At 59.4% G+C, this 56,563-nt stretch carries 58 protein-coding genes (1 of these 58 cut by a window edge); 26 read left to right on the top strand and 32 right to left on the bottom strand.

The window, feature by feature from the left end; translation table 11 throughout:
• The 6 genes from AC5DB9_RS05550 to moaA all read right to left on the bottom strand — a co-directional run.
• Window positions 1-1,214: the 5' portion of a TrkH family potassium uptake protein gene (locus AC5DB9_RS05550; RefSeq protein ID WP_273009349.1), read on the bottom strand. The gene continues 247 nt to the left of window position 1, outside the view; the window shows 1,214 of its 1,461 coding nt (coding positions 1-1,214); the start codon lies at window positions 1,212-1,214; its stop codon lies beyond the left edge, outside the window.
• A gap of 10 nt (window positions 1,215-1,224) precedes the next feature.
• Window positions 1,225-1,902 carry a DUF502 domain-containing protein gene (locus tag AC5DB9_RS05545; RefSeq protein WP_273009351.1) on the bottom strand — a complete coding sequence of 226 codons (678 nt, stop codon included), beginning with the start codon at window positions 1,900-1,902 and terminating at the stop codon, window positions 1,225-1,227.
• 116 nt (window positions 1,903-2,018) lie between these two features.
• Entirely contained in the window at window positions 2,019-3,389 is a 1,371-nt protein-coding gene (locus AC5DB9_RS05540) for a VWA domain-containing protein (RefSeq protein ID WP_273009353.1), read from the bottom strand.
• Window positions 3,390-3,394: 5 nt separating this feature from the next.
• The gene (locus tag AC5DB9_RS05535; RefSeq protein WP_273009355.1) at window positions 3,395-4,324 is read right to left on the bottom strand and encodes an AAA family ATPase; all 930 of its coding nucleotides are present in this window, start codon (window positions 4,322-4,324) and stop codon (window positions 3,395-3,397) included.
• A gap of 22 nt (window positions 4,325-4,346) precedes the next feature.
• Window positions 4,347-4,856: a cupin domain-containing protein gene (locus AC5DB9_RS05530; RefSeq protein ID WP_273009357.1), complete on the bottom strand. Its 510-nt coding sequence runs from the start codon at window positions 4,854-4,856 to the stop codon at window positions 4,347-4,349.
• Entirely contained in the window at window positions 4,857-5,885 is a 1,029-nt protein-coding gene (gene moaA, locus AC5DB9_RS05525) for a GTP 3',8-cyclase MoaA (RefSeq protein WP_273009359.1), read from the bottom strand.
• Window positions 5,886-5,950: 65 nt separating this feature from the next.
• Here moaA and AC5DB9_RS05520 point away from each other — a divergent pair, with 65 nt between their 5' ends.
• From AC5DB9_RS05520 to AC5DB9_RS05510, 3 genes are all read left to right on the top strand, one after another.
• Window positions 5,951-6,502, top strand: a complete 552-nt coding sequence (locus AC5DB9_RS05520) for a hypothetical protein (RefSeq protein ID WP_022958709.1) — start codon at window positions 5,951-5,953, stop codon at window positions 6,500-6,502.
• 173 nt (window positions 6,503-6,675) lie between these two features.
• Window positions 6,676-7,683 carry a Rieske 2Fe-2S domain-containing protein gene (locus tag AC5DB9_RS05515; protein WP_028968269.1) on the top strand — a complete coding sequence of 336 codons (1,008 nt, stop codon included), beginning with the start codon at window positions 6,676-6,678 and terminating at the stop codon, window positions 7,681-7,683.
• 118 nt (window positions 7,684-7,801) lie between these two features.
• Entirely contained in the window at window positions 7,802-8,140 is a 339-nt protein-coding gene (locus tag AC5DB9_RS05510; protein WP_273009362.1) for a hypothetical protein, read from the top strand.
• Here AC5DB9_RS05510 and murI read toward each other — a convergent pair.
• Entirely contained in the window at window positions 8,127-8,933 is an 807-nt protein-coding gene (gene murI, locus AC5DB9_RS05505) for a glutamate racemase (protein ID WP_273009364.1), read from the bottom strand. The genes AC5DB9_RS05510 and murI overlap by 14 nt on opposite strands.
• A gap of 12 nt (window positions 8,934-8,945) precedes the next feature.
• On the bottom strand, window positions 8,946-9,425 hold the full coding sequence (locus AC5DB9_RS05500) for a peroxiredoxin (RefSeq protein WP_286847035.1): 480 nt from the start codon (window positions 9,423-9,425) through the stop codon (window positions 8,946-8,948).
• Window positions 9,426-9,597: 172 nt separating this feature from the next.
• On the opposite strand from AC5DB9_RS05500, the gene AC5DB9_RS05495 reads away from it, so the two are divergent.
• The 6 genes from AC5DB9_RS05495 to AC5DB9_RS05470 all read left to right on the top strand — a co-directional run bounded on the left by AC5DB9_RS05495 (window position 9,598) and on the right by AC5DB9_RS05470 (window position 13,428).
• Window positions 9,598-10,002, top strand: a complete 405-nt coding sequence (locus tag AC5DB9_RS05495) for an Hsp20/alpha crystallin family protein (protein WP_273009368.1) — start codon at window positions 9,598-9,600, stop codon at window positions 10,000-10,002.
• Window positions 10,003-10,091: 89 nt separating this feature from the next.
• Complete coding sequence (locus AC5DB9_RS05490; RefSeq protein ID WP_273009370.1) at window positions 10,092-10,871, top strand: adenosylcobinamide-GDP ribazoletransferase; 780 nt, start codon at window positions 10,092-10,094, stop codon at window positions 10,869-10,871.
• A 128-nt stretch (window positions 10,872-10,999) separates the two neighbouring features.
• Complete coding sequence (locus AC5DB9_RS05485) at window positions 11,000-11,536, top strand: glycine zipper 2TM domain-containing protein (RefSeq protein ID WP_273009372.1); 537 nt, start codon at window positions 11,000-11,002, stop codon at window positions 11,534-11,536.
• Window positions 11,537-11,589: 53 nt separating this feature from the next.
• On the top strand, window positions 11,590-11,982 hold the full coding sequence (locus AC5DB9_RS05480; protein ID WP_022958717.1) for a PA2779 family protein: 393 nt from the start codon (window positions 11,590-11,592) through the stop codon (window positions 11,980-11,982).
• Between the two features lie 8 nt (window positions 11,983-11,990).
• Window positions 11,991-12,971 (top strand): PA2778 family cysteine peptidase, encoded by a 981-nt coding sequence (locus AC5DB9_RS05475; RefSeq protein WP_273009374.1) that lies wholly within the window; start codon window positions 11,991-11,993, stop codon window positions 12,969-12,971.
• A 52-nt stretch (window positions 12,972-13,023) separates the two neighbouring features.
• A complete protein-coding gene (locus AC5DB9_RS05470) occupies window positions 13,024-13,428 on the top strand; it encodes a GFA family protein (protein ID WP_022958719.1) in 405 nt (134 codons plus the stop codon).
• Window positions 13,429-13,478: 50 nt separating this feature from the next.
• On the opposite strand, the gene AC5DB9_RS05465 is transcribed toward AC5DB9_RS05470, so the two are convergent.
• The 3 genes from AC5DB9_RS05465 to argH form a co-directional block, all read right to left on the bottom strand.
• The gene (locus tag AC5DB9_RS05465) at window positions 13,479-16,583 is read right to left on the bottom strand and encodes an efflux RND transporter permease subunit (RefSeq protein ID WP_286847044.1); all 3,105 of its coding nucleotides are present in this window, start codon (window positions 16,581-16,583) and stop codon (window positions 13,479-13,481) included.
• A gap of 3 nt (window positions 16,584-16,586) precedes the next feature.
• The gene (locus AC5DB9_RS05460; RefSeq protein WP_286847048.1) at window positions 16,587-17,648 is read right to left on the bottom strand and encodes an efflux RND transporter periplasmic adaptor subunit; all 1,062 of its coding nucleotides are present in this window, start codon (window positions 17,646-17,648) and stop codon (window positions 16,587-16,589) included.
• 75 nt (window positions 17,649-17,723) lie between these two features.
• On the bottom strand, window positions 17,724-19,121 hold the full coding sequence (argH, locus tag AC5DB9_RS05455) for an argininosuccinate lyase (RefSeq protein ID WP_286855320.1): 1,398 nt from the start codon (window positions 19,119-19,121) through the stop codon (window positions 17,724-17,726).
• A gap of 167 nt (window positions 19,122-19,288) precedes the next feature.
• Here argH and AC5DB9_RS05450 point away from each other — a divergent pair, with 167 nt between their 5' ends.
• From AC5DB9_RS05450 to AC5DB9_RS05425, 6 genes are all read left to right on the top strand, one after another.
• Entirely contained in the window at window positions 19,289-20,875 is a 1,587-nt protein-coding gene (locus tag AC5DB9_RS05450; RefSeq protein ID WP_286847053.1) for a beta-helix domain-containing protein, read from the top strand.
• 81 nt (window positions 20,876-20,956) lie between these two features.
• Entirely contained in the window at window positions 20,957-21,901 is a 945-nt protein-coding gene (gene hemC, locus AC5DB9_RS05445; RefSeq protein ID WP_022958724.1) for a hydroxymethylbilane synthase, read from the top strand.
• Window positions 21,885-22,703: a uroporphyrinogen-III synthase gene (locus AC5DB9_RS05440; protein WP_286847058.1), complete on the top strand. Its 819-nt coding sequence runs from the start codon at window positions 21,885-21,887 to the stop codon at window positions 22,701-22,703. The genes hemC and AC5DB9_RS05440 overlap by 17 nt, the downstream gene beginning before the upstream one ends.
• Window positions 22,687-23,763 (top strand): uroporphyrinogen-III C-methyltransferase, encoded by a 1,077-nt coding sequence (locus AC5DB9_RS05435; protein WP_286847061.1) that lies wholly within the window; start codon window positions 22,687-22,689, stop codon window positions 23,761-23,763. Before AC5DB9_RS05440 ends, AC5DB9_RS05435 begins: the two co-directional genes overlap by 17 nt.
• On the top strand, window positions 23,760-24,977 hold the full coding sequence (locus AC5DB9_RS05430) for a heme biosynthesis HemY N-terminal domain-containing protein (protein WP_286847063.1): 1,218 nt from the start codon (window positions 23,760-23,762) through the stop codon (window positions 24,975-24,977). The genes AC5DB9_RS05435 and AC5DB9_RS05430 overlap by 4 nt, the downstream gene beginning before the upstream one ends.
• Window positions 24,974-25,294 carry a hypothetical protein gene (locus tag AC5DB9_RS05425; protein WP_272991124.1) on the top strand — a complete coding sequence of 107 codons (321 nt, stop codon included), beginning with the start codon at window positions 24,974-24,976 and terminating at the stop codon, window positions 25,292-25,294. Before AC5DB9_RS05430 ends, AC5DB9_RS05425 begins: the two co-directional genes overlap by 4 nt.
• A gap of 12 nt (window positions 25,295-25,306) precedes the next feature.
• Here the strand turns inward: AC5DB9_RS05425 and AC5DB9_RS05420 are convergent, their stop codons facing one another.
• Window positions 25,307-27,589, bottom strand: a complete 2,283-nt coding sequence (locus tag AC5DB9_RS05420) for a penicillin acylase family protein (protein WP_272991125.1) — start codon at window positions 27,587-27,589, stop codon at window positions 25,307-25,309.
• Window positions 27,590-27,800: 211 nt separating this feature from the next.
• Here AC5DB9_RS05420 and AC5DB9_RS05415 point away from each other — a divergent pair, with 211 nt between their 5' ends.
• A complete protein-coding gene (locus AC5DB9_RS05415; protein WP_022958730.1) occupies window positions 27,801-27,959 on the top strand; it encodes a YqaE/Pmp3 family membrane protein in 159 nt (52 codons plus the stop codon).
• Complete coding sequence (locus tag AC5DB9_RS05410) at window positions 27,956-28,327, top strand: DUF4112 domain-containing protein (protein WP_272991126.1); 372 nt, start codon at window positions 27,956-27,958, stop codon at window positions 28,325-28,327. The genes AC5DB9_RS05415 and AC5DB9_RS05410 overlap by 4 nt, the downstream gene beginning before the upstream one ends.
• A gap of 70 nt (window positions 28,328-28,397) precedes the next feature.
• On the opposite strand, the gene ahpF is transcribed toward AC5DB9_RS05410, so the two are convergent.
• Both ahpF and ahpC read right to left on the bottom strand, forming a co-directional pair.
• Entirely contained in the window at window positions 28,398-29,975 is a 1,578-nt protein-coding gene (ahpF, locus tag AC5DB9_RS05405; protein WP_272991127.1) for an alkyl hydroperoxide reductase subunit F, read from the bottom strand.
• Window positions 29,976-30,062: 87 nt separating this feature from the next.
• Complete coding sequence (gene ahpC / locus AC5DB9_RS05400) at window positions 30,063-30,632, bottom strand: alkyl hydroperoxide reductase subunit C (RefSeq protein WP_022958733.1); 570 nt, start codon at window positions 30,630-30,632, stop codon at window positions 30,063-30,065.
• Between the two features lie 151 nt (window positions 30,633-30,783).
• Between ahpC and oxyR the strand changes: the two genes are divergently transcribed.
• On the top strand, window positions 30,784-31,692 hold the full coding sequence (oxyR, locus tag AC5DB9_RS05395) for a DNA-binding transcriptional regulator OxyR (RefSeq protein ID WP_272991128.1): 909 nt from the start codon (window positions 30,784-30,786) through the stop codon (window positions 31,690-31,692).
• An 82-nt stretch (window positions 31,693-31,774) separates the two neighbouring features.
• Here oxyR and AC5DB9_RS05390 read toward each other — a convergent pair whose 3' ends face one another.
• Window positions 31,775-32,680: a Dyp-type peroxidase gene (locus AC5DB9_RS05390; RefSeq protein ID WP_272991129.1), complete on the bottom strand. Its 906-nt coding sequence runs from the start codon at window positions 32,678-32,680 to the stop codon at window positions 31,775-31,777.
• A 142-nt stretch (window positions 32,681-32,822) separates the two neighbouring features.
• Between AC5DB9_RS05390 and gshA the strand changes: the two genes are divergently transcribed.
• Genes gshA through AC5DB9_RS05365 form a run of 5 tightly spaced genes read left to right on the top strand, consistent with a single transcriptional unit; the run spans window position 32,823 to window position 36,595 of the window.
• Window positions 32,823-34,376: a glutamate--cysteine ligase gene (gshA, locus tag AC5DB9_RS05385; RefSeq protein ID WP_272991130.1), complete on the top strand. Its 1,554-nt coding sequence runs from the start codon at window positions 32,823-32,825 to the stop codon at window positions 34,374-34,376.
• Entirely contained in the window at window positions 34,373-34,993 is a 621-nt protein-coding gene (locus tag AC5DB9_RS05380) for an acyl carrier protein phosphodiesterase (RefSeq protein WP_272991131.1), read from the top strand. Before gshA ends, AC5DB9_RS05380 begins: the two co-directional genes overlap by 4 nt.
• 50 nt (window positions 34,994-35,043) lie before the next feature.
• Window positions 35,044-35,538, top strand: coding sequence for a disulfide bond formation protein B (locus tag AC5DB9_RS05375; protein WP_022958738.1), 495 nt, complete (start codon window positions 35,044-35,046; stop codon window positions 35,536-35,538).
• A complete protein-coding gene (locus tag AC5DB9_RS05370) occupies window positions 35,538-35,891 on the top strand; it encodes a CidA/LrgA family protein (RefSeq protein WP_022958739.1) in 354 nt (117 codons plus the stop codon). The genes AC5DB9_RS05375 and AC5DB9_RS05370 overlap by 1 nt, the downstream gene beginning before the upstream one ends.
• A 2-nt stretch (window positions 35,892-35,893) precedes the next feature.
• Window positions 35,894-36,595 carry an LrgB family protein gene (locus AC5DB9_RS05365; protein ID WP_286847075.1) on the top strand — a complete coding sequence of 234 codons (702 nt, stop codon included), beginning with the start codon at window positions 35,894-35,896 and terminating at the stop codon, window positions 36,593-36,595.
• Between the two features lie 31 nt (window positions 36,596-36,626).
• Here the strand turns inward: AC5DB9_RS05365 and AC5DB9_RS05360 are convergent, their stop codons facing one another.
• The 4 genes from AC5DB9_RS05360 to AC5DB9_RS05345 form a co-directional block, all read right to left on the bottom strand.
• On the bottom strand, window positions 36,627-38,948 hold the full coding sequence (locus tag AC5DB9_RS05360) for a Tex family protein (protein WP_286855316.1): 2,322 nt from the start codon (window positions 38,946-38,948) through the stop codon (window positions 36,627-36,629).
• Between the two features lie 66 nt (window positions 38,949-39,014).
• Complete coding sequence (locus tag AC5DB9_RS05355; RefSeq protein ID WP_022958742.1) at window positions 39,015-39,653, bottom strand: TetR/AcrR family transcriptional regulator; 639 nt, start codon at window positions 39,651-39,653, stop codon at window positions 39,015-39,017.
• A gap of 89 nt (window positions 39,654-39,742) precedes the next feature.
• Window positions 39,743-40,240, bottom strand: coding sequence for a phasin family protein (locus AC5DB9_RS05350; protein ID WP_272990264.1), 498 nt, complete (start codon window positions 40,238-40,240; stop codon window positions 39,743-39,745).
• A 150-nt stretch (window positions 40,241-40,390) separates the two neighbouring features.
• The gene (locus AC5DB9_RS05345; protein ID WP_022958744.1) at window positions 40,391-40,843 is read right to left on the bottom strand and encodes a hypothetical protein; all 453 of its coding nucleotides are present in this window, start codon (window positions 40,841-40,843) and stop codon (window positions 40,391-40,393) included.
• Between the two features lie 258 nt (window positions 40,844-41,101).
• Here AC5DB9_RS05345 and AC5DB9_RS05340 point away from each other — a divergent pair, with 258 nt between their 5' ends.
• Window positions 41,102-41,893, top strand: coding sequence for an alpha/beta hydrolase (locus AC5DB9_RS05340; RefSeq protein ID WP_022958745.1), 792 nt, complete (start codon window positions 41,102-41,104; stop codon window positions 41,891-41,893).
• A 76-nt stretch (window positions 41,894-41,969) separates the two neighbouring features.
• Here AC5DB9_RS05340 and AC5DB9_RS05335 read toward each other — a convergent pair whose 3' ends face one another.
• The 9 genes from AC5DB9_RS05335 to AC5DB9_RS05295 form a co-directional block, all read right to left on the bottom strand.
• Window positions 41,970-43,520, bottom strand: a complete 1,551-nt coding sequence (locus tag AC5DB9_RS05335) for a phosphoenolpyruvate carboxykinase (RefSeq protein WP_022958746.1) — start codon at window positions 43,518-43,520, stop codon at window positions 41,970-41,972.
• Window positions 43,521-43,692: 172 nt separating this feature from the next.
• Complete coding sequence (gene hslO / locus AC5DB9_RS05330; protein WP_272990259.1) at window positions 43,693-44,544, bottom strand: Hsp33 family molecular chaperone HslO; 852 nt, start codon at window positions 44,542-44,544, stop codon at window positions 43,693-43,695.
• Between the two features lie 5 nt (window positions 44,545-44,549).
• Window positions 44,550-44,948 carry a ribosome-associated heat shock protein Hsp15 gene (gene hslR / locus AC5DB9_RS05325; protein ID WP_022958748.1) on the bottom strand — a complete coding sequence of 133 codons (399 nt, stop codon included), beginning with the start codon at window positions 44,946-44,948 and terminating at the stop codon, window positions 44,550-44,552.
• A gap of 2 nt (window positions 44,949-44,950) precedes the next feature.
• Complete coding sequence (gene yrfG / locus AC5DB9_RS05320; RefSeq protein ID WP_272990255.1) at window positions 44,951-45,616, bottom strand: GMP/IMP nucleotidase; 666 nt, start codon at window positions 45,614-45,616, stop codon at window positions 44,951-44,953.
• A 38-nt stretch (window positions 45,617-45,654) separates the two neighbouring features.
• Entirely contained in the window at window positions 45,655-45,834 is a 180-nt protein-coding gene (locus AC5DB9_RS05315; protein WP_022958750.1) for a hypothetical protein, read from the bottom strand.
• Window positions 45,835-46,070: 236 nt separating this feature from the next.
• Entirely contained in the window at window positions 46,071-46,268 is a 198-nt protein-coding gene (locus tag AC5DB9_RS05310; protein WP_022958751.1) for a hypothetical protein, read from the bottom strand.
• A 101-nt stretch (window positions 46,269-46,369) separates the two neighbouring features.
• On the bottom strand, window positions 46,370-47,593 hold the full coding sequence (locus AC5DB9_RS05305; protein WP_272990250.1) for an acyl-CoA dehydrogenase family protein: 1,224 nt from the start codon (window positions 47,591-47,593) through the stop codon (window positions 46,370-46,372).
• A 12-nt stretch (window positions 47,594-47,605) separates the two neighbouring features.
• Window positions 47,606-48,700, bottom strand: a complete 1,095-nt coding sequence (locus AC5DB9_RS05300) for an acyl-CoA dehydrogenase family protein (protein WP_272990247.1) — start codon at window positions 48,698-48,700, stop codon at window positions 47,606-47,608.
• A 159-nt stretch (window positions 48,701-48,859) separates the two neighbouring features.
• Window positions 48,860-49,438 (bottom strand): TetR/AcrR family transcriptional regulator, encoded by a 579-nt coding sequence (locus AC5DB9_RS05295; protein ID WP_022958754.1) that lies wholly within the window; start codon window positions 49,436-49,438, stop codon window positions 48,860-48,862.
• Between the two features lie 267 nt (window positions 49,439-49,705).
• Here AC5DB9_RS05295 and AC5DB9_RS05290 point away from each other — a divergent pair, with 267 nt between their 5' ends.
• Complete coding sequence (locus AC5DB9_RS05290) at window positions 49,706-50,803, top strand: ketoacyl-ACP synthase III (RefSeq protein WP_022958755.1); 1,098 nt, start codon at window positions 49,706-49,708, stop codon at window positions 50,801-50,803.
• A gap of 10 nt (window positions 50,804-50,813) precedes the next feature.
• Here the strand turns inward: AC5DB9_RS05290 and AC5DB9_RS05285 are convergent, their stop codons facing one another.
• The 4 genes from AC5DB9_RS05285 to AC5DB9_RS05270 are packed head-to-tail and all read right to left on the bottom strand — an operon-like array spanning window position 50,814 to window position 55,156.
• Window positions 50,814-51,770, bottom strand: a complete 957-nt coding sequence (locus AC5DB9_RS05285) for an NAD(P)/FAD-dependent oxidoreductase (RefSeq protein ID WP_272990242.1) — start codon at window positions 51,768-51,770, stop codon at window positions 50,814-50,816.
• On the bottom strand, window positions 51,767-53,008 hold the full coding sequence (locus AC5DB9_RS05280; RefSeq protein ID WP_022958757.1) for an SAM-dependent methyltransferase: 1,242 nt from the start codon (window positions 53,006-53,008) through the stop codon (window positions 51,767-51,769). Before AC5DB9_RS05280 ends, AC5DB9_RS05285 begins: the two co-directional genes overlap by 4 nt.
• Before the next feature lie 31 nt (window positions 53,009-53,039).
• Window positions 53,040-53,822: a DUF1365 domain-containing protein gene (locus tag AC5DB9_RS05275; RefSeq protein WP_272990238.1), complete on the bottom strand. Its 783-nt coding sequence runs from the start codon at window positions 53,820-53,822 to the stop codon at window positions 53,040-53,042.
• Complete coding sequence (locus tag AC5DB9_RS05270; protein WP_272990236.1) at window positions 53,819-55,156, bottom strand: NAD(P)/FAD-dependent oxidoreductase; 1,338 nt, start codon at window positions 55,154-55,156, stop codon at window positions 53,819-53,821. The genes AC5DB9_RS05275 and AC5DB9_RS05270 overlap by 4 nt, the downstream gene beginning before the upstream one ends.
• A gap of 101 nt (window positions 55,157-55,257) precedes the next feature.
• Here AC5DB9_RS05270 and AC5DB9_RS05265 point away from each other — a divergent pair, with 101 nt between their 5' ends.
• A complete protein-coding gene (locus AC5DB9_RS05265) occupies window positions 55,258-56,532 on the top strand; it encodes an MFS transporter (protein WP_272990234.1) in 1,275 nt (424 codons plus the stop codon).
• Window positions 56,533-56,563 lie beyond the last annotated feature (31 nt).

The following is a 56,563-nucleotide window of genomic DNA, read 5'->3' as shown; positions in this document are numbered from 1 at the left end:
AGCATCACAAACAGATAGGCCACCGACGACAGCAGAATGGCATCATCCACTTTGCGTCCGTTATAACGCCGCTGGACGATAGCGCGGGGATGCAGTGCCCGTTGAAAACTCTCTTTCATGCTGATGGCCAGCAACTGAAAACGGAACATCTTCACGCCGCCACTGGTAGAACCGGAACAGCCGCCGAGGAAGGTTGCAAAGAAAAACAGCGCCACCGCGAAGGGCCCCCAATGGCTGTAGTCACCACTGGCAAAGCCGGTGGTGCTGATCACCGACACCAGATTGAAGGTCGACAGGGTCAATGCCTCCAGCGGCGGCTGATGATTCAGGGCAATCTGATACACACTGAGCACCAGACTGGCAGCCACCACCAGCATGACAAAACCCCGTAGCTGCTGGTCCTTCCAGAACAGCCAGCGGCGATGCGCCAACGATTGCACATACAGGCTGAAAGGCAGAGCGCCGAGCAGCATGAATACCACTGCCACCCAATGCGTAGACAGCCGATCGAACTGAGCAAAGGAACTGTCGGAGGTGGAGAAGCCGCCGGTCGAGACTGTCGTCATCGCGTGATTGATGGCGTGAAAGCCGTCCATACCGGTATACAGGAAGGCTAGGGTACACAGACCCGTCATCGCGATATACAAATAGATAATCCGGCTGATCATACTCTTGGCTCGGGGCAGCGCTTTATCTGACCAGTCCGACGACTCCGTCTGGAACAGACGCATACCGCCGACCCGCAAAAAAGGCAGGATTGCCACAGCCATCGCAATCACCCCAAGACCGCCGATCCATTGCAGCAGCGATCGCCACAGCAGCACATCAGCGGCCATGCCATCCAGCCCGGTCAGCACGGTGGACCCCGTCGTGGTCAGGCCGGAAACCGACTCAAACACCGCATCGCTGATACTCAGAGTAGTTTCCGTTAACAGCAGCGGCAGCGCACCGAGGCCCGACATTGCCAGCCAGCTCAGGCTGGTGATCAAAAACATGTGACGGGGCGTGAGCGCGGTAATCTGAAAATTCCAGCTCGCCATGGTGCCGCTCAGCGCCAGGCTCTCACAGATCAGCAGCACGGCCGCATAGGCACTGCCATTTTCACTGCCGTCGAGAATCGCCATGGTCAGCGGCACCAGCAGTGCCAGACCGAATACCGCTACCGTGAAGCTGCAGACTTTGATGACCGGCATCCACAGCTGGCGGCTTCCCATCACCAATGGCCTATGCTCCCTGCTCGCCTTGGGGCTCGCGATCGGCGCTCAAGCGCGGGCTTCCTGTATCGAGCGGCTCACGACAAATACCCAGTTCAGCGGAGCCCGCACCACAGGCAATAATCGACTTAAATGCGACATCCAGCTTGATATCGGGTCGCGGCACCACGCACTCCGGCGGCAGATGGTAGATAAAGCCCGAAGTCGGGTTGGGGCCGGTGGGCACAAACACGCTGAACCATCCGTTGTCGTGCCGACTGGTAATAATGGCCGTTACCCGCGCCGGATTTTCCACACCGTAGAGTTGCACCACGGCCACTTCACCTTTGGTAAAGGGGGAATTTTTATCGCCGCCAAAGACCTGCTGAATAATGTCGCGAATCAACCGATAGCCCGGCGCAAAACGCGACAGGTGGCTGTCGATGAAATTCTGGGCAAAGCGCCCTGCACTGGTCGCTACCACCGTGCCCACCAGAAAGCAGGCAAACAGGATCACGATGATGACCAGCAGATCCACCAGCAGCGGCGGCGCACCACTGAGTTTGACCAGCGGCCCGGTGAGCGGGGCGATAAGACTCTGTACGGCATTAACCGCCCAACGCATTGCCAGCAGCAGAATAATAATCGGCGCGATAACCAAAATACCGCCGAGAAACGACTGGCCGATAAACTGTTTGAACTTGTTCATAACAATGGCTGTGTCCGCTGGACAAAGAGGCTGGCTTCTACGCCGCCAATAGTAGCGGGTTTAGACGCCAGGAGCACCGCCCGGAGCAACACAATTGGCAATATTCTCCAAACCGCTCAGGGCAATCGGGTCAGCAGCTCGTCGAGCAGATACTCCAATTGCCTCAGCGAGCCGCATTCCGCAACGTGGTGGCAGGCGCTTTGGTAGCGGCGTATTTCCGAATCGCCGGTATACCAGCGGCTGACGGGCTCGGGATTGAGCCACAGCAACAGACGGGAATGCTGATAGAGATAACGCAGGGCATCAATGCCGCTGTCGCCACCATTACCGCGCCCATCTCCGAGAATCATTACCGTACTGCGGCGGCTAAGCGTGCCCTCAACGCTCGCCCGAAAGCTGCGCAGCGCACGGCCATAGTCGCTGCTGCCCAGACCGTGGCGCTGCTGAATTAACGCAACAGCCTCATCCGCCGGATGCTCCCGCAGAATATCGCTGACCTCGATACTCACTCCACAAAAGACAAAGCAGCGACTGCGGGGCAGCACTTCTGCCAGCGCCTGCACAAACAACAGTAGTACCTGTGACCATCGTCCGACCGAGCCGCTGAGGTCACAGAGCAGGTAAATATCCGATTTTTCCCGGCGCCGATGCCGCCAGTAACGTTTAAATGGTACGCCGTCGTAGGCCACACTGCGATGCAGGGTTCGGCGAATATCCGGCTGACCGCGCTTTGCGCTGCGCAGACGCGGACGATGTTTGGCGGCCAGTTTTTTTGCCAGCTTGCGAATCAGTGGCGGCAGGCGGCCCCGGTAATAATGGTCCAGTGCCGACAGCGGCGAGTTGCGCATCAGGCTTTCCTGTAAGCTGCGGCTGGACGACTGATTGCTGAGCAGCAACTGGCGATCCAGTAGCTCGGCAATCATCACTAATTGCTGCTCACGCTGGGCGGTGAGCCAGCGACTCCGCGCGCGCTCCTCTGGGCTACCTTCGGCCAGGCGGGCGATGCTGTCACGGCGCTCGCCGTCGTTCAGTGCATCCAGCAGGCGGCGGCGGTAAATACCGCGCTGGGTGGGATATTGCAGGCTGGCGAGCTGTGCCGCATCGGCGGCGCGCATCACATCGGCGCGCAAACCCTCGCTGCCTTGCCCACCGCCGCCAGCACCGCCTTGCCCTTCGCCCTCGCCATCGCCTGCCGCCAGTCCTTCATCACCTTGCGAGTCATCACCTACAGGGTCAGGGTCTGCTGCCGAGGCGGTGTCATCCTGCGTGTCGTCGCTAAAATCGAAAAACTGCGCAAAACACTGACGAAAACGCCGCTGCTCGTCCCCACTTTTTGCCAGCGCACTGGCCAGACCGTCGCGCAATAGCCGCCGATCTCCGTAGCCAAGACACGCCACCACCTGCATGGCATCCAAGGTTTCCGCCGTCGATACGCGAAGCTCATGGTCCCGCAGGTGGCGGATGAATTGCAGCAGGGTGCTGTCCACGGTTATCAGCGCCGCTGGGCGTCCCGCAGCAGTTCGTGCATGGTGCTGCGAGCCATGGCCAGGTCTTCCTCGTGCTTGAGCAGGACGTTGAGGCTGTCATCCACCAGTTCCCGCGACAGGCTGGCCGCGTGCAACAGCAACAGGCTTCGAGCCCAGTCGATCGTCTCACTGATCGCCGGTGGCTTTTTCAGGTCCAACTCGCGCAGGCTGTGTACAAACGCGACCAGTTGCCCGCGAAGCTGCTCCGGTAAATCCGGCACCCGGCTGTGTACGATACGACTCTCCAGCGCGGCTTCGGGAAACGGAATATGCAGATGCAGGCAGCGGCGGCGCAAAGCATCGCTGAGATTGCGGGTGTTATTGCTGGTAAGCAGAACCAGGGGTTTCTGCTTCGCGCGCAAGGTACCAATCTCCGGCATGCTGACCGCGAAGTCGGCGAGAATCTCCAGCAGCAGCGACTCGAACTCCTCGTCAGCCTTGTCGATTTCGTCGATCAGCAAAACGGCACCGCCGTCATTCTGCAGCGCACGTAACAGCGGACGGGGCTCCAGAAAACGCTCGGAATAAAAAATATCGTCGAGGTTATGCAGACGCTCGACCGCTTCAGACAGGCCGTTGGCTCCGTCGAGAATATCCTGCAACTGGGTTTTCAGCACCTGCACGTAGAGCAGTTGCTTGCTGTATTTCCAGTCGTACAGCGCCTTGCTCTCGTCCAGCCCCTCATAACATTGCAGACGAAACAGCGGCTGATCGAGCATCGCCGCGCAGGCATTGGCCAACTCGGTTTTACCCACCCCCGGTGGACCTTCGATCAAAATCGGGCGCTCCAGCTGGCGAGCCAGATACAGGGTTGTCGCAATCGGGACACTGGCGATATAGCCCTGCTGGGCAAGCTGGTCAATCAGGGCGTCGACAGCGGGACGGGCGGAACTCATGGGCTGATCTCATCGGTAGTTCTCAGGAACGCAGCAGCGGCTGCAGCAAGGGCCAGTGTTGCGGGAAAAGCTGAGGATAGTCACGGCGTATCTGCTCGGCGTCGGCAAAGCGGTGATCGCCATAGTCAAAGCCGGGGCAGACCGCCTCGGAAATTAAGCCGTAACGACCACTGAGCAAGCGTGACGCTTTCCACCAGCCCCCTGGCACCACCAGCTGCAATTGCTGGCCTGTCGCCAGATCTGGCCCCAGCACCGTCTGCTGCAGGGCGCCATCTGCGGTCAGCAGGGTGTACTGCAAGGCGCCGCCGCCCTGCCAGAAGTGCACGATGTCGGAACGATTGCTGTGCAGGCAGCCGATAGGGCTGTCTTCGGTAAGCAAGTAATAAATACAGCTCATCATTGCTCGGGACTCATCCCCGACGACCGCGTGTCGGGATGAGGTGAAATGGCGGCGAAAGAAACCGCCCTCAGGGTGCGCCTCAAGGTCCAGCGCCGCAATCAGAGCCTCGGGAGAATCGGGCAGGGTGCTCACTCAGCCTCCCGTGGTGTTCATAAAGCGCACGATCTGCGGCTCGTCGTCCAGTGAGAAGTGATGACGCTCGGGCTTGAGGTCCATGGCCTCGATAATCGCGGCGCGCAGGCGCTCAGTGTCGCCGGGGTACTGATCGACGATCGGCTTCAGATTCAGCGAGTGCTCGTTGCCCAGGCACAGCAGCAAGCGCCCCTCCACCGTCAGGCGAACGCGGTTACAGAGGTGGCAAAAATTGTGGCTGTGAGGCGAAATAAAACCGATACGGCTGTCACTGTCGGCCATTCGGTAATATCGCGAGGGGCCACCACTGGTTTCCGTACTCGCGGTCAGCGGGTAGCGCTGATGAATACGCTCGCGAATACTGTCGCTGCTGCAGAAGGTCAGAGCGCGATCATGCTCGCTGATCTGCCCCAGCGGCATCTCCTCAATAAAGCTGATATCCAGGCGCTGGTCGCGGACAAAATCGACCAGATCGAGAATCTCATCGTCGTTGCGGCCATTCATGATCACCGCATTGAGTTTAATCCGTTCAAAGCCCGCCTGCTGAGCGGCGTCGATGCCGCGCAACACCTTCGCCAGATCGCCGGTGCGGGTCAGGGCGCGAAAGCGCTCTGGGCGCAGGCTGTCCAGACTGATATTGATGCCACTCAACCCCGCCTTGCGAAGCGGCGCGGCATACTTGTCCAGTTGCGCACCGTTGCTGGTCATTACCAGCTTCTCCAGTCCGTCGAGCTGCCCCAGCTTCTCAACCAGCCACAGCACATTGTTGCGCACCAGCGGCTCACCACCGGTCAGGCGAATTTTTTTCACCCCCAATTGCACAAAAGCGGCCGAGATGTCGTAGAGTTGCTCAAGACCGAGAATCTCCCGTTTCGGCAGAAAGCGCATATCCTCCGCCATGCAGTAAACACAGCGGAAGTCACAGCGATCAGTGACCGACAGCCGCAGGTAATTTACCTGTCGTCCAAAGCGGTCTTGTAATGGGAGAAGCGGCGTACTCATAGCGCTGATGGTAGCACAGCTTCCCATCGCGCCCACCCGCCGTGACATACGTAAAATAAGGCCCAAGGCGGCCACCACTCCGGAGACCCACAATGAGAACACTCACCCTGATGGTAATGGCTACACTGCTGAGCCTGCCGGCGCTCGCCGACGACGGACGCGTTTACAATCGCCACGACGAGTCCATTACCGCCCGGCAACTCGCCGATGCGGTCGCCGCCGAGAAAGCGGTAGAGAAAGCCGGTGTTGCGCCGGAATCTCAGGCGGCTGCGGCTATTCGCATCAATATGGGTCAGTCACCAGACAAGGCCGACGCCCCCAACGATAATGCCTTTACCTCCGAAGGCGAACTGCTCACCCACAAACAGGCCGCCAAACGTTTTGCGGCCATTGAAATGATGGCGCGCGCGGGCATCGACCCGGACTCTGAGCGCGCGGCACAGATTCGCGCAGCCGCTCAGGGCAAAGCGGAAACGGCTGACGGCGAGCCTGTGAACGAGCAAACCGTGGAAGAAATGGCCAAAGAAGCCGCCGTTCAGGAAGCCATGATCTACACCGGCACCGAAGCCGGCTCACCCAATGAGACCCTGATTCGCATGGGCGCTGACAGCATGATGGACAAAATCAAAAGCTGGTGGGACTAGCGATTAAATTTGTGTAATTGGCGTTTTTTGCCAGTGAGATGTCTTATTTTGCCATTGTCTGCAATCTGACAAGCGGTACCCTAGCTGCACAAAATAAACGCCCTTTTTATAGGGTTATTACAAATGGATAATTGGGCGGCGAGCGTTCCCGCAACTTTGCTGAGGACAAAATCATGACAGACACAGCCACAATCAGACGCTACCCCATGCCGATGCCTTTCGGCTGGTTCGCGGTTTCCTATTCAGACGAACTGGCCGTTGGTGAGTCCCGTGCCGTGCATTATTTCGGTCAGGAGCTCGTACTCTTCCGCACCGAAAGTGGCCGCGCCGTGCTGATGGAGGCTTACTGCCCCCACCTGGGCGCTCACTTGGGCCACGGCATTCACGGCCAGGCAGGTAAAGGCGGGCGAATCGAAGGCAACAATATCGTCTGCCCATTCCACTCCTGGAAGTTCAACCCGGAAGGTGAGTGCGAAGAGGTGCCTTACGCCACCAATATGCCGCCGAAGATCAAAGGCAAGAAATGCCTGAAGTCCTTCCCCGTTCGCGAGACAAATCAGGTGATCTGGGCCTGGTATCACCCCGAGGGCGAGTCGCCGAAGTGGGACGTGGTTGAACACGATGAAGCCAACGGCGACGACTGGTCACCGCTGGAGCGCTACGAGTGGATTCTGAATACTCACTCGCAGGAAATGGCTGAGAACGCCGCGGACCCCGCGCACTTTAAATACGTGCACGGCACGGCCTCGTTCCCCGAGTGGGAAACCACTTACGATGGCCCGATGGTACGCGGTCTGCAGAAAGCCAATATGCCGACCCCGCGCGGTGAAGTGAAGGGTGCGATCCGCACTGGCAGCGCTGGCCCCGGCCAGGGCTTTACCAAGTTCGAAGGCATCGCCGACACCTTCCTGATGGGTTTGACCACGCCGATCGACAACGAAACTGTGCACGTGCGCTTCGCCTTCACCCAGCCTAAAGTTGACGGCGAAGTGAAAAAAGGCGGCGTTAACGCGGCGATCATTGCCAACATCGTCGGCCAACTGGAAGAAGACAAGCCGATCTGGGAACACAAGATTTATCGCCCGCTGCCGATTCTCTGTGACGGCGACGGCCCGATTGCCAAGTTCCGCAAGTGGTACTCGCAGTTTTACGCCGGCGGTTTTGACCCCCGCGGACTGTAAGCAGCCACAACATATCAAGGGCGGCCCTGAGCCGCCCTTTTTTATGCCCAACCAGCGCCCCACCGTCTCTTGGCTTTGCGCTATACTTCTGCGCAACTTACCGCCGACCGGAGCCACAATGAACCGCCTGCTATTGCCTGTGCTGATTGCGTCCAGCCTGCTTTCTTCGCTGGCCAACGCGGCCTGCACACTACCTGCAGCACCGACACCGGCATCACCCACAAACCTTGAACGCAGCGAATTACAGGATTGGCGACAGCGCTTGGAGGTCTACCTCGATGAGCAGGGTCGCTATTTGAAATGTATGGATGCCATGGAGAAGACCGCGAGGGGCACGGGCCATGACACCGAGCAACGGCGTCTGGATCGCATCGGTCGCTACAGCAAGGCCATGGCGGAAATGACGGACGCCGTAGATACCTACAATACTCAGGCCGAGGCGTTTAATGCCCGCTGAGCACAATTCCCCGCTCACCCAACCGTTGACTCAGCACCTCACTGGGCTCTCTGGCCCCCAATAAGCGCAAAAACTGTCGTCCCGGCACTGGGGTAGGCTGCCAGCCCTGATCGAGCAATAACTGCTGAACTCTGCGGGCAATTGCCTGACCGGAGTCAATCCAGGCCAGCTTCGGCAACTGTCGCGCCAACTGATCTTTCACCAACGGAAAATGTGTGCAGGCCAGTACGACGGTATCCATTTCTGCCGCACGAGGGTGACAATGAAACTGCTCTGCAATGCCCCGCCATACCTGCGGCGCATCGTCGCCGTGCCAAAACAGTGCTTCAACCGCCGGCGCCAGCTCCGCCGAACCGACCGGGATCACACAGCAATCCGGCGCAAAATCCGCAATCAACTTGGCAGTATAGGGGCGGGCAACGGTCCCCGGCGTGGCCAGCAAACCAATGACGCGGCTGCGGCTGTGCGCCGCGGCAGGCTTGATCGCAGGCACCACGCCCACCACGGGAATTGATAATTGCTCGCGCAACGCTGGCAGCACTGCCGTACTGGCCGAGTTGCAGGCCATCACCAGCATATCGGCCGACTGCGCTCGCAGTACCTCGTGAACTTTCTGACAGATGTGCTCGACCAGCGCTTGCTCCTGCCAGAGGCCATAGGGAAAGCCGCCGCGATCCATAACGTACAGTAAATCCAGACTCGGCAGCAGGGCATGAATTTCCGCCCCGATGCTGAGCGAACCGACGCCGGAATCAAAAATGACGATACGCGGCGTGCGATCGCGGACAGTCAAAACGGCAGTCCGTCAGAGCAGTTCGAGGATCTTTTCGGCAGCGCTGACATCCACTCCGCCCGCCGGTTCAACAGCCAACTGAGTCACCACCCCGTCATCGGCAATCAGTGCAAAACGCTGGCTGCGCTTGCCCATACCAAAGCCACTGGCGTCCAGTTCCAGGCCCAGTGCAGATGTCAGGGTCGCATTGCCATCGGCCAGCATCAGAATTTCATCGGCGTTTTGAGACTTGCCCCATGCACTCATCACAAAGGCATCGTTCACCGCCATGCAGGCAATGGTGTCTACACCCTTGGCCTTGATCTTGTCGGCATTTACAACATAACCGGGCAGGTGGGTGAGCGTACAGCCCGGCGTAAACGCGCCCGGCACGGCAAACAGAACCACTTTTTTACCCTTGAAAATATCGTCAGTACTGATGTCCTGGGGGCCTTTCTCGCCCATCACTTTCAACGTAACGGCGGGAATGGTATCACCAACTTGGATGCTCATAATTTTATCCTTTTCGAGTGAGGCAGGCTGCTGTTAGGAAATGCGCGCTCAGTGTAGCAGAGCCGCGCGGCCACCGATAAGCACTTGAAATCACATCGTTCACCACCATATAGAAAACACAGCATGCTGGCGCAATTTCGTGAAAACACCGTTTTTTCAGGAGGTATGCACCATGAACAGTTATCTGCCGTTTGCCCTGTTTAATGACCTGAGCCGCGGCATAGACTACCGCAGCGAACCGCGTGAACCGGTGAATCGCGCCTGGGCACCCGCTGTCGATATCAGCGAAACCGACGACGCCTACCTGTTGAGCATGGATGTGCCCGGCATCGATCGCGACGCCATAGAGGTCAGCATCGACAACAATGTGCTGACCGTCAAAGGCGAGCGCAATATCGACCACGGCAATGGCAAGCTGGCTGTCAGTGAGCGCTGGCAAGGCCATTTCCTTCGCCGCTTCAGCCTGCCCGACAGCATCGACCAGGAACAGATTGCCGCCAAAGTCGACAACGGCGTGCTGGCACTGCACCTGCCCAAACTGGCTGTCGCAGAACCTCGGCGAATCACCGTGCAATAAGCCATCCAATGCATCAAGGGCCAGCCCCCGCGCTTGCAGGGTCTGGCCGGCTGTGCTGGAATCAGCTCCTTTGCGGCCAGGCCAGTATTGTGAGTACAACACCCCGTTCCCAGCGACTGCGTAGAGAGTGGCAGATATTTCTGCTGGCACTGGGCTTTCTCAGCCGCCTGCCGGTGCCACCCGACCCCGATTTCTCTCAGGACAAACTCGACGGTGCCGCCCGCTATTTTCCCGCTGTCGGACTGCTGTTAGGTGCCATCAGCGCCGTTGCTTTGCTGACCTTCGACGCTCTGTTCAACAATCTTCCACTGGCGGTGCTGCTCAGCATGGGGGTCGGGCTTATGGTCAGCGGTGCCTTCCATGAAGACGGACTAGCCGACAGCGCTGACGGCTTTGGCGGCGGCTGGCAGCGCGACGATGTGCTGCGCATTATGAAAGACTCCCGTATCGGCAGTTACGGAACCGTCGCGCTGGTGATGGTGCTGGGAATCAAAGCCCTCGCGCTCAGCAGTCTGCCCAGCGCCAGCAGTGCCGCACTCGCCCTGCTGCTGGCCCAGCCCCTCAGCCGCTGGCTGGCCGTGTCGTATTTGGTAGACCTGCAATACGTCAGCGGCGAGGGGAAATCCAAGCCATTGGCCACCGCGCTGCCACTTAGCCAATGGTGGCTGGCCGGGCTAGCCGTGCTGCTGCCGGCACTGTTTATCGACGTCGGCCAATGGCTGCTGATGACGTTCAGCCTGCTGATTTTTCGCATTGTCTTTGCCCGCTACCTCCGGCGCCGGCTGGGAGGGTACAGCGGCGACGCACTGGGCGCCGCGCAGCAACTCAGTGAGCTGCTGATCTATCTGTCACTGCTGGTCGCGCTTTAAACACTATCGCCGACGCGGCTTTGTTTATGAATCAGTACTGAATCACAACTGTGAATTGTTGCCCCAGCTTTTCCGGCACTTCTTCCTGAAAATGGCGTCTCAAGGCCTGTATGAGGGAGGAATAAACCATGGCAAATCCGCTTTTGATCGCCGCAGGCATCGGTACGGTTGCGGTTGCAACCGCTGCGGGCATCGGCGTTTATGAACAACAGAGTCAGCCTCAGTTTGCGCAGGTACTGGACGTAAAACCCATTACCGAGACGTACTTTGTATCGCGGGAAGAATGCCGCGACGAAGTGATCCAGGAAACCGCACCCAGCCGTGACAGCAATCAGGTCACTGGCACCGTGGTCGGCGCGGTACTGGGTGCCGTTATCGGCAATCAGGTCGGTGGCGGGAATGGCAAAAAACTGGCGACTGTGGCGGGCGCTGCGGCAGGCGGCTACGCGGGCAAGCGTGTTCAGGAAGACATGCAGAGCAAGAATGTGCAGACCCGCACAGAGCGACGCTGCCAAACACTGGAAGACCCGAAACAGCGGGTCACCGGCTATCAGGTTAGCTATAGTTTGAACAATGAAACCGGAACCGTAGTGATGAGTGAGCCACCCGGTGAGCAGATTCCTGTGGTAAACGGATCCCTGCAACTTGCCGTAGAAAACCAGTAAACGGCACGTAAACGCGGGATTCGCGTCCTGACAACAACAGCAAGGAGAGACCTATGCGAAACAAACAGCGCAGTGCGGCAATTATTCTGAGTCTGCTGATGGCCTGGATGGGCCTGGCCGCCAGCGGTGCCTCGGCGGCGATGGTCGACACCGCCAGCGTCATTCACGATGCCAGTGTCAGTGAGCAGAAAGCCGCACTAAAAGACGCCCTGCAGCGCGATGATGTCCGTGACCGACTGATGGACCTGGGTGTCTCACCCGCCGATGTTGATGCCCGTATCAACGCGCTGACCGCCGATGAACTCGCCAGCCTGCAGGCGCATATGGATGACATGCCCGCCGGTGCCGGTGCTGTCGGCCTGCTGGCACTGTTGGTATTGATTTTCTTCATCACCGACATCCTCGGCGTGACCGACATCTTCCCCTTCGTTAACCCGGCCAATTAATCGGCGGTATGCGCGGACTCGGCCTTGCGCTGCTGCTCAGCCTGCTATTGGCGGCGTGCAGCAGCGCGCCTCATATCCCTACCGATACCCGTCAGCAACTCAGCGAACACCGGCAACTCTCGGTGCCGTTTATTGCGCAGCAGGACTACTACTGTGGCCCGGCCGCGATTGCCAGCATTGCCCGCTATCGACAGCTTCAAGCCGATCAGCAGACCATTGCAGCAATGAGTTTTCTGCCCGGCCGACGCGGCAGCCTGACGCCCGAAATGCAGGCCGCCAGTCGACGACTTGGGCTGATGCCTTATCCACTGGCGCGCAGCTTCAGCGACCTGCTTCGGGAGGTCGACGCCGGGAATCCGGTACTCGTATTGCAGAATCAAGGCCTAAGCTGGTTTCCCCAATGGCACTATGCCGTCGTACTTGGCTACGACCTGGCCAGCGAGACCCTGTATCTGCACTCCGGCGAACACCCCAATTACGCGCTGAGTTTCGCCACCTTCAACGCCACCTGGGCACGGGCCGACTTCTGGGCAAGAGTCTTGGTGGACAGCGGTAACGTCCCGGCAAGTGCGCGACCACTGCCGTATCTGCGCAGCGCGAACGCGTTTGAGGAAACCGGGCAGCGCGCTCTGGCAAAAGCCTTTTATCGAAAGGCCAGCCAACACTGGCCCCGGCAGCCGGAAGGCTGGCTGGCACGCGCCAACCTTGCCTATGCCGATGGCGACATGGCGGCAGCCAGTGCTCACTATCGCCGGGCACTGCAGCAAGCCCCGGACAACGCCAGCCTCTGGAACAACTACGCTTACGCTCTGGACGCAAGGTCCTGCGCTGATGCAGCACGGGCCGCCATTGCCAAGGCGGTGGCACTGGCCCCGGATGACAGCAATATTGTCGCCTCTCAACAGGAGCTAGAGGGCAGCAGTGCAAACGACCAACGCTGCCCCGCCGACACCGCCTTTATCGAAGATCACCGCGCCGACTTGCCCTGATCGGGCAGGCCGCTTATCGTGCTCTGCCACCCGGCGAGTAAGGAAAAATACCATGAGCCAATATCAGGGAAGCTGTCTGTGTGGCGACGTGCGCTATGTTATCGATGGCGAGTTTGAAAGCTTTTATCTCTGCCACTGCAGCCGCTGTCGCAAAGGCACGGGATCGGCCCACGCCTCAAACCTGTTTTCCACCTCTGCGAGCCTCGCCTGGCAGAGCGGCGAGCAGCATGTGGCATCGTTTACCCTGCCCGGCAGTCACCACAGCAGAAGCTTCTGCAAGCAGTGTGGTAGCGCACTGCCCGGCCTGCACATGGGAGGAAAACTGCTGATGGTGCCCGCGGGCAGCCTGGACAGCGCCGTCAGCCTGCGCCCCAACGCTCATCTTTGCGTCAGTAGCCGGGCCGACTGGGATCACGAACTGGAGCACGTTGATCAGCTCGACGGACTGCCGGGCTGAAGTGGGGATGCAGCGACACCCAACGGTGGGTAGTCGCTGCACTCGGCAGCCTAAAGTGCCTTGTCCTGCTCTTGTAGCTCCTTCTCCAGACGGTGGCTGACATCGTGGGGAGAGCCGGTTCGGCGAGCCAGCAGACGGTAGGCCATAGGAATAACAAACAGGGTAAACAGTGTTGCGGCGCTCACCCCGAATACCACCACCACGCCGATGACGTAGCGACTTTCGCTGCCTGCACCAAAGGCCAGTAACAGCGGGATCGCCCCCATAATCGTCGTGATGGCCGTCATGACGATCGGCCGCAAACGCAACTCGGCAGCGCGACTGACCGCCTCATCGAACGGCACGCCCTCATCGCGCAACTGATTGGTGAACTCCACCAGCAAAATGCCATTTTTGGCCGCCAGTCCCACCAGCATAATCAACGCCACCTGGCTGTAGATATTCAGGCTCTGGCCGGTGAGGTACAAGCCCAGCAGCGCCCCCGCCACAGCCAGCGGCACCGTCAGCAGGATCACCAGCGGGTGGAGGAAGCTCTCAAACTGGGCCGCCAGCACCAGATAGACGACCAGCAGGGCCAGTACAAAGGTGAAATACACTGCACCGCCGGTATCCTTGTAGTCCAGCGATTCCCCTTTGTAATCAATGATGGCCTCGGGCGCGACGCGTTGCGCCACCTCCTCAAGATAGGCCAAGGCCTCGCCAAGCGAATAGCCGTCGGCCAGACCGGCATCGATGGTAATCGCGCGCACCCGGTTGTAGCGGTGCAATACCGCCGCATCACCGCGCTCTTCCATACGCACCAGATTCGACAGCGGAATCAGCTGGCCACTGGTGTTGGAACGCACATAGATGTTGCCGAGATCATCCGGGGTATTCTGAGCGCGGGGTTCCCCCTCGAGCACCACGTTGTACTCTTCGCCACCCATCATAAAAGTGGTCACGATGCGCGAGCCCAGCAGCGTTTCCAGACTGCGATTGATTTCCTGCGTACTCACCCCGAGGTCTGCCGCACGATTGCGCAACACGGTAACGTCCAGCAGCGGTTTGGTTTCACGGTGATCGGTATCCAGCGCCACCAGACCGGGATTGGTCCGGGCCTCATCCATAATGGCATCGCGCCAGGCCACCAGATGCTCGTAGTCACTGCCACCGAGCACAAACTCCACCGGCTTGTTAAAACCGCCACCCAGCGCCTGAGGCAACAATGGGAATACCGTCAGCGCCGTGAAGTCACTCAAGCGGCGGCGGATATCCGCCACAATTTCGGTGTTGGGACGCCGCTCATCCCAGGGCGACAACACCAGAATGGCGAAGGCTTCACTGTAGCTCTCAGCCCCGCCTCGACCGGCGGGCGCACGCACCAGAAAACGCTTCACCTCACCGCTTTCCGCCAGGGGCATCAGGCGTTGTTCCAACTCTTCCAGATGCTTGCTGACGTAGTTAAAAGAGGAGCCCTCCGGACCGCGAATCATCAGGAACATCACCCCGCGATCTTCCTTGGGAGCAAATTCGGCGGGCACCTCCTGTAGCAGCAACACGCAACCCAGTACCGCCGCACCCAGCGCCGACAGCGAGATCACCGGCCGTCGCAAACTGGCGTCGAGTACACGTCGATAGCGCGCCTCCATTCGATGCAGCAAGCCTTCGACGAATTCGGCCAAACGCCCGTGCATGGCCTCGCGGCGCAGCAGTTTTGAACAAATCACCGGGGACAGCGTTAACGCTACAATGCTGGAGAAAAATACCGCCACCGCCATGGCTACCGCAAACTCGCCAAACAGACGACCCACATCCCCCTCGAGCATGGTGATCGGAACAAATACGGCGATCAGCACCGCCGTCGTCGCCACCACCGCAAAGCCTACCTGCCGACTGCCGAGAAACGCGGCCACCAGCGGCGTCTCACCTTGCTGCAGGCGGCGGTGAATATTTTCCAGCACCACAATACTGTCATCCACCACCAGCCCAATGGCCAATACCAGTGCCAGCAGAGTCAGTAGATTGATGGTGTAGCCCAGCGCATAGAGCACGGTGAAGGTCGCAATCAGCGACACCGGCACAGTGATCGCAGGCACCAGCATGGCGCGGAAGTCGCCGAGGAACAGAAAGATCACCAAGACCACCAGCGCCGCCGCAATGAACAAGGTGCTGTACACTTCGTCGATGGCGCTGTCGATAAAGACGGAGCTGTCAAAACTGTCGTGCAGGCTGGCCCCGGCAGGCAAAATATCGCGCAGCTTCTCCGCCTCGGCGTGAACCGCTTTGGCCACTTCAAGCGTGTTGGCGACGCTCTGTTTGATAATGCCGATACCCACCTGCGGAATACCGTTGCCCCGGAACAGATTCCGGTACTCCTCGGCGTCCAGCTCAATGCGCGCCACTTCACCGAGCCGCAGCAGATTCCCGCTGCTGTCACGACGCACCACCAGCGTCTCGAAGTCTTCCGGCTCGAGATACTGGCGCTCAATCTTGATCACAAAATCCCGGTCGACCGATTTCAGCGTACCGGCGGGCAACTCCACGTTCTCGCGCCGCAGGGCATCCTCAATATCACCAACCGTCAGATTGCGCGCCGCCAATGCTTCGTGATCCAGCCAGATGCGCATGGCATATTCCGGGCCGCCACTCACACGAATCCGCGCCACACCGCTGATCACCGACAGGCGATCCACCAGGTATCGCTGGGCGTAATCGGCCAACTCCAGGGTATTCATGCGCGTGGAGGTCAGGTTCAACCACATAATGACCTGCTGGTCAGAATCGGTTTTCTGCACCTCGGGGGCGTCGGCCTCTTCCGGCAGATTGTTGCGCACCCCGGCGACCCGGTCGCGCACATCATTGGCCGCCGAATCCACATCGCGATTCAGATCAAATTCGATATTGATGGAGGAAAAGCCATCCTGGCTGATCGACGAAACCGTTTTAATACCCTCGATCCCGGCGATGCGCTCTTCGATGACCTGCGTGATTTTTGACTCGACCACCTCAGCCGAGGCGCCGGTGTAATTGGTGGAAATCGACACGATCGGCGGATCGACATCCGGGTACTCGCGCAGCGGCAGTCGCTCGAAAGACAACAGACCAAAGGCCACCAGCAGCAGGCTGATAACCGTGGCGAATACCGGGCGCTTAACGGCGGTATCGGATAGCAGCATGACTCAGGACTCCCGCGCCACAACCGGGCTGCCGGGACGCAGCATCAGGTAACCCTCGGTAATCAACTGATCGCCCGCCGCCAGCCCGGCAAGCACTTCCACCCAACCGGGCGTACGTATGCCCAGCTCGACCTCCCGGCGCTCGGCCAGGCCATCGCCGCCCATCAACCAGACATAGTGCCGACGCTCGATGCTCTGCAGCGCCGACTCGGGAACCATGATGCCCTCGCGCTGATCCTTGAGCAGCGACAGGCGCATCAACATGCCGGGCTTGAGCACGCCATCGGGGTTATCCAGCACGGCACGCACCATCACACTGCGCGACACCGGATCAATGCGCGGGTTAATCGCCACAATGGTGCCGACGAATGACTGGTCCAGTGCATCACTGTGTGCATTGACGCTCATGCCGACTCGCAGCGAACCCAGCAACAAACTGGGAATATTCAGATCCAGACGCATCACACTCAGGTCGTCGAGACTGGTGATGGCACTGCCCGCCGAGAGGTAGGCGCCAGGGCTGACTTCCCGCAAGCCGGTTACACCGCTGAACGGCGCCCTCAGGGTTCGCTCGTCAATTTTTGCCTGCACTTCGGCAATTTTCGCGTCGGCCCGCTCCTTGGCACTGATGCGAGCATCGTACTCGTTGCGGGCCGCCGACTGCGTCGCCAACAGGTTTTTCAGGCGTTTGATTTCACGGTTCTGCTCGGCCAGATCCGCCTTGGCTGAGGCAAGCTGGGCCTGCTCCTCCGCCTGCTCCAACACCGCCAACAAGGCGCCTTTTTCGACATATTGCCCCTCGTCGAAGTGAAGGCTGCGAACTTTCTCGTTCACCGTGCTGGTGATCTGCACAGACTCTCGGGCGAGCAGCGTGCCCAGCGCCGGCAGGCGCTCCTCAATCACTTGCGGAGCCAGCGTCTGGGTTGTTACCGACGCGGCAGGCCGGGCAGCACCAGCCGGTGCCTCAACCGACGGCTCACAGGCAGCCAACGCCAACAGGGGCAGGCAGAGGAAAAACGCGCGGCTATAGCGAGGCATGACAAACTCCTGTTTATTATCGGTCACCGCAGCACCTGCGGAGGGCCTGATACAGACCGTTAGAACCGCCTGCAGTTTCACAGGCGGCGGCCTCGCGGCAACTCAGCGCTGGGCGAGGCGGGCGTCAGCCCGGTCAGCGGCGGCGCGCACCTGAGCCGGTGCAGTACCACCAGTGTGATTGCGAGCGTTGACGGAACCTTCCAGCGTCAACACCTCAAACACATCGCTGTCGATATCCTTGCTGAACTGGCGCAACTCGTCCAGCGACATTTCCGACAGGTCTTTGCCCTCGGCAATACCGTAGGCAACAGATTTACCCACCACCTCGTGGGCGTCGCGGAACGGTAGTCCTTTACGCACCAGATAGTCGGCCAGATCGGTCGCCGTTGAAAAACCGCGCATGGCGGCTTCGCGGGTGACGTCGGCGTTCACCGTAATCGCCGGCACCATATCAGCGTAGGCCTTGATGCTGTCTTTGAGGGTATCCACCACATCAAACAGCGGCTCTTTGTCTTCCTGATTGTCCTTGTTGTAGGCCAGCGGCTGCGACTTCATCAGCGTCAGCAGACTGATCAAGTGACCATTGACCCGACCAACCTTGCCGCGAATCAGCTCCGGCACATCGGGATTTTTCTTCTGAGGCATGATTGATGAACCGGTGCAGAAGCGATCCGGCAAATCGATGAAATTGAATTGCGCGGAGGTCCACAGTACCAGTTCTTCACTGAAGCGCGACAGGTGGGTCATCAGCAAGCTGCCTGCAGCAGCAAACTCGATGGCAAAGTCGCGGTCGCTGACAGAGTCCAGCGAGTTTTCAGTAGGGCGGTCAAAACCCAGCAGCGAGGCGCTGTACTCCCGATCGATAGGATACGTGGTACCCGCCAGTGCCGCCGCGCCCAGCGGGCTCTGGTTCATGCGCGCCGCGCAGTCCTGCAAGCGGCTGAAGTCACGCTCCAGCATTTCGTTCCAGGCCAACATGTGATGACCAAAGCTCACGGGCTGCGCCGTTTGCAGGTGTGTAAAACCGGGCATGATGGTATCGGCTTCGCGACGAGCCAGCGCCACCAGCCCCTGCTGCAGTCGGGTCAACTCGCTGCAGATAGCGCCGATTTCATCGCGCAGGTAAAGGCGAATGTCGGTGGCAACCTGATCGTTGCGCGAACGACCGGTGTGCAGCTTCTTGCCGGTGATGCCGATCTTGTCCGTCAGCCGCGCCTCGATATTCATGTGCACGTCTTCCAGGCTCACCGACCACTCAAAGCGACCGTCCTCGATCTCGCTGCGGATCTCTTCCAGGCCCGTCTGAATCTGCTTCAGCTCGTCTTCGCTCAACACACCCACTTTGGCCAGCATCGCCGCGTGCGCCAGCGAACCATTGATATCGTGGTGGTAAAGGCGCTGATCGAAACTGACGGAGGCAGTAAAGCGCTCAACAAACTGATCGGTGGCTTCAGCGAAGCGTCCACCCCAGGGTTTGATGGTCGGCTCTTGGTCACTCATTGCAAGGCGGGTCCTGTGTCGGTCGGGCGCGTGGCGAGCACGCTCTGAAAAGCCGCTGAGTATAGCAGAGTTCACCCCGCCGCCGAGACCTGCGAGCTTAACCTGCATGTCATATAGCAGCGCCATAATTCCCCGCGCACTCTTGCCCCTGTCAGAAAGGATCGCCGATGAACTCTGTGGATACTCCCCGCGCCAAATTGGTCGAACTGCTGTGGCAGCTTAAAACCGCCATGGAGCAGGGCAGCAACCGCCGTATTCATTTCAACAGCCTGCTGCGCGACTCCGCCTATCGCCGCGAGCTGATCGATGAGGCCGCCACCAGCCAGCAAGCGGACTTGCGCGAACTGGGTCTTAGCTTGCGAGTACTGAACAGCGACGGCGAACTGACCCAACGCGACGCTGGGGTCAACCCGGATATCACCGAAACCGTCAGTGCGGGCAACCGCCCAACAACGCCTTCCGGCGGTCAGCAGCGCAGCGCCCTGTGGGCCGTCGCGGCCTTGATACTGCTTGCGATTGCCGCCGGCATCGTGCTGCTGGATAACGGCCCGCGCCAGCAAACCGTGCAGGGCTCGCTGCGCGGCACTCAGCACTGGGATGCCGACACCCTCTGGCGGCTGAAAGGCATTGTCTATCTGGAGGGCAATGCGCAATTGAGCATCGAAGCCGGCACCGTAATCCAGGGTGAGCCGGGCAGCGCCTTGATCGTTACCCGCGACGCCACCCTTACCGCTCGCGGCACCGCCGACGCCCCCATTGTCTTCACCAGCGCCCAGGCGGCGGGTCAGCGTCAGGCGGGGGACTGGGGAGGGCTGGTATTGCTGGGCAACGCCCCGGTGAACAGCGGTGAAGCGCAGATAGAAGGGCTGCCGATGGATGATCGCCGCGGCCGCTTCGGCGGTGGCGATACCGGCAGTCATTGCGGCGTACTCGACTATGTGCGCATTGAATTTGCCGGCTATGAAGTCTATGCCAATAACGAACTTAACGGTCTTACACTCGGCGGCTGTGGCAACAACACCATCGTGCGACACGTGCAGGTTCACCGCGCCGCGGATGACGGCATCGAAGTGTTCGGCGGCACCGTCGACTTGCAGCGCGTTGTGATCAGCGGCGCCGATGACGACTCGCTGGACTGGGATATGGGCTGGACCGGTCGCGTACAATTCATGCAAGTACTGCAGTATCCGCAAATGGGCGACAACGCCATCGAGGCCGACAACAGCGCCAGCGATCACGCCGCAACGCCGGTCTCCGCGCCCACGCTTTACAATGTCAGCCTGCTCAGTCTGTCCAGCAGTGAAAAATTTCAGCGCGGCATTACTCTGCGACGCGGCAGCGGCGGCCACTTTCACAATATGCTGATCAGCGGCTTCTCCGGCGAAGCCATCGACATTCGCGACATCAAAACCGTGTCCCGCTTCGATAGCGAGGAGCTGAGCTTCAGCGCGATGGCAATCGTGAATAACGGCCCGTATCCCGATGAGCAAGGCAAACACAACGACGACGGCGGCTTCGACGAAGCCCGCTTCTTTGCCGAGTTCGCCTTGACCGCCAACCCCGGCCTTGCCGGACTATCGGCCGACGACCCACAACCCGATTTCCGTATTGCCGCCGGCTCGCCGCTCGGCCAAGGCGCCAGCGCACTGCCTCAAGGCGAATTCTGGGACGAGGCCGCCGAGTATATCGGCGCTCTGCGACCCGGCAGCACAAAGACATGGCTGGACGGCTGGACCCAGTTCCCCAGCCGCTGACGCAAGCATCACAGTGGTTTAGTCTGCCCAGCGGCTGGCGTATGATAAGGCGCTTTAGCTTTATCCACGGACCCCAGCCCTATGTCTGAACGCACCCTGCGCATCGCCACCCGCGAAAGCCTGCTCGCCCTGTGGCAAGCCGAATACATCAAGGCTCGCCTCGAAGCCTGTCATCCCGGTCTCAAGGTCGAACTGCTGGGCATGACCACCCGCGGCGATCAGCTGCTGGACTCGCCGCTGTCTAAAATTGGCGGCAAGGCGCTGTTTGTCAAAGAGCTGGAACAGGCACTGATGGACGGCCGCGCCGATATCGCCGTGCACTCAATGAAAGACGTGCCGATGGAGTTTCCGGAAGGCCTAGGGCTGGCCATTATCTGTGAGCGCGAGGACCCTCGCGACGCTTTTGTCAGTAATCACTACGCCAATGTCGACGCCCTGCCTGAGGGCGCACACGTTGGCACCAGCAGCCTGCGCCGCGAGTGCCAGTTGCGCGCCCGCCGCCCCGACCTGAAAGTCTCCAGCCTGCGCGGCAATGTGCAAACCCGCCTGCGCAAACTCGACGACGGCGAATTCGACGCGATTGTACTCGCCTCGGCGGGCCTGATCCGCCTTGAGCTTCAAGAGCGCATCGCCGACTACATGGCCGTGGAAGACAGCCTGCCCGCCTGTGGTCAGGGCGCCGTCGGCGTGGAAACCCGACTCGATGACGAGTGGGCACGCCAACTGCTGGCACCGCTGCACGACCCCGATACCGCGGCCAAAGTCAGCGCCGAGCGCGCCATGAACCGTCACCTGCAAGGCGGTTGTCAGGTACCCATCGCCGGTTATGCCATCGATGGCGACAGTGATGGCCAGCTCTGGCTGCGCGCACTGGTCGGCGAACCAAACGGTCAACGCGTGCTGCGCGCCGAGCAGCAGGGCAGCGCCGAACACCCGGAAACACTGGGCATTGCCGTTGCGGAACAACTGCTGAAACAGGGAGCGGGCGATATTCTGGCGGCGGTCTACGGTGACAGCGCACAGTAATCTCAATGGCCTGCGGGTGCTGATTACCCGCCCCGAAGGCCGCAACGAGGAACTGGCTGACGCGCTGCGCGATGCCGGTGCCAACGTGATTATCGAACCCCTGCTGCGCATCATCCCGCTTGGCGACGATGCCCCCGAGTACCCGCGCGCAAGGCGTTTGCTGCTGAACCTTGATCACTACCGGCATCTTATCTTTGTCAGCACCAACGCCGTGGACTGCGGCATGGCCCTGATCGATGAGCTGTGGCCGCAGTACCCCGTGGATGTGCAATGCCACGCCGTGGGCGCCGCGACCGCCGCCGCCTTGCGTCAATGGCCCTGGCCCGCCGCTGCGCTCAGCTCCCTGGACGAGGCCGGGCACGGCAGTATGAACAGCGAGTCGCTGCTGGCAATGCCCGCGCTTCAGGACGTTGCCCATAAAAAAGTACTCATTGTTCGCGGCTGTGGCGGTCGCGAACATATCGCCCAAACCCTGCGCGACCGCGGCGCCACCGTGGACTACGCCGAATGTTACCGACGCGCCGACACCGCAGTGAGCGCCATCGAGTTACAGGCACGACTCGACGCACAGCAACCGAATGTGGTCTGCTTGAACAGTGGCGAAACCCTTCAGGCATTTTGTGCGCGTATCCCCGCTTCGCAGCGCAGCAACTACAGCGTGCTGCTGCCCAGTGTTAGGGTAGCGGATATGGCCCGGAAGGCCGGATTCAGCGAGATTATCCTCGCCGAGAATGCGGGCACGACAGCGACGCTGGCGGCCCTTTCCCAATGGCAGAGAGACCACCATGTCAGACAACGATAACAAGGATGCGCTTCCCGCCGAGGTAGACAAAAGCCCAGCCGCGCCACGCCGTCACGGCGCAGGGCTGCTCGCCAGCCTCGCACTGATCGTCGCGCTTGCCGCCGCTGGCGGAGCCGGCTGGCTTTACTATCAACTTATTTATCTCAGCGACCAGCAGAGCGCCGCCGTTGTCGCCAAGATGCAAGCCGCCCTGAACAGCGCCACGAGCCGCAACGATGCCACCGACGCCGCGCTGAATCGCCAGCGCGAGAGACTGGCTGAACTCGACAGCCTGATCGACCAGCAGCAGGCCATCAGCCAGCGCCAGCTTCAGCAACTCAGTGCACAGGTTCAGGAATTGAGCGCCGTCGACCGCAATGACTGGCTGCTGGCCGAAGCCGAATACCTGCTGCGTCTCGCCAACCAGCGCCTGCAACTCAGTGGCGACAGCCGCGCCGCCGCGCGACTGCTGGGCAGCGCCGATGCCATTCTGCGCGAACTGGATGACCCAGCGCTGCACCCGGTACGCAGCGAGCTGGCCAAAGAGCTGTCGGCCCTGCAAAGTCTCAGCAACATTGATATCGAAGGCCTCTATCTGCAACTGGAAGGACTGGCCGGCGAAGTCGACAAACTGGAAGCCTACGGGGCCCCGGAGTATAACCCCGCCCCCGTCGCTGACGCCGACAGTACCTGGCAAAGCGGTCTCGCCACCGGCTTTCAACGCGCCTGGGAAAAGCTGCGCAGCTACATCCGCATCCGCCAGCATGATGATAAATTCCGCGCGGAGCTGGCTCCAGAGCAGGCCGACGCCCTGCGTGCCAGCCTGCGCATGATGCTTGAACAGGCGCAATTGGCACTGCTCGCCGAGCGGCCGACGGTTTACCAACGCGCGCTCGATAAAGCGGCCAATTGGCTGCAACGCTATTTCCCGCTGAATGACCGCCGCGAGGCATTGGCGACTCAACTCGAAAAGCTGGGGCAAGCCGATATTCGCGGCGAACGCCCGGATATTTCCGGCTCACTGCGTGCGCTCAAGGAATACAGTAAGGCGCAGCGCTGGCAGCGCGAGGTCGGTCAATGAAACTGTTCTTCGTTGCCCTGCTTGCACTGCTGCTGGCAGCCGGAGCCGCTGTTGCCATCCAGTATGACAGTGGTTATGTGCTGATCGCCTACGGCCACACCACGGTCGAAATGACATTGTGGATAGCCGTCGCGGTACTGCTGATCCTGCTGGGACTGGCCTGGCTGCTGTTCAGTCTGCTGCGGCGCGGTGCCAAACTGTCTGATCGCTTCGGCAACTTTCGCGGTGGCCAGCAACAACGCCGCAGCGAGCGCGGCGTCATCGCCTATAGCCGCGGCCAGTGGCTGCAGGCTCGCCGCCTGCTGCTCTCTCCAGCCAGCCGTCCAAAGCCGCTGATTAACTATCTGCTGGCGGCCCGCGCCAGTCATCAGCTCAATGACTCCCGCGGCATCGACGAGGCACTTGACGCCGCAGCCCAGCGCAATCGCGCCAGCGAAAAAGCGGCCGAATTACTGCGTGCAGAACTGCAACTGGATCGCGGCCAATATGCCGAGGCGCTGAATACTCTCGACGGACTGCGCCGCAAAGACCGCGATCCGGCAGTGACCCTGCTGCTGGTACGCGCCTATCGCGGCGTGAACGACGCCTCTTCACTGCGCGCTCTGCTGCCTGAACTGCGAAAGCGCAAGCTGATGAGCGAGAACGCCATCAATGCGCTGGAACTGGACGCCCTGCGCGGCGAGCTGCAGGCACTGCGGACAGCCGGCGATGCCGGCGCCCTGCTGCAATGGTGGAAGGAACTGGACCGCAACCGTGCGCCCCGCAGCGCGCTGCTGCCGGAGGTCATCCCCGCACTGCTTGCGCTGGGCAACAGCGAAGATGCGCTCAAACTGCTGCGCGTGGCGATTAAGCAAGAATGGCAGGAAAGCTTGGTCATGCTGTATGCCAGCGTTCCGGCAGACAAACCCGCCGAGCAGCTCCGTCACGCCGAAGCCTGGCTGAAGAGCCACGCCGACAGCGCAAGCTTGCAACTGGCGCTGGGCCGGATCTGCCTGCGTAACGAACTGTGGGGCAAGGCGCGGGAGTATTTTGAAGATGCCCACCGACTGGCCCCCAATGCCACCATTTGCTTTGAACTGGCGCGGCTACTGGATGGCCTGGGCGAACACCCTCAGGCGGCAAATTATCTTCGCGAAGGGCTGCAACGACAGGGTCAACAGCTTCCCGAATTGCCACTGCCGAAAGCGCGCCACTATCACTGGAGGAATCTGTGAATATTGAAGCGCTGCGAAAACTGCTCGCCAAAGGTCAGGACAATGCCATGCTGCGCTTTGGTCTTGGCAAGGCACTGCTCGACAGCGACGAGGCTGTTGAAGCCAGCGAGCATCTGCGTGCCTGCGTCGGTCACGATCCCGATTACTCGGCCGCCTGGAAGCTGCTCGGCAAGGCTGAACAGCAACGCGGCAACACAGATGCCGCCCGCGATGCCTGGCGCGCCGCTCTGGATGCTGCCGCGCGCAAGGGCGACAAACAGACCGAGCGGGAAGTGCAGGTCTTCCTGAAAAAGCTCGGCAAGGCCAACACCCATTAAGCCCGCAACAACTCAATGGCTCTCTGGTGGATGCAGTGTCCAACTGAAGGAGAAATGCGCCTTGACCCGCTCGTCACTCAAGGGCAGTTGAATAGGCGTGTTGCTGTGCCAAGCGGCTTGCTGGTCGAAAAAGGCCGCCGAACCCGGGTGGCCATCCTGTCCGCCCAGCATGACAAACCAACTGCTGTCTTCATCACCCAGATCGAAGAGGTAGCGCGCCGTAGAACTCATGCCCACATAGTGCTTGCCCACCGCGAACCCGTGGGCTGACTTCATCAGTGTTTCATTGGCGCCAGCGACCGGCATCTCGGCAAAGCGCCAGCGCCGCCCCAATACGGGCAAAGCCGCCAGCGGATGATTGGCCCGCAACCGGTGGACGGCCCCCCAGCGACGATAGCGATCCAGCATCCGTCTGGCAGGCGGCAAGGCCTTTCTCATGGCCTTGCGCAAGGCCTCGTCAGGCAAGCTCATCACATCGGCCACAATCAGCGAGCGAGGGTCCCAGTTGGCCGTATAAACCTCGATGTTATCGCCACCACGCAGGGCGAGCGCAAAGTGGTAAAGCAGGCTCTCAAACAGCAATGCCCCCTCGCTGTCCACACTGTAGTCACCATCCCAGTCTGCCAGGCAACGATAGCCGCGGCTGCGGGCATCGGGGATCAGTGGCAGCAGCTTGTCGCGCAGGGCGAGCGCCGTATCGCTGTGAATATCGCATTGCAGCGCCTTTAGTAGCGCGTGGTCTACCGGCCCCTCCCCCGCGAGCCGCTTGCGCAGTCGCTCGACGCGGTCGTCCGGCGAGAAGAAGCCACTGATATACACTTCTGCCTCCTGCTTGGGACGGTTGTTCGCCGAGGCCACAAACCCTTCCGGCGGATTCACTTCGCAGGGCAAGCCCAGCGTATTCACCGATTGCTGCCAGTAGCTGAGGTCGGTGGCTGGCAGCACGACATCGGCCGGGCGGCGGGCAGGGCGCCTCGGCAATTTCGCGGCAATCAACTGCCCGATATTACCGTCAACATCGGCATACACCATGTTTTGCCCGGCGACACCGAAGTCACTCAATGCCCGCTGAAAGTCGCTAAAGTTTCGGGTACGCGCCGCCGCCAGCAATGCACTGATTTCGTCGCTGGCTTGGTGGCCCATCCATTTCATGGCGAACCGGGGACGCGATTCAGTGCCGGCTTTGCCGCCGCCAAACAGCGGCGCATCACTGAGAATCGGCCCCCACTCGCTGTCGCGCACCGTGACACTGACCGGCTTTCCCCAACGGGTTTTGAGAGTTTCTCGGCGAACGGTCAACGATGACTCGGGCACAGCACTGACATCAAACAGATCGCTCGACGCTGCATGCAGGGACGTGCCGCCCCAGGCAATATGCGGACTGCGCCCGACCATTACGGCAGGGACACCGGGCAGCATGTACCCCACGGCATTGAAGCCGGGACAGCGCAACCCCGCCAGTAACCAGAAGCCGGGCAAAACCATTGGCAAGTGAGGGTCGCCACTGAGTTTGGCAGTACCCCCTGCGCCGCGACGGGCATCCACTGCCACCGCGTTGGAGCCGCCGGGCTTACCGAACAAGCCCGACAGCCAGGCCAGACTGTCGCCACCCGGCTCACTCACTAGGCCATCAATCGGCACCGGCGGTCCGCCGCTGTAACGCATCAACTGGCGCCACAGCGCTTTCCAGTCACTGCGCTCGCGCATCGGCAGCAGCTTTGGCCACAGTCCCCAGGTAAAATCGGCAGAGTTAAGGCGGCAGAGCGTCAGCAGGTCACTGACCGAGAAATGGCTGGGTGATACCCCCAGAATTTGCATTTCCTCCGGCCATTGTCGGCGCTGCCCTTGAACACCGTCGACGACGTGATTGATCCCCGCCGCAAACCCGTCCATCCACTGACGGGCGCTGTCAGGCAATGCCGCAAGATTGTCGTCAGTACACGCGCCGAGGTTGAGCACCCGGAGGGTGTGGTCCGCCCCCCGGGCGAGCGGCCCCAGCCACTCGCTAAGACGACCCTGACTCGCCACCCGCATAAATTCCATCTGCGCCAGCCGCAGATGGGCGTGAACAATGCCCAGCCCAACGGCCAGGTCGGCCTCCGACTCCGCCTCGATAAACGGGATCATATGTTCATCCCAGCGAATGGTGATGGGCGCACGCAAGGGCGCATCGGTCAGCGGTACCTCACTGAGCCGCTGCTGCACCGTCACGCGACGCCTCGGCGTGCTTAGGTGCCCCCACAACAGTCGCCCCAAGAGGGCACCCACACCCGGCAAATCCCCAATTTTGAGCATATCCTGCGCCTGTCCCTGTCCGTTATTGCCTTGAATGGCATACGAGCAAGTAGCGCACCAACCGGGTTCGACAGAAGGTGATTCTGGGATGGCTGTCCCATATCGAGGCGCGTCTGAACAGCACAATTACCATAGTATTGTCAGATACCGGCTGTGCTATGGTGGGACCTCGCCGAGGCGATCCCTAGACTAATAAGAGGATGTTTCTACTATGGACCTGATTCGCATTCTGTTCGCTATTCTGCTGCCACCGCTGGGCGTGTTTCTGCAAGTCGGCATCGGCAAGCATTTCTGGCTCAACATCATCCTCACCCTGTTTGGTTACCTGCCCGGCATCATCCACGCCGTGTACATCATCGCCAAGAAATGACCCCGGAGGACCGGCTCCGGCGCGCCCGCCGCACAGCCGACCTGCTGGACGGCGTCTGGGGCATCCCTTTCACTCGTTGGCGCTTTGGCCTGGACGCACTGCTCGGTCTGCTGCCGGTTGCCGGGGATTTACTGAGCGCGCTGCTGGGCCTGAGTCTGGTGTGGCACGCTCACCACCTCGGCGCTCCCACACACCTCAAGTTGCGGATGCTCGGCAATATCGCTCTGGATTTTGTTATCGGCAGCCTGCCGGTGTTGGGCGACATCGCCGATATCGCCATGCGCAAGAACCAGCGCAATGCCAGGCTGCTGGAACGATGGGCGCAGCAGCAGGCAGATATACAGAGCCAAACAGGCACACATCTCTAATCATGCAGAAACAAAAAAGCCCCTTGGGGAAGGGGCAAGCTAGGGTGTAACACCACAGGGGTAGGGAAAATCAGGCCGCTTCGCTGGTTTCATCCTCCACCGAGCTGCGAATCAAATAATCGAACGCACCGAGTGCCGCGTTGGCGCCGCCGCCCATCGCAATAACAATCTGCTTATAGGGGCTATTGGTCGCATCACCCGCCGCAAACACGCCCGGCAACGAGGTTTCGCCACGGCGGCCCACGACAATTTCGCCGCGCGCAGTGAGCTCAAGGCTGCCCTTGAGGAACTCGGTGTTGGGCACCAGACCGATCTGCACAAAGATGCCCGCCAGCGACAACTCTCTGCTCTCCTGACTGACACGATCGGTGTAGCGCAGTCCGGTCACTTTCTCACCGTTACCCAGTACCTCGGTCGTTTGCGCATTGACGACAATATCGATGTTGCCCATCGAGCGCGCCTTGCGCTGCAATACCTCGTCGGCGCGCAGCCGGCTGTCGAACTCCAGTACGGTGACGTGCTGCACGATACCGGCGAGGTCAATCGCCGCCTCAATACCCGAGTTGCCACCACCGATCACCGCCACCGACTTACCCTTGAACAGCGGGCCATCACAGTGGGGGCAGTAGGCCACACCGCGGCCACGGTATTCCTGTTCGCCCGGCACGTTCATCTCGCGCCAGCGTGCGCCGGTCGCCAGCATTACGCTGCGGCTGCGCACAACAGCGTCGCCCACCGCAATCTCAATCACGCCGTCCTCACCAACACGGAGCCCGGTGGCGCAGTGACCGTCCATAATGTCGACATCGTAGTCCTGCACGTGGGCTTCGAGGTTCGCGGCCAGACGCGGCCCCTCGGTTGCCGTCACCGAGATAAAGTTCTCGATGCCCACGGTGTCCATCAGTTGTCCGCCAAAACGGTCAGCCAGGACGCCGGTACGAATCCCTTTGCGCGCGGCATAAACCGCCGCCGCAGCACCGGCCGGCCCACCCCCGACAACCAGCATGTCGAAGCGGTCTTTGTCGTTCAGCGCCGCCTGATTACGCTCGGCGGCCTTGCTATCGACCTTGCTCAAAATCTCTTTCAGGCTGATGCGCCCTTGGGAAAACGGCTGCCCGTTCAGAAATACCGAGGGCACCGCCATCACTTTCTTTTCGTCGACCTCGTCCTGGAACAGCGCGCCATCAACCATCTCGTGGCGAATATTGGGGTTGATCGCCGCCATCATGTTCAGCGCCTGAACCACGTCCGGGCAGTTCTGGCAGCTCAGTGAAATAAAAGTCTCGAAGACCAACTCACCCTCTAACTGGCGCACTTGCTCAATCAGCGCCTCGTCAATTTTCATCGGATGACCGCCGCTGTGCAGAATCGCCAGCACCAGCGAGGTGAATTCGTGGCCCATGGGCAGGCCCGCAAAGCGCAACTCAGTGTCTTGCACGGTTGAACGCACGCCCATGGCCGGGCGCCGAACCTCTGCGCTGTCGTCACGACGCACACGGATATTGTCCGAAAGGGCGTCAATATCTTGAATCAGGCTTTCCATCTGCCGGGATTTTTCACCGTCGCCGAGATAGGCGACCAGTTCCACCGGCGTTTTCAGATTGGCCAAGTAGCCCGCAAGCTGCTTTTTCATGGTGTTGTCTAACATGCTAACTCCCGGTGTTCCGATGGTCGTGGCCGCCATCTGGCGACCACCTTGATGTTCGATGGGGCTCTGTCGAACCCCGGTGTTCGTTTAGATTTTGCCGACCAGATCCAGTGACGGAGACAGTGTCTCTTCGCCCGGCTGCCAGGCGGCGGGGCAGACTTCGCCATCGTGCTCGGCCACGTACTGGGCGGCCTGGATTTTGCGCAGCAGCTCTTTGGCGGAGCGGCCGATGCCCAGGTCGTGGATTTCGGCAACCTTGATCACCCCCTCGGGATTGATCACAAAGGTGCCGCGCAGAGCAGTACCGTCTTCCTCAATCATCACGCCGAAGTTGCGTGAGATTTTGCCGGTAGGGTCACCGATCATCGGAAACTGGATTTTGTTGATCGTGTCTGAGCTGTCGTGCCAGGCCTTGTGGGTAAAGTGGGTATCGGTAGAGACCGAGTACACTTCCACCCCCATCTCTTGAAGCTGCGCGTAATGGTCAGCCATATCACCCAGCTCGGTCGGACACACAAAGGTGAAGTCGGCGGGGTAGAACATCACCACAGCCCACTTGCCCTTCAGGTCAGCATCGCTCACCGGGATGAAGTCGCCGTTGTGGTAGGCGGTAGCGCTAAAGGGTTGAACCTCGGTGTTGATAATCGCTTTGTACATAAGATGCTCTCCTATCGGGTAAACACTGTTCGTTGAAGACAGGAACCATAGTAGGGAAGCGGGAAATCACTATCTAATCGATCGTAATGATTATTTGGATAGATTATTTCTATGATAAGCTGGAAGCACTTCCATTTATCGCGAGGCAAGCATGGTAAAAATCCGTGATCTGCAGTACCTGGACGCCGTGGCCCGCCATCAACATTTTGGGCGTGCCGCCGAAGCCTGTTTTGTCAGCCAGCCCACTCTCAGTGGGCAAATCATGAAGCTGGAGGAGCGCCTCGGCCTGATGCTGATTGAACGTCACCGGAAGCGGGTGATGCTCACCCCCGCAGGGGAGGCGTTGATCAGCCGTGCTCGTGCCGTATTGCGAGCGGCAGAGGATTTTGAAGATGCCGCAAAAGCCCTGTCTGAACCCCTTTCAGGGGATTTTCATCTGGGTTTGATCCCCACCATTTCCCCCTATCTGCTGCCGCATATCATGGGTCCGCTGGGTGCAGAACTGCCCAAAGTGAACTTCTATCTGCATGAAAACCAGACCCATGTCCTGCTGCAGGAGCTGGATGAAGGCAAGCTGGATGTGGTGATTCTGTCCTGGCTGGACAGCATTGAGAATGTCGAGCGCTACAATCTGTACAGCGAACCTCTGGTACTGGCCGCGCCGCGCGATCAGCCGCTGGCAAAGCTCAGCGAAGCATCGCTGAAGGACCTCGACGGGCAGCTGGTGCTGACACTGGAAGACGGCCACTGTCTGCGCGACGAGACCCTCGACTACTGCTTTACCGCCGGCGCGCGTGAAGACCAGCGCTTTCAGGCCACCAGTCTGGAAACCCTTCGCTACATGGTCGCCAGCGGTCTCGGCATCACCCTGATGCCGCAGCTTGCGGTGCGCTCCGCCGATGAAGAGCAGGGGCTGCACTACGTACCCTTTGGCAGTCCGCCTCCCAGTCGCGAGATCTGCCTGCTGGTTCGCCCCAACTACTCACGCATGGAAGCGGTGCGCGCGATGGTGGCCTGTATTCGCCAAGCGATGTCGCCACTGCCACAGCCTCAGGCCTGAGCGCTGCCGACAAATCGCACAGACAAAAAAAGGGCGCTGCAAGCAGCGCCCAAAATTACCTAGAGTAGGAGACTTCGCTTATTTAGTGCGTCATCCACTCTGAAAGTTCCGTCGCCGATGGCGCAAACCAGAAACTTCCGCTGACCGGCGTTGAAAAATCCGTTAAACGGTCAACAATGCCGTCCTCAGCCTTGCCAAACATACTGGCAAGAATATGTTCATATCGCGACAGTTCGGCGCTAAATGACAGGAAATACAGGCCGTGTTCACGCACACCGCCAAACGGCACGCTGCGTCGAAATAATTTCTGCGACTGGCCATTTATTTTTACATCGCTACGACTGACGTGGGAATTTTCCGGCATCACATCGTCGTCCAGCTCCACACTGTCGGGTTTGGTCCGCCCGATCACACCCTCCTGTTCGGACTGGCTCAGTGTTCGGAAGGATTCGAGACGGTGAATCCACTTCTGCGACAGCACAAAGCTGCCGCCCGCACCGATTTCCCCCTCTGGAATCAGAGCGACCTGTTTCCGCGCCTCACCATCCGGGTTTTCAGTGCCATCAATGAAGCCGCTGAGATCGCGGGCGTCGTGATACATGAAGCCGCGAATTTCCAGTGCGACCTCGGCGATCTCCTTCAGCAGGGTATCGACCGTGATGGCCGCATCAAACAGGGCACCTTCGTCATCGCCATGCAGCCACAGCAGCAGGCCGTGCTGCGTAGCCGGTGCCATGACAGCGCCGCTCCCCACAGGCGAAAATGCCTTGAAGCCCGCCGGACTGCGGCCCCCGAGCCGCTCCCAGCTCTCTTTGCCAAAGGCCCACACCACATTGAGCTGGCGGCCATCCAGCGCCTGCAACGCCCCCATCGCGCGACCCAGCGCAGCTCTTGCGAGCGCACTATCGGCATCGGCATTAAACTGGTATTCCATGAACATATGGCGGCGACTGCATTCGACAAAGATGCCGGGCTGAGGAAGACTCATTGCTAGGGCTCCAAGATAGGTGAGGGCACTTTTTTAGCAGGCTGCGGCAACGCTGACAATCCCGCGCTTACCGGAGCTTGTCGATATCCAGTCGCGGAATTACACTGTTTGGCCTTTTTCCATGTCCGCTGAGGATACCGATTTGCTAAGTACGCTAGAGCAACGACGGGCACTGCTGGCAGCACCCGGTCAGCAGGAGTTGCTGAGAGATATCCGACGCGGCATAGAGAAAGAAAGCCTGCGCATGGATGCCGGCGGCCTGTTAGCCCGCACCCCACACCCCGCCGCCTTCGGCTCAGCGCTGTGCCACCCGTCGATTACCACTGATTTTTCGGAAGCACTGCTGGAGTTCATCACACCGGTCAGCGAGAGTATTACCGATACGCTTGAGGAGCTGGAACGCATTCACCGCTTTGCCGCGCGCAGCATCGGTGATGAGCTGTTGTGGAACGCGAGCATGCCCTGCCATCTGCCCGCAGCCGACGACATTCCTGTCGCGCAGTACGGCAGCAGCCACTCGGCCACCATGAAAACCCGCTATCGCCTGGGCTTGGGGCATCGCTACGGCCGCAAAATGCAGACCATTGCCGGCATTCACTACAACTTCTCGCTGCCGCCCGCACTGTGGGCCGTATTGAATGACGGCAACGCCGACAAGGATACGATAACCGATGGCTACTTCGGGCTGATCCGCAATTTCCGTCGCTACTCCTGGCTACTGATTTACCTGTTTGGTGCAGCACCGGCCGTCTCAAGCTGCTTTGTTAACGGCCAGTCGCACGCGCTGACGAAAACCGGTGAACACACGCTTTACGGCCCCTACGCGACCTCACTGCGCATGGGCGACCTCGGCTACCAGAGCAATGCGCAGAAGAACCTGAACATCTGCTACAACCACCTGGACTACTACATTGATACCCTGCGCGGCGCGATCACCACCTCGCACAGTGACTACGAGCGCTTCCCCGGCGACGAACAGCTGAGCAGCGGTCTGTTACAGATCGAAAACGAATTCTATAGCCCGATCCGCCCGAAACGCGTGACCGCCAGCGGCGAAATTCCGCTGGGCGCGTTGCGTCGCGGCGGCGTGGAATACATTGAAGTGCGCTGTCTTGACGTGAACCCGCTGCTGCCACTGGGTATCGACGCCCAGCAGATCCGCTTCCTGGACGCCTTTCTGCTGTTCTGTCTCTGCGCAGACAGCCCGCTGTGTGACGACGACGCCAACAGCAGCATCGCCGACAACCTGAGCAAAGTGGTAAACCGCGGTCGCGAACCCGGTCTGATGCTCTGCGACACGGAGGGGCAAGCCCGCAGCCTGAGCGACTGGGGCGACGCGTTGCTGGACGACATCGCCCAGTTCGCCGAGATTCTCGACGCCGCGCACGGCGAAAGCCGCTACATAGAGAGCTGCGCCACCCAGCGTGCCAAACTTCGCAATCCAGTGCTGACACCCTCGGCGCAGATCGTCGACGCCATCTTGAATCGCGACGGCGGTTATCATCCCTTCGCCCTGCGCTTGTCGCAGCAGCACAGCAAAACCTTGCGAGACGCACCACTGCTGCCTTCCGAGATCCATCGTTTTGCCGATCTTCGGGAAGACTCCATGGAGCAGCAGGCCGAGATGGAAGCCAGCAATCAAGGCGGCTTTGACGATTACCTGACGCGCTTTTACGAGCAGTATCAGACGCTGTGAACTACCTCGCCCACTTTCACCTCGCCGCACGGCTTGCCAGCGAGCGCGGGGAAGAGGGCGACGGCCTGCTGATTGGTGCCCTGCTGGGCGATCATGTAAAAGGCCCATTGCGCGGCGAGTATCCCGATGACTGGGAAGAGGGCATTCGCCTGCACCGGCGCATCGACGCGCTGACTGACAGTCACCCAGCCACCCGCGACTGCCTGCGCGCCTTTCCCGATGACTTCCGTCGCTATGCAGGCATCGCACTGGATGTCTGCTTTGATCACGTGCTGAGCCAGCATTGGCGGGATAACTGGGGAGGGGAGCGACATACACCGACGCTGGAAACCTTCAGTCAACACTGCTACCAGACCCTGCTGAGCGCCGACACCTCGCTGCCTGACAGCGCGCGACGGCAGAGCCGTTTTCTTGCCGACTACAATGTTCTTTGCTCGCTGCAAGACTGGCATAATACCCACCGCACCCTGTCGCGCATCGCCAGGCGCCTTCGTCGCCCCAATCCGCTGCAGGACTGCGCTGCCGTACTCGCACCACGACGGGCAGAGATCGAGCGCTGTTTCTTCGACCTCTATCCGGCACTGATCGACCAGCTCAGCGAGGAGTTCAAGCGCTGACCTCGCGAGCCACGTTTGTCGCCCAGCGACCCTTGTACTAGAGAGATGCCATGTCCATCAGCTCCCGCAAAATCTATCTGTTCATTCTCGCCTGCTGTGTCGGCCTGCTCGCCTATGCCCTTTACGCGCAATATGTCGATGGCCTGCACCCCTGCCCACTGTGCATCACACAGCGCGCCTTTTTTACGCTCACCGGCCTGTTCGCTCTGTTGGGGTTGATCTTCCATCCCCAGCAAACCGGTCGCTACATCACTGGCGGCTTGATGCTGGCGAGCTGCGGCGGCGGCGCGGCCGTGGCCTATCGTCAAGTCTGGCTGCAGAGCCTGCCGCCGGATCAAGTGCCCGCCTGCGGCCCCAGCCTGGAATATATGTTCGACAACCTGCCGTTTAGCGAAGCGTTCAGCACACTGATGATGGGCGACGGCAACTGCGCGGAAGTGGTGTGGACACTGTTCGGCCTGAGCATGCCCAACTGGGCGCTGATCGCCTTTGTCGGCCTTGGGCTTGCGGCCATCGCCAGCGCACTGCCCCAGGTCCGTCGCTGATGCTGGCAGGCTTTTTGACCCTGTTCGCCTGCCAGTTGGCGGGGGAGTTTTTGCAGCGGGTCCTCGGCCTGCCGCTGCCCGGGCAGGTGATCGGCATGTTTTTACTGTTTGGCCTGTTATGCCTTCGCGGCGTCGTCAGCGACCAGCCGGTGCCGGAGGGTCTGAGTGCGGGCAGCCAACGCCTGATTGAGCTGCTGCCCATGCTGTTGATGGCCCCGGCGGCCGGCGTGTTTTTTCTCGGCGCCGGCTTTGCCGACCAGTGGCCGGGCTTTATCGCCGCGGTCACGCTGGGCACTGTCTTTACCCTGATTTTCAGCGGCCTGCTGCTCAAACGCCTGGCGCGGAGCCGATGAGCGTGAGCGCGCTGCTGCACAGCCCCCTGTTTGGGCTCACCCTGACACTCGCCGCCTACCAGTGTGCGCTATGGGCCTACCGCCGCAGCGGCCAGCTCGCCGTACTGCACCCCACGATCAGCGGCGCAATCGTGATTGCCGCCGCACTGAAGGTGCTGGGCCTGGACTACTTTGCCTATTACGCGGATATCAACTGGCTCAACTTCCTGCTGGGACCGGCCACCGTGGCACTGGCTGTCCCCCTCTACCGGCAGCTGCCGCTGCTGCGGGAACTGGCTGGACCGCTGCTAATCACCTTGCTACTCGGCGCACTCTTCGCCTGTGGTTCGGCACTGCTGCTGGCGTGGTGGCTGGGCGCTACCAGCGACACGCTGATGTCACTGACCACCAAATCAATCACCACGCCGATTGCCATATCGGTCACCGAGGAAATAGGCGGCATCACCTCGGTAGCCGTGGGCTCAGTGATTCTGACCGGGGTCGCGGGGATTACCACCATCAACTGGCTGTTTGAGAGGCTCAAAATCCAGGATGACCGCCTGTGGGGCTTCTGCCTGGGACTGGCCGCTCACGCCATCGGCACCTCGCGGGCCTTTGAACGCAGCCCCGTCGCCGGTGCCTTCGCCAGCCTGGCACTGTGCCTGACCGGTGCCTTTACGGCGCTGTTCGTCCCGCTGGCGATGAGTTGGTTCGGGCCGCTGTAAGCCAGCGACCCGATTTTTCACATCGTTGAGATCAGAGACGACTGCCTTTCTTCTGTTTCGCCTCGGCAAACAGCGCGGCCATGGTGCCACCGCTGCCCGCACTTTGCTGGGACTTCTGCTGCGCTTTGACCGCGCGGTTGGGCCGCTCACGGCGCTGACCGCCACGCCCTTCCGCCTGATGCTCTGAGGCACTGTCATCCAGACGCATGGACAGCGCGATGCGTTTGCGCGCCGCATCCACATCCATCACTTTCACTTTGACGATGTCCCCGGCCTTTACCACGCTATGAGGGTCTTTCACGAAGGTACTCGACAGTGCAGAGATATGCACCAAGCCATCCTGATGGACACCGATGTCGACAAATGCACCGAAGTTAGTGACATTAGTCACCACGCCTTCGAGGATCATGTCCGGCTCCAGATCCGAAATTTTTTCGATGCCGTCTTTAAACTCGGCGGTTTTAAACTCGGGGCGAGGATCGCGACCAGGCTTGTCCAGCTCGCTGATGATATCGCTGACCGTGGGGATACCGAAGTCCGCATCGGCGTAATCTGCAGCATTCAAGCTTTTCAGGAAGCGGCTGTCACCAATCAGGTTTCCGACTTCACGGCCGCAGCGCTGGACAATTTTTTCCACCACAGAATAGGACTCGGGGTGAACCGCCGAGCGATCCAGAGGATTCTGACCATCCATAATGCGCAGGAAGCCCGCCGCCTGCTCGAAGGTCTTGGCGCCAAAGCGGCTGACCTTCAACAGCTCCGAACGGTCACGAAATGCACCATTTTGATCGCGATATTCGACAATATTCGCCGAAATGGACAGATTCAGACCTGACACCCGCGACAGCAGCGCCGGTGACGCGGTATTCACATCTACGCCAACGGCGTTTACGCAGTCTTCCACCACCGCATCGAGGCTGCGCGACAAGGCGGTTTGTGAAACATCGTGCTGATATTGGCCAACACCGATGGATTTGGGGTCGATCTTCACCAGTTCCGCCAGTGGGTCCTGCAGACGGCGAGCAATGGAAATCGCGCCGCGAATCGTCACATCCAGATTGGGGAATTCACGGGCCGCATACTCGGAGGCCGAGTAAATCGACGCGCCGGACTCATTCACCATAATACTGGTGCAGTTCAGCTCCGGGTGGGCGGACAGCAGGGATTTCACGAAACGCTCGGTTTCGCGGCTGGCGGTGCCGTTGCCGATGGCGATCAGTTCAATATTGTGCGCCTTGATCATGGCCAACAATGCAGAAGCTGCCTCTGCCTGCTTGTTTTGCGGAGGGTTAGGGAAGATCGCCCCATGATCCAGCACTTTACCGGTAGCATCGACAGCCGCCACTTTCACACCGGTGCGCAGACCGGGGTCCAGACCGATGGTGGCACGCGGCCCGGCCGGAGCCGCCAGCAGCAGGTCTTTCAAGTTACGGGCAAACACGTCGATGGCCGCGTTGTCGGCCTGCTCGCGCAAGCGTCCAAGCAGGTCGGTTTCCAAGTGCGTGTAAAGCTTGATCCGCCAGGTCCAGCGCAGCACTTCCCGCAGCCAGGCATCCGCCGCACGCCCCTGATCGTGAATAGCCAGGTGATCCGCCAGCATCAGTTCACAGGGGTGAACCTTGGCATCAGGCTCGCCCACCGTAATGCTGAGCCCTAAAATACCTTCGTTGCGGCCACGGAACATGGCCAGCGCGCGGTGGGAGGGCACCGCTTTCAGCGGCTCACTGTGCTCGAAATAGTCGCGGAATTTAGCGCCTTCCTCTTCCTTGCCCGCCATTACCGCGCTGCTGAGCTGGCCATTTTCCCAGAGATAATCGCGAAGTTTGGCAATCAGATTGGCATCTTCGCTGAAACGCTCCATCAGTATGTATTTGGCGCCATCGAGCACCGCTTTGATATCGGCAAAACCGCTTTCCGCATCGAGGTAGGGCTCAGCCTGCGCGGCGGGGTCCAGCGTGGGATCCGCCAGTAGCGCATCGGCCAGGGAGCCTATGCCTGCTTCCAGGGCGATCTGCCCCTTGGTACGACGCTTGGGCTTATAGGGCAGGTAAAGGTCTTCGAGTCGGTTTTTGCTGTCGGCCGACAGAATATCGGCCTCGAGTTCGGGCGTCAGTTTGCCCTGTTCGCGAATGCTGTCAAGGATGCTGTCGCGACGATCTTCCATCTCACGGAGATAGCCGAGCCGACTCTCCAGCTCGCGCATCTGACTGTCGTCCAGACCGCCGGTGACTTCCTTTCGATAGCGAGAGATAAACGGAACCGTCGCCCCGTCATCCAGCAGCGCCACGGCGGCACTGACCTGTGATTCCTTGACACCCAGTTCCTGGGCAATTCGGCTGGCAATAGCGTGCATAATGATAGGCCTGATACAGCGTAAAAACGCCACATTATGCAGAAACTTGGCGACGCCCGCGAGACTTTAGTCGGCGCTGCTGAGCACATCGAACAGCGCGCTGCACTCGTCGTAGAAATAGCGGAAATCATCGGTGAGATAGGGCGCCACCAGCGACATCAGCTGAAAGACACCACGGTGAATGCTCAATGCATTGGGTGCATGATCCTTGCGCAGGCCGGTGTAGTTGAGCCAGTAAGTGAGCGTCAGCACCACACTGTCGCAGAGATGGGCTAACTGGCGCTCCGAGGCCGTCATCACCCCGGCACTGACCAGCTCTTCAGCGACGGCGCTCGCCGCGCGGCGCTTTAGATCCAGCAGCCGGCCGAAACGCCGGTCGATATCCGGGTAGCGCTGCAGAATGTCATTGAGATTGTGGTACAGATAGCGGTGTTTGAAGATTTGCTCAAACACAATATAGAGATAGAACCAGGCGTCCTGGGCATCCAGGCTCTGCTCAAGTGGCGCCTCAAGAATATCGACCATCTCCAGCTCAAAGCCCGCGTAAAGCTCGAGAATAATCTGTTCTTTGCCGTGGAAATGGTAATAGAGGTTGCCGGGACTGATATCCAGCTCGTTGGCAATATCGACGGTGGTCACATTGCCTTCGCCCTCATCGTTGAACAGGGTCAGGCTGGCGAGCAGAATTTTATCGCGGGTTTTCATCCCTGTGGTCAATACCCCTCGACGGACAGGGCCTTACGGTGACACGCAGCTCCGAGCTTGTCCAGCCCGGCGCTGCGTGGCTGCGAGGATTATTCAGCCGCTTTTTTTGCTGCGGCTTTCTTCGCAGGTGCTGCCTTTTTTGCTACCGCTTTTTTGGCGACCGTCTTCTTGGCTACCGCCTTCTTCGCCGGCGCTTTGGCAGGGGCTTTGCCCGCTTTGGTCAGGGCATCGACTTTCTTGCTCAGCGTGTCGAGTTTCTTTTCGAGACGCTTCAGATCATCGGCGCTGGCAGTGTGTCCAAAACCCAAGCTGGCACGCATTTTACTGATGCGCTCTTCGATAGAGACAGTTTTACCGATACTGCTGGCCTCACCCAGCTTTTCGCGGGCCTGAGACTCCAGTTTGTTGCCTTTGTCGACCAGCTCTTTGAACAGGCGCGGAGTATCTTTACTCGCCTTCTCATAAACGTCGTGGGCCTCGTCATAGGCGCGACCGTAGGCACCTAGGCCTGCCAGCCAGATGCTCTTGGCCACTTCGCTGGCCTGTGAAGACACCTCTTTCAGGCTTTTTTTGCTGTCGTTGCTCATGGGATTCTCCAGTTAGCAGAATAAGATTCTAACGGGCGCAAAATGGCGCCTCAGTTACAAAAAAAAGCACGATGCGCATAGGGCACACCGTGCAAAGCATCGTTGCTATAAGACCTGGGTGGGGTGGTCAAAAGGACCACCGATGCTTGCTTACGATGCGACAGATTCTGCAGCTGGCGCCTCAGCAGCGTCACCTTTGCGCTGAACCAGACCCTTCACTTTTTCCAGGCTGGACTCGAGGCTGCTACGCAGTTCCTTGATGCGGGCATCAACCGCTTCACTTTTCACAGACTCAAACTTGGCAACTGCGTCGCTTTTCGTCTGGTTAAGCTTGCTGACAACCTGCTCTTTACTCTCTTCAAACTTGGCAACGGCATCGCTCTGTACTTTTTCGCCACGGCTCACCAAACCGTCAAAGATCTCGCTGCGCTTGGCGTACAGGTCTTTGTACTTGGCTTCGGTTTCTTTGATCTTGCCTTCAGTGACTTTGACCAGTTCCTGGCTCTGCTCAAACGCCTTGCCAGCCAAACCAAGTTGGGCATGAAATACATCTTTGGCTACGGTGTTGGCCTTTTCCACAAAGCTGATTTTTGCGTCGCTCATACTGATTCCTCGCTTGGGTCTTTTCCCATGTGATTGAAACATTGGCGGCGGCTCTTACGGCTGGCCACCTGTTTACCTTGCTGAGCAGACTACGGCGAAAAATTAGAAAGGGCATACTAAATCCCAAAACAATGAAAAGCGTGTCAATACAACCTCGGGTTTCCCCTAGCAAAGAAGCGCAAGAATGCGTTGCGGAAAGGTGGGCTTATTGTTTAGATTCAATAGAACGCGATAAGCAATAATAAAAAGAGAAATCCGATGACCGAACACATTCCCGCCCCGCGAGAGAAGGCCCGACCCACCGCACGCGAAATCCGCTCTCTGGCCGAAGTCGCTTCCGCAGTGTCCATGCGCAACTTCCACCGCCACCTGCACAGCGGTGATGGACATCCTGTCGTGATTGCTCCCTCATTTATGACCAGTGATATCGGCAGTGCGGTCATGCGCCAGGCACTGCGGCGCGCCGGTTATGCGGCCTATGGCTGGGAGCAGGGACTCAACACCGGTCTTCGAGAAAAGGTGTATCGCAACTACGAGCGCCATGTATTGGACCTGGTCAGTCGTCATGGCCGCAAAGCCAGTCTGGTCGGCTGGAGCCTCGGCGGCATTTACGCCCGCAGCCTTGCCCACCGGCGCCCTGAATATGTGCGGCAGGTCATCACACTGGGCTCTCCCGTCAACATCCCCGAAATGCGCGGTGTTTCCGGCCCGGTTGCCAAGCTCTATGAGATGTTGAACCCCGGCGCACTCAGCGACCCGATGTTGAGCTGGCGCGATGAGTGGAAGCGCACGCCAAACGTACCGTCAACGGCCATGTACAGTGCCAGCGACGGCATTGTGGACTGGCAGTACTGTGTACATGAGCAGCCCGGCCCACAAGCCGAAAACCTGCGAGTGCCTGCCAGCCATATGGGCATGACCCACAACCTTGCCGTGCTCTACGCTCTGTCAGACCGGCTTGCGCAGGCCGAGGGCAAGTGGCAGCCCTTTTCACTGAGCGGTATTCGCCAGCACCTGTACGCGGTCAGTCATACCCTGCAAACCGCCTGAGCCCTTTTCCAGGACATAAAAAAGGGCAGCCTGCGCTGCCCTTTCTCATTACCACCTTTCAGTGGCACCCAGACGATCAGCCTTTGGGGCCCGCCTCAACAATGGCGTCAGAGACATCAAACTTCTTGATGTTTTCCTGGAACAGCTTGGCCAGTTTCGCCGCCTCGGCGTCGTAAGCCGCTTCGTCACCCCAGGCTTTACGCGGATTGACATACTTGTCGTCAACACCGGGAATCGACGCGGGAATGGTCAAGTTGAGAATATCCAGCTTCTCAGTCGCTGCACCTACCAGTGCACCGCTTTGCGCTGCGGCAACCACAGCACGAGTGACCGGAATCGGGAAGCGTGAACCCGTGCCACCGGCTGCACCAGAGCCACCGGTCCAGCCGGTGTTGATCAGGTAAACCTGTGAATCGAAGTCTTCGATACGCTTCATCAGCAGTTCGGCGTAGTCACCGGCAGGACGCGGCATAAACGGCGCGCCAAAGCAGGTTGAGAACGTCGGGTGAATACCGGCTTCCGCACCCAGCTCGGTGGAGCCAACGCGTGCAGTGTAACCACTCAGGAAGTGGAAGGCCGCTGCTTCTTTAGACAGAATGGAGATAGGCGGCAGTACGCCAGACACATCGCAGGTCAGGAAGATAACGGTTTTCGGCTCGCCCGCCGCATTTTCAATCACACGCTTCTCAACGTGCTCCAGCGGGTAACAGCAGCGCCCGTTTTCGGTCAGGCTGGTGTCGTCGTAGTCTGCAGTGCGGCTGTTCTGATCGATCACCACGTTCTCAACAATCGCGCCAAAACGAATCGCGTCCCAGATAATGGGCTCGTTCTTCTGGCTCAGGTTGATGGTCTTGGCGTAGCAGCCGCCTTCGACGTTAAAGACTGAACCTTTCGACCAGCCGTGTTCATCGTCGCCGATCAGGTAGCAGCTGGGATCCGCAGACAGGGTGGTTTTGCCGGTACCGGACAGACCGAAGAACAGGGTGGTATTGCCTTGCTCGTCAACGTTGGCGGAGCAGTGCATCGGCATCACGTCTTTCTCGGGCAGCAGGAAGTTCTGCACAGAGAACATCGCCTTCTTCATTTCACCGGCATAGCGCATGCCGGCCAGCAGCACTTTGCGCTGGGCGAAATTGATGATGACAACGCCATCCGAGTTAGTGCCATCACGCTCGGGATCACAAACAAAGCCCGCGCAATTCAAAATGGTCCACTCTTCCTTGGCCTTGGGGTTGTATTTTTCGGGGCGTACAAACATGTTGCGGCCGAACAGTCCCTGCCAAGCCGTTTGAGTATTCACCACCACGGGGATGTAATGATCTTCGTGCGCACCCACGTGCAACTGAGACTGGAAAGAATCGTGATCTGCCAGATAGTCTTCAACCCGCGTCCACAGCGCGTCGAATTTCGCAGCATCAAAAGGACGGTTTACGCTGCCCCAATCAATGGCATCCGCCGTTGAGGGCTCTTGAACGATAAAGCGGTCGCCGGGAGAGCGGCCGGTGCGCTTGCCAGTCGTTACAACCAGTGCGCCGGTGTCGGCGAGTTGACCTTCGCCACGAGCCAGTGCCTGCTCGATAAGCTGGGCGGGGGTTAAATCTTTATACACGGTGGTTTCAGCAGTCATTATCTAAGTTCCTGTCACATAGTCTGGGGAGACAGTTCGGAGGTCACTGTGATCGGGGTAAACCCCCCGCGCGGGTGGCCAAATTTTGAAGGCCGGTATTATTGCAAAAATCCCCCGGCAGCGCTAACCCTCAGCGCGGCCGAAAAGTGTCGATTTTGGGTTTTTTTGCACTCTAGTGACGTGTACTTCCGGCAGCGTCGCCAAACAGCCCGGCCACTTGCACCGGCGTGAAGTGGAATTGACGGTGGCAGAATTCGCAGTGACTTTCGATTTGCCCCTGCTCGGCGAGGATTGAATCCAGCTCGTCCCGACCCAGTGACACCAGCGCGGCCTCCATGCGTTCCTGACTGCAACTGCAGCGAAAGCGCAGACTTTTGGGTTCAAACAGGCGCAACGGCTCCTCGTGATAGAGCCGGTAAAGCAAGTTCGCCGCATCGAGCGTCAGTAACTCATCCTCACTCACGGTATCGGCCAGCGTCGTCAGGTGCTGCCAGGTCTCTGGATCGCTGTGCTGAGTAGGCAGCTCCTGCAGCAGCAGCCCCCCTGCCGTATCGCCGTTAGCTCCCAGCCAGATTCGCGTCGCGAGCTGCTCACTCTGACGGAAATAGGCCTCGATACAGGCCGCTAGGTTATCGCCATCAAGACTGACGATACCCTGATAGCGGCGCCCCTCAATCGGGTCGATAGTGATGGCGAGCTGACCATTGCCGAGCAGCTCGTGGAAGCTTTCACTCATTGCCTGCCCCGCATCCCGCGCAATACCGCGGATATCACCATCGGAGTTGGCCTCAGCCATGATCAGCGGCACCTGTCCGTCCCCGCGCACCTGCAGGATCAGGCTGCCACGAAATTTAATGGTGACACTAAGCAGAGCCGCCGCGACCAGAAACTCGCCAAGCAGGCGGGCGACAGCGGGAGGGTAGTGGTGGTTGTCGAGCATTTCCCGATAGCTGCCGGAGAGCTGCAAGTGCTCACCGCGCACGTCACTCCCGTCGAAAATAAAACGGTGCAATTGGTCACTCATGGCGCTTAATCCTGTTGTTCGCGGAAGCGATGAATCTGGCGGCGCTGCTTTTTGGTCGGCCGCTCGTTGCTGATAATGCCAGCGGCCGGACCCAGCGCTTTGCGCTCGGCTGCCCGGCGCTCGCGCTGGCTGATGCTGTCGTCGGTTTCCCGGTAGAGCAGGGCAGCCTCCGGGGCTCCACGGCGCTGATCCGACAGCGCCAGCACTTCTACCTCGCGCTCATCCCAGCCGGTGCGCAAAGTGAGTAAGGCACCCAACTCCACCTCTTTGCTGACTTTGCAGCGGGCGCCATTGTAGTGCACTTTGCCGCCCTCTATCGCCTGTTTGGCGATACTGCGGGTTTTGTAGAAACGTGCCGCCCACAACCACTTGTCTAGGCGCACGCGCTTGCTGCTGTCGTTCAATCTCAGTCTCTTGGGGGTATGGGCAGAATTTCGTCGAAATGATCAATGGCCGGATAGCTTACCGCCTCTCGCCGCGGGGCGCGACTGTCCGGACGACGCATGGTTATCAAGTGAGAAATGCCGTGGCGTGCCGCGGAATCGAGCACCGTTGCGGTATCGTCGATCAGTAGACTGCGCGATGGCTCATAGTGCCAGTGATCAGCCAGACGCTGCCAGAAGGCGTCGTCTTCCTTGGGCAAGGCCAGTTCATGGGACGTGATAATGCGCTGTACCCACTGGCCGAGCCCGGTTTTCTCCAGTTTGATATCCAACCCGCCTTGATGCGCATTGGTCACCAGCCACACCTCGCGACCGCTCTCTTGCAGCGATTCCAGAAACCGCTGCGTGCTCGGATGCATGCAGATCAGGTGGCTGATTTCACGTTTAAGGGCGGTAATGTCCAGGCGAAGTTCCTCGGACCAGTAATCCAGACAGTACCAGTTGAGCGAGCCGCGCTGGGCCATGATTTTATCAATGAGGGTCTTGCTGACAGACTCCAGCTCGCCGCCATGAATGTCGACATAGCGCCTGGGCAAATGCTGGGTCCAGAAGAAGTTGTCGTAATGCAGGTCGAGCAGTGTACCGTCCATATCCAGCAGGACGGTGTCGATCTCGTGCCAGTTAATCATAGTGCGTGCCGCGCTCCCGGTGGCGGCACACAGAGACGTTAGCGCGCCGCGGTTGTCCGCAGTGACTGAAGGCTGAGCGCCTCCTTCATATCGATGGTTTCAACATAGTTGACGTTCAGCCACCACTCGTCGCGGTTACTGCGAAATTGATCGATAGGACGTCCGCCATAGCGGGCCTCGCTGAATACCGACGACGCTGTCACATTGTTTGCAGCCATGGAAAACCCTCTCTAGTACTCGCCCCACAGGGCAGCCGCTGAGTGTTCACCATAGCCAGCGTGATTGAGGCGCAGTATAGGGAAAAGCCCGTAATCCGTGAAGAACGAGAGCAAAATGCGCACTGTGCACGCTTTTGGGATACCGCCGTGCAGGAGGCTCTCTGGACGACACCCACAACGAAAAACCCCGCGACCGGCGCGGGGTTCGGAAATAAGGCATACACCTGAAAAACGGATCAACTGGCAGCGCGCAATTTCGCCAGACACGCCGCACCACTGGCAATATCAATATGCTCGGCATAGTCCACATTCAACCACCAGTCGCTATTGCGAAAGCTGGCACGCAAAGGGCGGGCAATGGCGGCCTTCTGAACAAAAATACCCTCCGGCGCCTTGGCTTGCGGAGCTTGTGATGATTGCGCAACGGATGCCATGTCGAGTCCCCCTGATAATTCGCTATCTCTATAGGGAGTGACTTTAGCAATCTCCCGCATCGCCCTGAATAAGGAGTATCCGTTAGCGGGAATTACTTAGATCATCCAGCGTTGCCCGAGGGGATATCACAGAACGCCAAACCCTTGTCAGCACGGGGCTCTTGGGGCATCCCCAACACCTGTTCGGCGATGATATTGCGCATCACTTCGTCCGTTCCCCCGGCTAGACGAATACCCGGGGCGAACAGCAAGGCCCGCTGAAAGTGAGCCTGCTGCTCGGCCATATCCGGCTCCATAATACTGCCGCCTTCGCCCATGAGCTGAAGCGCATAGTGCGCAATATCCTGGTTCATTGCGGCCCCCACCAACTTACCCAACGCGGCCTCTGCGCCAGGCATTCCACCTTTCGCTACGGCCGTCAGCATACGGTTGGTTGAGGCGATAATACCGGCATGCTGGCAGTACCAGTCCGCCAGACGCTCGCGCACTGCCGGGTGCTCACGCGCTGGCTGCTCGCCTAGATCAAGCTGTTTCACCAATGCGAGAAACTCGGGAAAACCGTCCGGCTGAACGCCGGAAATGGCCAATCGCTCGTTCATCAACACTAACAGTGCCGCGCCCCAGCCTTCGCCGACCTCGCCAAGCCGCTGGGCATCCGGAATTTTGGCATCGTTGAAAAAGACTTCGTTAAAGTGGGCATCGCCATCCATCTGTTTGATTGGACGGACCTCCACCCCCGACTGATGCATATCGATGTAGAACATCGTCAAGCCCCGGTATTTCGACACCGTCGGGTCCGTCCGGCACAAGACGATGCCGTAATCTGAATGCTGGGCCCCGGACGTCCATATCTTTTGGCCGTTGACCGTCCAGGTGTCGCCCTCTCTTACCGCACTGGTACGCAAGCCGGCAACGTCCGACCCGGCACTCGGCTCCGAAAACATCTGGCACCAGACGTCTTCCGCACTGGCCATCCGCGGCAGAAGCGCCTGACGCTGCTCCTCCGGCGCAAAATGCATGATGGCAGGCCCACAATTACCAATACCAATCACGAAATAACCATCGGGCTCCGCGTAGTGCGCAACCTCCTGCGACCAGATCACTTTATGGATCTGACTCAGACCCGCGCCACCGTATTCTTCAGGCCAATCCAGACAGGCGTAACCTGCATCGGCAAGCTTTTTGTACCAGACCTTTGCCTCGTCAAAGAGCGCGGCTTGTGACTTGCGGCTCTCGCCCTCCCGTTTAGGCCGGGCATTGGCATTCAGCCACTGGCGGACAGCCTCACGGAATGCCGCCTGCTCTGGAGTATCGTTAAAATCCATCAGTCAGTCCTCTCACGCAGCCAGAATTTGTTCAGCCAGTCGATGCTTCCAGACACGCATCCCCCCAAGCAGGGTGGACAGCAGTTGCGCCCGGCGATAATAAAGATGGCAATCAAACTCCCAGGTGAAGCCCATTCCGCCGTGCGCCTGGATGTTTTCCTTGCTGCACAGGTAGTAAGCATTGGCAGCGCTGACGTACGCGGTGGCCGACGCCAGCGGCAATTCATTCACGCCGTTGGTCATCGCCCATGCGCCATAAAAGGCGTTGGATTTCGCCAACTCTTTCGCCACGAACATATCCGCAAGCTTGTGCTTTATCGCTTGAAAGGAGGCCACTTGCCGACCGAAGGCGTAGCGACCCTCGGTATAGGCCTTCGCCATGTCGATCGCCGCCTCGCAGCCCCCGACTTGCTCGAAACTCAGCAGCACAGCGGCCTTGTTGACCACCGACGCCAAATCATCTTCCAGAGCCCGCTCTCCTGCCAAGGGCTCAGCCGGTGTTGCATCAAGAGTGATTTCGGCAAGTGGCAAACTGGGATCGACAGAAGCCAGCTTGCGACGCTTCACGGAAGAGTGCCCCAGATCCACATAGAAGAAGGCCGTACCCGACGCCCCCTCTGCGGCAACAACCGCAAAGGTCGCGGAGTCTCCATGCAGAACACCCCGAGCAACACCGCTCAGCGCGTTGTCGCCAGATACCCGCAAGGGGGCAACGCCGGTTCGGCTGTCAGGCAGGACAGCACATCCTATCGCCTCGCCACAGGCCAGCACCGGCAACCACTCAGCCTGCTGCTCAGCAGACGCGGCGGCTTTTATGAGCTCAGTGGCAAAATAGACCGATGCCATGAAGGGCGTGGGCGCCAATGAACGCCCCAACTCCATGGCCGTGACGCAGAGTTCCAGATACCCCAGGCCCAGTCCGCCATTGGCCTCATCGATCGCCATCGCGGGCCAACCCAGAGACACCATCTGTTGCCACAAGGCATCAACCTCAGGAGGCGAAGACTCCAGACTGTCGCGCACCAGCGATGGCGGGCACTCTCTGCCCAACATCAGCCTGGCCTGCTCCTGAATCGTCTTCTGGTCGTCTGAAAAATCGAAGTTCATATTCCCGCATCCAACCGTTTAAAGGGAGGTATACGCCGATAGATGACAATCGGAGCGTCAAGGCATTACGGGCGTGGCCACGCTCATGAAATCAGGGAGGGAGAAACAAAAAAGGCCAGCAAATGCTGACCTTTTATGGAAAGGGGTGTTGGACAGCGATCAGAATCGCAGTGCGCGAAGGCTGGCGTGGAAATCTTCCTTGCTCACCGGGTGCTGACGGTAAATCAGTGCCAAACGACCGGCCAGTGGCACCAGATCATCCAGACTGACCGACTTGCCGGTGCTGCGGTTGTACTCGCTAACCGGCTCGCGCAGTAATTCACGCCACAGACGATCCGATTCCGCATTGTCCAGATGGGGCATGATTTCTGTGGCATTGCGGCCGCTGGTGAACTCCAGACGGCTGTCTTCTTCAGGCATGTAGTTAGCCGCGAACCAGATGCACTCTTCCAGCATCTGCGGGAAATCGTCGCGGTACTGCTCTACGACACTTTCCAGACGCTCAAACATACGGCTGCGCTCAATATCAACCAGCGCCTCGATAATATCGGCTTTGCCAGTGAAGTAGCGGTAAACCGTGCGCCGGGTAACGTTGGCGACATTCGCGATATCTTCAATCGTTGTCGACTTCACGCCCTTGGCGGTAAAACAGCTAACCGCTGCTTCCAACAACAGTTTTTTACCGGTCTTCAGGTCATCAACACGGGCGCCACTGCCCCAACGCTTGTTTGTTTTCATATATAGACGCTCTGCACTTTAGTACAACACAATTTCTAACGGCTCTTTTGAGTGTCACTATGCTAGCACGCTGTATCCTTGCCGATGAGTGGAAAATGTCCAAAACACCTAAGGGATTATACGTACACAATGTGACATAGCCCGCAAGCCGTGACGCATGTCATAGGTATAGATACTAAAAAGCGCCAATTTCTCCCATCAATCGCGGCGTGACAGTACGCAGTGGCCTCGGCATAATGCCGCTCTACACCGAAGAGGATCCCGCGCATGCCATACGCCAAGATTACAGGATGGGGCAAATGTGTTCCCCCAGCCGTACTCAGCAACGAAGACCTTACGACCTTCCTCGACACCTCAGACGAATGGATTTCCAGCCGCACCGGCATTAAAGAGCGACGCATATCCCACGTCTCTACCGCCACGCTGGCGAGTCTCGCCGCCAAGCGCGCGCTGGCAGCCGCCGATCTCGACCCCAGTGAACTGGACCTCATTATTATGGGCACCGCCTGCCCGGATACGCTGATTCCCAACTCGGGTTCAATGGTGCAGGACAGCATCGGCGCCACCAATGCGGCGGTATTTGACTTGAATGCCGCCTGTACCGGCTTTGTTTACGGGCTGAGTGTCGGCACCGCCATGATCCGCTCCGGTGCCATGAAAAAAGTGCTGGTTATCGGCGCTGACCGGATTCCCTACTTCCTCGACTACACCATGCGCGATGTTGCGGTACTGTTTGGCGATGGCGCCGGTGCGGTCATTCTTGAAGCCGATGACGAAGAAAGCGGCATGATTGCCGAACGCCTCGGCTGCGATGGCGACGCCCGCGGTATCTTGACCGCCCGTGACGCTGGAACCGTGCGCGAGCGCTTCTCCGGCATAGACGGCTACTACGACATCAACTTTGAAGGGCCGGAAATCTTCAAACGCGCGGTGCGCGGTATGGGCGAAGCAGTTAACGATGTACTGAGCAAAAGCGGCGTAGCGGCTGAAGACATCGACCTGTTGGTGCCACATCAGGCCAATGTCCGCATTATCGAAACGCTGATGAAACGCCTCAAAGCCCCCGAAGAAAAGGTAGTGGTCAACATTCAGAAATACGGCAATACCTCAGCCGCCACGGTGCCCATTGCCCTGTGCGAAGCGCTGGAAGAAGGCCGTGTTAAACCCGGTGATCACATCCTGACGGCGGCGTTTGGTGCGGGCCTGACCTGGGGCGCGGCGCTAATTAAGTGGGGCGATCGGGTGACCCCCCTGCGCGAGTGTGAGGACGACCTCCCCCCCAGCAATCAGACCGCACTGGAGCTGCTCAAGCCCTGGATCGATGGTTGCCGGGAAGCCGTTGCCCAGAAAGCCAAAGCAGAGTAAGCCCATTCAGTCAGTGGCAGGCCGACTGCCACTGACTGAGCTGCGCCACCGCAAGCCCTGCACTGTGCCAGGCACCCTCAACACCTCCCCCGGAACACCAATCTCCCGCCAAGACAATTCGCTGTTTTTCGTCGATGCGCGCGGCGTCAGGCATCTGCATGCGCTGACCGGAAACCAGCTGCCAGCGCTGCCGGTCGCAATGCAACAACACCGGCAAATGCACCAGTTGCCCCAGCGCTTCCAAACACGGCAACAAGGTCGCCTCCAGATCCTTGCCTTGAAGTGCCTCGCAGGCAGCGGGCAGCAGTTGCAGTGAGTAACAGGCGCGGTGGTCTCGCCCCGGTAACGACGACAGGTGCACAAGTCGCTGGAAAAGCGGATGCCCGACAAACTCGACAATGTCGGGTAAGTCCAGCGGTGCATCGAACTGCAACAACAGGGTCCAACCGGGCTGCCAGTGACAATCGATGTTCAATGAGCTGGCGGCAGGCAGCAAGGCCTGACTCTGGGGCGCAGGCGCCGCAAGTACGACTCCCGCAAAATCACCGAGAAACTGCTGATGCTCATCGATCAGCTTACCGCCCTCAACACTGGCGACTCGGCAGGCCCGGCGGATATCAAGACCTTCCGCCAGATAGTGACAAAGTCCGTTATTACTCGGCGCCACAAGGTAATGCTGCTGATCCGGCAAGGTCTGCACAGCCCCATCCTGCCATCGGCAAGCACTGAAGCGCCGCGCCACCAGCAAGCCCTGCTCCTCGAGCTGCCCCAATTCGGGTGGCGGGGTCTGAACCGTCAGGAAGGGCGCGCCGATGTCTAATTCGCCCCACGCGTGCTGGCGTCGAGCCAAGCGCCCCCCCAGGCCGCGGGATTTTTCGAAGACCGTGCAGGCAATGCCGAGACGGTTCAGGTCTCGGGCGCAGAGCAGGCCTGCAACACCGGCGCCAACAATGGCGACCTGGCTCATTTCAGCGGCTTTTGCAGCACGAATTGATAGACGTCGATAGAGCCCGCCCGAAATCCGCCCTCACAGTAGCCGAGGTAGTATTTCCACATTTTTCTGAAGCGCTCGTCAAAGCCCAGTGGAGCAATCTGCGACCAGTTCGCACTGAACGTGCGATCCCACTCGGCTAAGGTATCTGCGTAGGAAATACCAAACGGCAGCTCGCTGTGCGTAGCGAACCCGGCCTTGGCGGCATAGTCACGGAACAGCTCCGGACTCGGCAGCATGCCGCCCGGGAAGATATAGCGCTGAATGAAATCGGGATTATCTCGATAACCCTCGAAGCGCTGGTGATCTATGGTGATGACCTGAATCGCCGCTCGGCCACCGGGCTTCAGGCGCTTGAAAAGGGTAGCGAAGTACGTGGGCCAGTATTGCTCGCCCACCGCTTCCAGCATTTCAATCGACACAATGTGGTCGTATTCGCCCTTGGTGTCCCGGTAGTCAGTCAAGCTGAACGAAGCCCGGTCCTGCAGCCCGGCATCCTGAATACGCTGCTTGGCATAGGCGAGCTGCTCTTCAGACAGAGTGATACCGTCTAGGTGTACATCGTGCTGGCGACACAGTTGCTCAGCAAAGCCTCCCCAGCCACAGCCCACTTCCAAAATTCGCTGGCCGTCTTTTACCCCCAGCTCATCAATCAGCCGCTGGTATTTCCGCTGTTGTGCGGCGCCGAGATCCGTGACGCCCGACTCATACAGAGCGGACGAATAGGTCATGCTGTCATCGAGCCAGGTTTTGTAGAAATCGTTGCCCAAGTCGTAGTGGTAGGCAATATTGCGACGACTACCGCGCTTGCTGTTGGCGTTGCGCCGATGTTGCCAACGCTGCAGCCAACGTTTCAGGCGGCCGCCCTCCAGCATATTGCCGAAGTCGCTTTCATTGACCACCACCCACTCGATGAGCGCTGCCAGATTGGGGCTGTCCCAGTCGCCATCCATAAAGGCTTCGCTCCAGCCCACCGAGCCACCGCTGAGCGCCTTGCGCAGACTTTTCCAGTTGTGCAGGTGCACATGCGGAGCGAGACGGGCATCACTGTGCTCGCCAAATTGAAGCGTGTTTCCGTTGGGCAGGGTGAGTGTCAAGATGCCGCGCCGGGCATTGGCCAGTGGCGCAAGCACCCTGGCCAGCAGTTTTCCCTGAGAACTAACCCACCAGCCTGAGCTGAGCTCTGGGTTTGACCGCACGAGCGCTGATTTCATGGAGATTCCTATCGAGTATCGGAAGTTTGGTTTATTTACCGATACGCGTAACCGGCTGATCTGGTTCAGCAGGACGCGGCAGAATTCTCATTCCTTTTTTATAGAGTTTAAGCGCTTGCCAGTGAATCGCCAGCATCACCTTCACCGTCATAAACGGCAGTCGACAAAAACTGGCCAGCAAGGCCCGATCACTCAGCGCTCGTCGCTCACCCCGAAACACCGCATGCAGCAGAGCGCCGTCCTGATCCGTTTCACGGATCGCCACCGCCAAGCGCTCGTCAGGGCGGCGCAGCCGGAAGTGATACCGCGCCTGCATGGGGATGAATGGCGAGACATAAAAGCCCTTGTCACACTGCTGGCGAAGGACTGAGGAACGCGAACTGCGCTCCTTATCTGCAGGAATCAGGTAGCTATGGCGCTGACCGAAGGTATTGCTGACCTCGTAGAGCACTGCGTAGAGTTCGTCGCTGGCGTCGTAACAGTAGTAAACACTCAAGGGATTGAAGGTATAGCCCAGAATACGCGGATAGCAGAGCAGCTCCGCCCGGGCGGCCGCGGCCACCCCGTGTTCAGCCAGCAGTGCCTGAAGGTAGTCCTTGGGAGACTGGCCCGAGCCCAGGCCGAAGTCGCGAAAGTAAAAACTGAATAGATTGAAGCGATTCAGTGAAAACAGGCGACAGCGCGATGCAACTGCCGACAATTCGTCGAGATCAAACAGAAAGCTGTCGACGCGATAGACAAAACGGTGGTGCACCGGACGAAAACGGCGGTGCAGTACTTCGCCACGGTACAAGGCACTGCGCAGCGAGCTCATGCTGCAGAACTGATTCCCGCGGTCAATGGCGGGAGATTGACCCGATCCGACGCGGCGTCGACCTGCCAGGGGCGCGACATATTGCCAACGCGCTCGGCCACCGCCAACCCTGACTGAATGCCATCTTCATGGAAGCCGTAGCCAAAATAGCTGCCACAGAACCAGCTGCGCTGCTCGCCTTGCAGCGACCAGAGTTCCGGTTGCGCCCTGAGTGCCGCATCGTCAAAAACGGGGTGATGATAGTTGAACTGCCGGTACACTTTACTGGGGCGCGGCTCGACCAGCGGATTCAGTGACACCACCACAGGCTCCGCACAAGGCAGGTGCTGCAGTGCGTTCATCCAATAGCTCACCGACACTTTCTGGCTGTCACCCGTGGTGTCAGCCATGTAATTCCAGCTTGACCACACCTCGGGCAGCCTCGGCATCAGGCGCTCGTCACAATGCAACACCGCGCGGTTTTCCTCGTAGCGGAACGCGCCCAGCAGACGGCGCTCCTCAAAACTGGCATCGGCCAGCATGGCCAGAGCCTGATCGGCATGGCAGGCGAAAACAACCTGATCAAAACGCTGCTGATGGCCCTGAGTATCGTGAACCACCACATGGTCCGCAAAACGCTCCACACGCGTCACACCGCATTGCAATTTCACGCGGTCGCCCAGCTCGCTACCAATACGATTAACGTATTCTCGTGAGCAGCCAATGACCGTGCGCCATTGTGGCCGATCGCGCACTTGTAGCAGGCCATGATTATCGCAAAAGCGCAGAAAGGTTTTGGCGGGATATGCCAGCATTTGATCGACGGGCGTCGACCAAATCGCCGCCCCCATGGGCAACAGGTGGTCGTCGCAGAAGCCGGGGCCGAATTTTTCCTTGCGTAACAGCTCGCCCAACGACAGCTCGTCGGGCAGGCTGCTGAGCCAGCCTTCGCTCTCGCGATAGAAACGCAGCAGGTCAAAAATCATTTTCCAAAAGCGCGGGCGCAGCAGGTTGCGTTTCTGCGCGAAGAGCGTCGAGATCGAATCTGATCCCGAGTACTCCAATCGCCCGTTGTCCAGGGACACACCGAAGGACATATCCGTAGCCAAAGACTTAACCCCCAGCGCATCGAACAGGGCGATCAGATTGGGGTAGCATTTTTCGTTGAACACAATGAACCCGGTATCCACCGCGATCGTGCCGGCGGTGGTCATAATGTCCACGGTATTGCTGTGTCCCCCCAGTCTTTCGTCTTCTTCATAGAGAGTGACCTCATGCTCCTTATTCAGGAGCCAGGCACAACTCAAGCCGGAGATACCGGAACCAATAACGGCGATTCGCTGCGAATTATTCATAAAGCCAACTACAACTGTGATCTCGACAAGTGAGTTATACGTAAGCCGTTACCGAAGTGATGATAGCGACGAAGGGATTATTACACTCTCATGGACATTGTATGTCATTACTCTACTCCTCTGCACCGGGATCTCAGACCGTGAAAAAGACCACGGTTAAGGACTTGCTTAAATACGCACTTCCCGGACTACCCCTGGCCAGTCTTGGGCTTCCCTTCTATATATACGCGCCGGTGTGGCTGGCGGAACAGGGCGGCTATGGCTACGCCACGGTCGGTGCGCTGTTCTTTCTCGCCCGTATTACCGACGTGTTTACCGATCTGCCGACGGGCGCGGCTGTTGACCGATTTGGCAGCCGGCGATCACTCTGGCTGCTTGGATGGCTGTTGATGGCACTGAGCGCAGCCGCCTTGATGGGCGTCAGCCACCCCTGGCCCAGCGGCTTGATGCTGCTCAGTCTCATCACGCTGATGCTCGGCTGGACGATGATCAACGTGCCCTGGCTGGCACTTCCGGTGCTACTCAGCAGGAATGACAACGAACGGCTGGCCTTCAACAGCGCCCGCGAGGCGATGCTGCTCTTCGGTACGCTGATTGCGATGCTGGCCCCAGCCATCCTCGACGCCCGCAGCCTTCCTGTTGCCGCTGCGGGCATGCTGCTGTTTTTGCTGGTGGCCATCACAGCACAAGGCAGCCACCGCCCAACTGGCGCTCAACAGCGCCGATTCGGAGAACTGCTCGGCGACCGCCGCGTTCGCGCACTGGCGCTGCCCTGGTTCGTCAATATGCTGGCCAATGCCATCCCCGGCACCGTACTCGTATTATTTATGCGTGAAGTCCTGGAAGCCGAAGCGATGATCCCCGCGACACTGCTCAGTTATTTTCTCGCCGGGCTGCTCGCCGTTCCCGCATGGTATGCGCTGGCCCGCCGCTGGGGAAGCCTGAACTGCTGGCGTCTGGGCCTGATTCTCTCCGCCATACTGTTCGCGCTCGCCGTCGGCCTATCTGCGGGCGATGCCTATGCATTTATCGCGATCAGTATTGGCACCGGCCTGATGCTGGGCGCCGATCAGGCGTTGCCGTCAGCCATGCAAACCGGACTGGCACGCCAGTTGATGAACGAATCCGATGCCACCATCGCCGCCCGGCTCTTCGCACTCTGGAGCATGCTGGGTAAAGCTGCGATGGGCCTGGCCGTGGGTATTGGCTACCTGTGGCTGGGCAGTCAGCTACAACCCGCCCAATCAACCGTGCCGCCGGGCTGGGCGATTACCGCCGCGTACGTCGCGGCACCGGTCGCGCTCAAAATTCTGGTGTTTTTCATGCTGGGCAGACCCCAGCTGCGCTATCTGAATGAGGAGGTGCACAATGCCTAAGCAATTCGTCGCCGTCATACTGACCCTGCTG

It is taken from the genome of Spongiibacter sp. (genome assembly GCF_984394615.1).
This window is presented reverse-complemented; position numbering and strand designations above follow the sequence as displayed.

Coding starts and splice junctions, on each gene's coding strand:
- AC5DB9_RS05270 (WP_272990236.1), bottom strand. CDS start 55,156: ATGAATAATTCGCAGCGAATCGCCGTTATTGGTTCCGGTATCTCCGGC.
- AC5DB9_RS05515 (WP_028968269.1), top strand. CDS start 6,676: ATGACAGACACAGCCACAATCAGACGCTACCCCATGCCGATGCCTTTC.
- AC5DB9_RS05355 (WP_022958742.1), bottom strand. CDS start 39,653: ATGAAAACCCGCGATAAAATTCTGCTCGCCAGCCTGACCCTGTTCAAC.
- oxyR (WP_272991128.1), top strand. CDS start 30,784: ATGGTAAAAATCCGTGATCTGCAGTACCTGGACGCCGTGGCCCGCCAT.
- AC5DB9_RS05480 (WP_022958717.1), top strand. CDS start 11,590: ATGCGAAACAAACAGCGCAGTGCGGCAATTATTCTGAGTCTGCTGATG.
- AC5DB9_RS05470 (WP_022958719.1), top strand. CDS start 13,024: ATGAGCCAATATCAGGGAAGCTGTCTGTGTGGCGACGTGCGCTATGTT.
- AC5DB9_RS05430 (WP_286847063.1), top strand. CDS start 23,760: ATGAAACTGTTCTTCGTTGCCCTGCTTGCACTGCTGCTGGCAGCCGGA.
- AC5DB9_RS05390 (WP_272991129.1), bottom strand. CDS start 32,680: ATGAGTCTTCCTCAGCCCGGCATCTTTGTCGAATGCAGTCGCCGCCAT.
- ahpC (WP_022958733.1), bottom strand. CDS start 30,632: ATGTACAAAGCGATTATCAACACCGAGGTTCAACCCTTTAGCGCTACC.
- AC5DB9_RS05415 (WP_022958730.1), top strand. CDS start 27,801: ATGGACCTGATTCGCATTCTGTTCGCTATTCTGCTGCCACCGCTGGGC.
- AC5DB9_RS05410 (WP_272991126.1), top strand. CDS start 27,956: ATGACCCCGGAGGACCGGCTCCGGCGCGCCCGCCGCACAGCCGACCTG.
- AC5DB9_RS05340 (WP_022958745.1), top strand. CDS start 41,102: ATGACCGAACACATTCCCGCCCCGCGAGAGAAGGCCCGACCCACCGCA.
- AC5DB9_RS05420 (WP_272991125.1), bottom strand. CDS start 27,589: ATGCTCAAAATTGGGGATTTGCCGGGTGTGGGTGCCCTCTTGGGGCGA.
- AC5DB9_RS05475 (WP_273009374.1), top strand. CDS start 11,991: ATGCGCGGACTCGGCCTTGCGCTGCTGCTCAGCCTGCTATTGGCGGCG.
- AC5DB9_RS05310 (WP_022958751.1), bottom strand. CDS start 46,268: ATGGCATCCGTTGCGCAATCATCACAAGCTCCGCAAGCCAAGGCGCCG.
- AC5DB9_RS05315 (WP_022958750.1), bottom strand. CDS start 45,834: ATGGCTGCAAACAATGTGACAGCGTCGTCGGTATTCAGCGAGGCCCGC.
- hslO (WP_272990259.1), bottom strand. CDS start 44,544: ATGAGTGACCAATTGCACCGTTTTATTTTCGACGGGAGTGACGTGCGC.
- AC5DB9_RS05485 (WP_273009372.1), top strand. CDS start 11,000: ATGGCAAATCCGCTTTTGATCGCCGCAGGCATCGGTACGGTTGCGGTT.
- AC5DB9_RS05265 (WP_272990234.1), top strand. CDS start 55,258: ATGTCATTACTCTACTCCTCTGCACCGGGATCTCAGACCGTGAAAAAG.
- moaA (WP_273009359.1), bottom strand. CDS start 5,885: ATGGGAAGCTGTGCTACCATCAGCGCTATGAGTACGCCGCTTCTCCCA.
- AC5DB9_RS05360 (WP_286855316.1), bottom strand. CDS start 38,948: ATGCACGCTATTGCCAGCCGAATTGCCCAGGAACTGGGTGTCAAGGAA.
- AC5DB9_RS05435 (WP_286847061.1), top strand. CDS start 22,687: ATGTCAGACAACGATAACAAGGATGCGCTTCCCGCCGAGGTAGACAAA.
- AC5DB9_RS05345 (WP_022958744.1), bottom strand. CDS start 40,843: ATGAGCGACGCAAAAATCAGCTTTGTGGAAAAGGCCAACACCGTAGCC.
- hemC (WP_022958724.1), top strand. CDS start 20,957: ATGTCTGAACGCACCCTGCGCATCGCCACCCGCGAAAGCCTGCTCGCC.
- AC5DB9_RS05335 (WP_022958746.1), bottom strand. CDS start 43,520: ATGACTGCTGAAACCACCGTGTATAAAGATTTAACCCCCGCCCAGCTT.
- AC5DB9_RS05295 (WP_022958754.1), bottom strand. CDS start 49,438: ATGAAAACAAACAAGCGTTGGGGCAGTGGCGCCCGTGTTGATGACCTG.
- AC5DB9_RS05350 (WP_272990264.1), bottom strand. CDS start 40,240: ATGAGCAACGACAGCAAAAAAAGCCTGAAAGAGGTGTCTTCACAGGCC.
- AC5DB9_RS05375 (WP_022958738.1), top strand. CDS start 35,044: ATGTCCATCAGCTCCCGCAAAATCTATCTGTTCATTCTCGCCTGCTGT.
- AC5DB9_RS05285 (WP_272990242.1), bottom strand. CDS start 51,770: ATGAGCCAGGTCGCCATTGTTGGCGCCGGTGTTGCAGGCCTGCTCTGC.
- AC5DB9_RS05465 (WP_286847044.1), bottom strand. CDS start 16,583: ATGCTGCTATCCGATACCGCCGTTAAGCGCCCGGTATTCGCCACGGTT.
- argH (WP_286855320.1), bottom strand. CDS start 19,121: ATGAGTGACCAAGAGCCGACCATCAAACCCTGGGGTGGACGCTTCGCT.
- AC5DB9_RS05280 (WP_022958757.1), bottom strand. CDS start 53,008: ATGAAATCAGCGCTCGTGCGGTCAAACCCAGAGCTCAGCTCAGGCTGG.
- yrfG (WP_272990255.1), bottom strand. CDS start 45,616: ATGATTAACTGGCACGAGATCGACACCGTCCTGCTGGATATGGACGGT.
- AC5DB9_RS05305 (WP_272990250.1), bottom strand. CDS start 47,593: ATGGATTTTAACGATACTCCAGAGCAGGCGGCATTCCGTGAGGCTGTC.
- AC5DB9_RS05495 (WP_273009368.1), top strand. CDS start 9,598: ATGAACAGTTATCTGCCGTTTGCCCTGTTTAATGACCTGAGCCGCGGC.
- AC5DB9_RS05300 (WP_272990247.1), bottom strand. CDS start 48,700: ATGAACTTCGATTTTTCAGACGACCAGAAGACGATTCAGGAGCAGGCC.
- ahpF (WP_272991127.1), bottom strand. CDS start 29,975: ATGTTAGACAACACCATGAAAAAGCAGCTTGCGGGCTACTTGGCCAAT.
- AC5DB9_RS05275 (WP_272990238.1), bottom strand. CDS start 53,822: ATGAGCTCGCTGCGCAGTGCCTTGTACCGTGGCGAAGTACTGCACCGC.
- AC5DB9_RS05500 (WP_286847035.1), bottom strand. CDS start 9,425: ATGAGCATCCAAGTTGGTGATACCATTCCCGCCGTTACGTTGAAAGTG.
- AC5DB9_RS05450 (WP_286847053.1), top strand. CDS start 19,289: ATGAACTCTGTGGATACTCCCCGCGCCAAATTGGTCGAACTGCTGTGG.
- AC5DB9_RS05520 (WP_022958709.1), top strand. CDS start 5,951: ATGAGAACACTCACCCTGATGGTAATGGCTACACTGCTGAGCCTGCCG.
- AC5DB9_RS05535 (WP_273009355.1), bottom strand. CDS start 4,324: ATGAGTTCCGCCCGTCCCGCTGTCGACGCCCTGATTGACCAGCTTGCC.
- AC5DB9_RS05510 (WP_273009362.1), top strand. CDS start 7,802: ATGAACCGCCTGCTATTGCCTGTGCTGATTGCGTCCAGCCTGCTTTCT.
- AC5DB9_RS05545 (WP_273009351.1), bottom strand. CDS start 1,902: ATGAACAAGTTCAAACAGTTTATCGGCCAGTCGTTTCTCGGCGGTATT.
- AC5DB9_RS05290 (WP_022958755.1), top strand. CDS start 49,706: ATGCCATACGCCAAGATTACAGGATGGGGCAAATGTGTTCCCCCAGCC.
- AC5DB9_RS05370 (WP_022958739.1), top strand. CDS start 35,538: ATGCTGGCAGGCTTTTTGACCCTGTTCGCCTGCCAGTTGGCGGGGGAG.